Origin of the sequence: Geobacillus sp. BK01, from assembly GCF_052220245.1 — a bacterium.
Classification (GTDB): domain Bacteria; phylum Bacillota; class Bacilli; order Bacillales; family Anoxybacillaceae; genus Geobacillus.
The window spans coordinates 114,004-170,521 of record NZ_JBQPTH010000004.1; the positions used below are offsets into that span (position 1 = coordinate 114,004).

Below are 56,518 nucleotides of genomic sequence, written 5' to 3' on the forward strand. Positions count from 1 at the left end.
TTGTCTGGGTGCAGGAAGAACCGAAAAACATGGGCGCGTGGACGTATATGGAACCGCGCCTGCGGGCTGTCGCTCCGGAAGGCGTCGACGTCAGCTACATCGGGCGGCGCCGGCGGGCGAGCCCGGCGGAAGGCGATCCGGTCGTCCACCGGAAAGAGCAGGAGCGCATTATTCGCTGTGCATTAACGAAACATGAACGATGATTACGGAAACGTTTGAGGAGGGCATCAACGTGGCTGAGATCAAAGTCCCGGAACTAGCAGAGTCCATCACCGAAGGCACCATCGCTCAATGGTTGAAAAAGCCGGGCGACTATGTGGAAAAAGGCGAGTCGGTTTGTGAGTTGGAAACGGATAAAGTGAACGTCGAAATTATGGCGGAAGAGTCGGGCGTTTTGCAACAGTTGCTGGCGAATGAAGGCGATACCGTTGCGGTCGGCCAGGCGATCGCCATCATCGGCGCGGGGGCGGCGTCGGCTCCGGCTGCTCCGGAAGCGGCTCCACAGCCGGTTGATGAAACGGAAACGGTCATGCCGGCTGACCGCGCCGAGCAGCAAACACCGCAACCGGTCGCGGTTGCCCAGGCGCCGGGCCAACGCCCGGTCGCCTCTCCGGCCGCCCGGAAAATGGCGCGCGAAAAAGGGATCGACTTGACGCAAGTGCCGACCGTTGATCCGTTAGGGCGCGTCCGGAAACAAGACGTCGCTTCGTTTGCCGCCCAGCCGGCTGCTCCGCAACCGGCCCCAACGGCCGCTCCGGTTTCTGGGCCAGCGCCGGCTCCTGTTCCGGCAGCCGAAAGCGGCAAACCGGTGATCCGTGAAAAAATGTCGCGCCGCCGGCAAACGATCGCCAAGCGGCTGCTGGAAGTGACGCAAACGACTGCCATGCTGACGACGTTCAATGAAATTGATATGTCGGCCGTCATTAACTTGCGCAAGCGGAAAAAAGATAAATTTTTCGAAGAGCATGATGTCCGCCTCGGCTTTATGTCGTTTTTCGTCAAGGCGGCCGTGGCGGCGCTGAAAAAATATCCGTACGTCAACGCTGAGATTCAAGGTGATGAAATTTTACTAAAAAAATATTATGACATCGGTGTGGCTGTTTCGACCGACGAAGGGCTTGTCGTCCCGGTTGTGCGTGACTGCGACCGGAAAAACTTTGCCGAAATTGAGCGTGACATTGCCGAATTGGCCGCAAAAGCGCGCAGCAACAAACTGTCGCTTGCCGATTTGCAGGGCGGCACGTTTACGATCACGAACGGCGGCGTCTTCGGCTCGCTCTTGTCGACACCGCTTCTCAACGGACCGCAAGTCGGCATTTTAGGCATGCATTCGATCAAACTGCGCCCGGTCGCCATCGATGAAGAGCGGATCGAAAACCGCCCGATGATGTACGTCGCCTTGTCGTACGATCATCGCATCATCGACGGCAAAGAGGCAGTCGGGTTCTTGAAAACGGTGAAAGACTTGATCGAAAATCCGGAAGATTTGTTGCTTGAAAGTTAATACCGAAAACAGAGGAGCCGCAGTGTGCGGCCCCTCTTTTTTATCGGCCAAATGCCACAGCGAGGTGAATGAACTTTTCTGTTTTACGGAAAACTACCGGCAAAAAGGAGGGGATCATATGCCAGAGCGCGGACGAAACGACCATCCGCATGAATTTTATCGCGACGGTGTCCGTGAAAGCATCATCAATGATGCAACCGCCGACGGCGCCAAGGCGATCGGGGTACGAAGCGATGCCGATCCGCTGCAGGCGGCCAACCCCGGCCCATTCCACGTTGACCGCCTTGAGGTGGAAGAAGAGCTGAAACGATTTCGATCGTTAATGGAAGGGAAAAAGTGATTCGCGAGGCGAATCGCTTTTTCATGAAGCGGGAAAGAAGGAAAATGGCGAACAAACGCGAATAATGTTACTTGTTATGACTATTTTTTCGGGGGGATTATAATGGAGTTCGGATTGGCTGGGAAAACGGCGCTGGTCGCTGCCTCAAGCCAAGGGCTCGGCAAGGCGATTGCCCGGGCGCTTGTGCTTGAAGGAGCAAACGTGATGATTACAAGCCGGAATGAGGAAAAGCTGCAGGAAGTCGCTGAGGAACTTAGCCGTTTACATAAGGGGCGCGTCGCTTATGCGCGCACTGATGTGACGAAGGCGGATGACATCCGTCAGCTTGTTGCGAAAACGGTGGAGACGTTCGGAACGATCGATTTGCTTGTCAACAACGCCGGCGGTCCTCCGGCGGGAACGTTCGAAACCGTAGGCGACGAGGACTGGCAATACGCGTTTGAACTTAACTTGCTCAGCTATATTCGCTTAATCCGTGAAGCGCTGCCATATTTAAAGAAAAACGGCGGCAAAATTGTCAACATCGCTTCGTCGTCAATCAAAGAACCGATTCCGGGGCTCATCTTGTCCAACACGTTCCGCACCGGGATTGTCGGACTGACGAAAACGCTCGCAGCCGAGTTCGCCCCTGACAACATTTTGATTAACACCGTCGCTCCCGGACGGATCGCGACGGAACGGGTGGCCTTTTTAGATAAGGTGAACGCTGAAAAGCTTGGCATTACGAAAGAAGAAATGGAAGCGCGCATGAGAAGCGCCATTCCGCTCGGCCGTTACGGGACACCCGAAGAGTTTGCCAACGTTGTCGTCTTTTTGCTGTCGGAGGCAAACTCGTATGTCACTGGGCAGTCGTTGATCGTCGATGGCGGCATGGTGAAGGCGATTTAACGGATTTCCGAAAGAAGTCTCCCATCCGCAAGGAATGTGCAGGGCGCAGCCCAATGAGTAGGTGGGAGATGAATGTCGGTTGGCTTTATGAACAACAAGGGAATGAGACAGTTAGGCGTATTCTAACATCTACTACAACCGTGGGGCACACGGGGATTGCTCGGTCAACTTCCCATCATGAGATGGGATTACCCGAGAAGCCCCCACCGCTAAGCGAAGCGTAGGTAGTGGGAGTATGTCACAAAGGTCATGATCCATGATCTAGCGTCAACACAGGCTGCAGGAAGTGTTGGTCAAAAAAAGAGGCTTTTCCAGTCCGGCATTCGGCCGTTTTAGGGAACGGTCAGGTGACGGGAAACAGCGATTTTCGCCAACCATTTAGATATAAAAACGGACAGAAGGGGAGGGGCAGCATGAAAACGATCGGATTTATCGGTCTTGGCGTTATGGGGAAAAGCATGGCGCATCATTTGCTGAAAGCGGGCTACCCGCTTCTCGTCCATACACGCACAAAGGAAAAGGCGCTCGACTTGCTTGAAGAAGGAGCTGTCTGGAAGGACACGATCGCCGACTTGGCGCGGGAGGCGGACGTTGTCATGACAATGGTCGGCTATCCGCACGACGTAGAACAAGTGTACTTGGGCGAAGGCGGCATTTTGGAAAATGCACGGCCAGGGACGTATGTCATCGATATGACCACATCGACGCCAACGCTGGCGCGGGCTATTTACGAAGCGGCCAAACAAAAAGGGATTCACGCGTTGGATGCCCCGGTGTCGGGCGGCGACATTGGGGCCCGCGAAGGAACGTTGACGATCATGGTCGGCGGCGATGAAGAAGTATTTTTGGCGTGTAAGCCGATCCTTGAGCGTCTCGGTACGAACATCGTCCTCCAAGGAAAAGCCGGAGCCGGCCAGCATACGAAAATGTGCAATCAAATCGCCATTGCCACCAATATGATTGGTGTTTGTGAAGCGATGGCGTATGCGAAACGGGCTGGGCTCGATCCGCTGAAAGTGTTGGAAAGCATCGCCAAAGGGGCGGCAGGGAGCTGGTCGCTGAGCAACTTGGCGCCGCGCATGCTGTCCGGTGATTTTGCGCCTGGGTTTTACATTAAACATTTCATTAAAGATATGAAAATTGCGCTTGAGGAAGCCGAACGCATGAATTTGCCGCTTCCTGGCCTCGCGCTCGCCAAACAAATGTACGAAGAACTGGCGCAGACTGGGGAGGAAAACAGCGGCACGCAGGCGCTGTACAAGCGCTATGTTGAGAAGTGATATGGGGCGGTTTTCGCCCCGTTTTTTTGTTGCAAAATATATTTATCGAAAAATATTGAATATTTTTTCTTACGAGGGTATAGTAAAGATATGGGGCACATACTAACCGGTTAGTATAAAAGGAGGGGATGGCATGGACTTTTCTTATTCGCCGAAAGTCCAAGAGTTGATCAAAAAATTAAGCGCTTTCATGGAAGAGTACATTTATCCGAACGAGAGGGTGTATGAGGAGCAGCTGAACGCCCAAGAGTCCAGATGGTCAGACGTGCCGCCCATCATCGAAGAGCTGAAGGAAAAAGCGAAAAAAGAAGGGCTTTGGAACTTGTTTTTGCCGGACAGCGAATACGGTGCCGGCTTAACGAACGTCGAGTACGCGCCGCTTTGCGAAATGATGGGCCGCTCGCTCATCGCTCCGGAAGTGTTCAACTGCAATGCGCCGGATACCGGCAACATGGAAGTGCTCGTCCGCTACGGCAGCGAGGAACAAAAACAAAAATGGCTCATCCCGCTCTTGAACGGCGAAATTCGTTCGTGCTTTTCGATGACCGAACCGGACGTCGCGTCAAGCGATGCGACGAACATTCGCGCTTCGATTACCCGTGATGGCGATGAATACGTCATCAACGGGCGAAAATGGTGGTCGTCCGGCGCCGGTGACCCGCGCTGCAAAGTCGCCATTGTGATGGGAAAAACGAATCCGGATGCACCGAAACATGAGCAGCAGTCGATGATCATCGTTCCGCTCGATACACCGGGTGTGAAAATCGAACGGATGTTGCCGGTGTTCGGCTTTGATCATGCGCCGCACGGACATGCAGAGATTACATATGATCGCGTGCGGGTGCCGAAAGAAAACATCATTTGGGGGGAAGGAAAAGGGTTTGCCATCGCCCAAGGGCGGCTCGGCCCGGGGCGGATTCACCATTGCATGCGCTTGATTGGGGCAGCGGAGCGGGCGCTTGAGCTCATGTGCCGGCGCGTGCAGTCGCGGGTCGCATTCGGCAAACGGCTTGCGGACCATGGCGTCATTCGCGATTGGATCGCCCAGTCGCGCATGGAGATCGAACAGGCGCGTCTGTTGACAATGAAGGCAGCGTACATGATGGATACGGTCGGCAACAAAGTGGCGCGCAAAGAAATTGCCATGATTAAAGTGGTTGCCCCGAACGTCGCCTTAAAAGTGATCGACCGCGCCATTCAGGCGTTCGGCGCCGCCGGGGTGAGCAACGACTTTCCGCTTGCCGCCATGTGGGCGAACTCGCGCACGCTCCGGTTGGCCGACGGGCCGGATGAGGTGCATAAAGAGCAAGTAGCCAAGCTTGAATTGCGGCAGTATCAATAAACAAGGGGGAGGAAGTGGCGTCCATGCATGTGCTCGACTTATTTAAAATCGCAGGAAAAACAGCCATCGTCACCGGCGGCGGGCGCGGCCTTGGTGAACAGATCGCCGTCGGCCTCGCCGAAGCCGGGGCGAACGTTGTCGTTTGCTCACGGAAGGTGGAAGCGTGCGAGCAAGTGAAAGAAAAAATTGAACAGCTCGGCGTCCGCTCGCTCGCGCTCCGATGCGATGTGACGAACCCGGAGGAAGTCAAACACGTCGTCGAAACGACCGTCAAAGAGTTTGGCGGCATCGACATTTTGGTGAACAACAGCGGAGCGACGTGGGGGGCGCCGGTGGAAGAGATGCCGCTTGACGCATGGCAAAAGGTGATCAATGTCAACGTCACCGGCACGTTTTTGATGAGCCAGGCGGCCGGCAAAGTGATGATCGAAAAACAAACGGGCGGCGCCATTGTCAACATCGCTTCGGTCGCCGGCCTTGGCGGCACGCATCCTGATATTTTAAATACGATTGGCTACAACACGAGCAAAGGGGCGGTCATTACGTTTACGCGCGATTTGGCCGCCAAGTGGGGAAAACACGGCATTCGCGTCAATGCGGTGGCGCCCGGCTTTTTCCCGACGAAAATGTCGCGCGTCATTCTTGAGCGCGTCGGTCAAAAAGTGTTGGAACATACGCCGCTCGGCCGCTTTGGCGGCGAGGACGACTTAAAAGGCGCTGTCTTGTTCCTTGCTTCACCGGCGTCCGCGTTCGTCACGGGCGCGCTGTTAGTCGTTGATGGCGGCAGCCATGCAACCGGCATTTAACGAGAAAAGGGGGAAACGAAATGAGCGAAAAACGGGCTTTGCCCCTTTATCCGGAGCATGTGTCGTTTCATATCGACATTCCGGACAAAACGGTATGCGATGTACTTTATGAGCGGGCGGCGCAATTCGGCAGCCAGCCGGCGCTGACGTTTTACGGCAAAACGATGACGTATGCCGAACTCGCCGCGGCGGTCAATCGCTTTGCCTCAAGCCTGCAGGCGCGCGGCGTGCAAAAAGGCGACCGCGTCGCGATTATGCTGCCGAACTGCCCGCAATATGTCATCGCCTATTACGGCATTTTGCAGGCGGGCGCGATCGTCACACAAGTGAACCCGATGCTTGTTGAGCGCGAACTTGCCTATTTGCTCAAAGACTCCGGCGCCGAGACGATCGTCATGTATGAACCGCTTTACCCGCGCCTTGCCGCAGTCAGAAGCGAGACAGCCGTCAAGCAGGCGGTCACTGTCAGCTTCGGGGCGCCGCCGTCCACGGCGCTGGCGGCTGGAGATGTCACATTGGATGAGTTTCTCGCCGAAGGAAGCGGAGCGGTGCGCCCGGTGCCGATTCAACCTGCTCATGACATCGCCGTGCTGCAATACACCGGTGGGACGACAGGGCGCTCAAAAGGGGCGATGCTCACTCACCGCAACATTTTGGCTAACGTCTTGCAATGCGCCGAGTTTTTCAAAGGGACGTTTGAGCTCGGAAAAGAGCGGTATTTAACGGTGATTCCGTTGTTTCATGTGTTCGCCATGACATCCGGCATGAATTTGGCCATTTACCAAGGAGCGGAAAATATTTTGCTGCCGCGCTTTGAGCTGAAAGAAGTGCTCGAGACGATCCGCGACAAACAGCCGACTGTGTTTCCGGGCGTGCCGACGATGTACGTTGCCATTACAAATACGCCGGGTGTCGAACAGTACGGCATCAGCAGCATCAAAACGTGCAATAGCGGCAGCGCGCCGATGCCGCTTGAATTGATGCGCGATTTTGAGTCGAAAACAGGGGCGGTCGTCCTTGAAGGGTACGGCTTGTCCGAAGCATCGCCGGTAACGCACTGCAATCCGCCGTTTGCCGCGCGTAAGCCGGGGACAGTCGGCATCGGCATGCCGCTCACCGAATACAAGGTCGTCGACGTGGCGACCGGCACACAGGAATTGCCACCGGGTGAAGTCGGTGAGCTCATCATCCGCGGGCCGCAAGTAATGAAGGGCTACTGGAACATGCCGGAAGAAACGGCGGCAGCGCTGCGCGACGGCTGGCTGTATACCGGGGATTTGGCCACGATTGATGAGGAAGGGTATGTGACGATCATCGACCGCAAAAAAGACATGATCATCGCCGGCGGGTACAACGTTTATCCGCGCGACATCGAGGAAGTGCTGTATGAACATCCGGCGGTGAAAGAAGCGGTGGCGATCGGCGTGCCCGATCCGTACCGGGGCGAAACGGTGAAGGCCATCATCGTCTTAAAAGACGGGCAAGAGGTGGGGGAAGACGATATTCTCGCTCATTGCCGCCAAAACTTAGCGGCGTATAAAGTGCCGCGTATCATCGAGTTTCGCACCGAACTGCCGAAAACAAACGTCGGCAAAATTTTGCGCCGCGCTTTGCGCGAGGAGGCGTCCCGCCTGCAATGATAGAGGCGGCTTGCGGCCAAGTCCCGAGCAGACTTGGCCGTTTTATGGTACAATAGCTGGCAGTGACTACATGTAAGGCAAGAGGTGGGAAGGCATGAGGGAAAAAATTATCGCTGCCAGTGTCGAACTATTTGAACAAAACGGATTTAGCGAAACGTCGATTCAAGATATCGTCGATGCTCTTGGGGTGACGAAAGGGACGTTTTACTACTATTTCAAAAGCAAAGAAGAGCTGCTCATGGACATTCACCTTCGCTACATTGAAGGATTGCTTAGCGAACAGGCGCGCATTATGAATGATGAACAGCGGTCAGTGCGGGAAAAGCTGTACGCCATCGTTTATATGCTCATTCACAACGTCGACCGGCAAGGGAGGCAGGCGCGCATTTTTTTCCGTGAAATGAAACATTTGAGCGAGGAACATTTGCAAAAGGTGAAAGAAAAGCGTGACTTGTTCCGCTATCAGTTGCAAGCGTTAATTGAAGAAGGGATGAAAAGCGGCGAGCTGCGCCGCGATTTGTCGCCATCGATTGTCACCCTCACTGTACTCGGGGCGGCCAATTGGAGCTATCATTGGTTTCGCCCGGATGGTGAGCTGACCGATGCCGAAGTGGCTGAACAAATGGTGACCATTTTGCTTGACGGGATGAGTGGGTTGCGCGTCTCATAGATCAGGCTAAACGCGTTTACAAAGGGGGAGAGGGAGATGACTGCCATCATTCCGGTGCGCAAAGGGGAGGAATTGCCGGCTGAAAAGCTGGGGCAATTTTTACGCACGGTGTTGCCGGATATGCCGGACGGGGAGCTTAAGATTCAGCAGTTTTCGGCCGGACGGTCAAATTTGACGTATTTGCTTCGCTGCGGGGAGTGGGAGGCGGTGCTGCGCCGCCCGCCGTTTGGCCCGGTGCCGCCAAAAGCGCACGATATGAAGCGGGAGAGCACGTGGCTTGCCGAGATTCATCCGCTCTTCCCGCTGGCGCCAAAGCCGTTTTATTTTTGTGAAGATGAGTCTGTGATCGGCAGCCCGTTTTTCGTCATGGAACGGCGTCATGGTGTTGTGATTGATAGTGATTTTCCAGACGACATCGACCCGACGGAAGACATCTGCCGCGGCATTTCCGAGACGATGGTCGAAACGCTTGTGCAAATTCATCAAATTGACTATACGAAAACGCAGCTCGCTCAAATGGTGAAGCCGGAAGGGTTTATGGAGCGGCAGGTGCATGGCTGGATTCAACGCTACGAACGGGCGAAAACAGATGATGTTCCAGCGGCCGAGGCGCTCATGAAATGGCTGGCTTCCCATATTCCAACGCAGCGTGAGGCGACGGTCATCCATTATGATTTTAAGCTTAATAACGCCTTGTTTGCTGAAGGCGATGTAACAAAAATGGTCGGTTTGTTCGATTGGGAAATGTCGACCGTTGGCGATCCGCTTGCCGATTTGGCGGTGGCGATGAGTTACTGGATAGAGGAAGACGATCCGCCGCTTGTCAAACACGGTTTCGGGGGCACACCGGTCACCGTCCGCCCCGGCTTTTACACGCGTGAACAGTTTATTGCCGCCTATGCGAAAAAAAGCGGCCGCGACGTTTCCGATATGCATGTGTATTTAACGTTTGCTTACTTTAAATTGGCCGTCATCTGCCAACAAATTTATTACCGCTATCGCCGCGGCCAGACGAACGACGAGCGGTTTCGCCATTTCAACCAGTTTGTCGAGGCGCTCATCGAACATGCGTGGCAGTTGGCGACAGGGCGGTGAAGAAGCATGATCACAAAAGTACATGTTGTACTGCGCAAAGAAGATATTGATGAAACCGCGCTCGCTGACGACAAAGTGGCCGTTGTGTTCGATATTTTGCTCGCTACATCATCGATTACCGCGGCGTTGGCGGCGGGCGCCCGCTCCGTCATTCCGGTGTACAACGCCGCCGAAGCGGAACAAGTCGGACGCCGGTTGCCTGATGGGAGCTATGAACTTGTCGGGGAAAGCGAAGGGCGGACGATTGACGGTTTCTACCCACCGACGCCGCTGTTTTTGCAAACGGTTTGCCCGGGGAAAACGGTTGTCTTATCGACGACAAACGGCACCGTGGCGCTTCGCAAGGCAATGGCGGCCCGCGCGGTCTATGCGGCGAGCTTGCTGAACAGCCCGGCGGTCAGCGAACAGATCAGCCGTTCGCATAAAGAAGAGACGGTTATCGCCATTTGCGCCGGTTCATCCGGACGTTTTTGCCTGGAGGACTTTTATGGCGCCGGATATTTTGTCCATTGTCTAGTCGAGCGGGGGATCGCCGCGGCGGAGCTGTCCGACAGCGCGATGGCTGCTTGGCTGTTTTACCGGCAATACGCAGGCGAGGAAAAGGCAAAAGACGTGTTGTCCGCTTCGCGCGTCGGACGTTGGATGGCGGCTTACGGCCTCGAAAAGGAGATCGACTACATCAATCGGCACGGAGCGCTTTCCGTCATTCCGAAGCTCGAGCCCGGGGCGTTGGCGGCGGAAGTGCGCGATATCGTGCAAATGAAGATGACGAAAGAGGGGAATGAGCGGTGAAAATCGTGCAATTTGCCGAGTACGGCGGCCCGGACGTGCTGCAAGTAAAAGAGGTCGAGCGCCCATTGCCATCGGGACGGCAAGTGGTGATTGAGGCTGAAGCGATCGGTGTGAACTATGCCGATACGGCGAGACGGGAAGGACGCTACGTTGTGCCGACGCCGCTTCCGTTCGTGCCCGGCACCGAAGTAGCCGGCATCGTCCGCGAAGTCGGCCCGGATGTGGAAGCCGTCCGCCCGGGGCAGCGGGTTGTCGCATTGATTGAATCAGGCGGTTATGCCGAGTTTGTGGCGGTTGACGAACGCGCGGTCGTGCCGCTGCCGGATGGGTTGGACGTCCGCCGGGCAGCGGCGCTGCCCGTGCAAGGGTTAAGCGCCTATCATATTTTGACGACGATGGGCCGTCTTGAAGAAGGGGAAACGGTGCTCGTCCATGCGGCAGCCGGCGGCGTCGGTACGCTTGCCGTGCAGCTGGCGAAGCGGTTCGGGGCGAAAACGGTGATCGCCACCGCGAGCACGGAGGAAAAGCGGGCGTTGGCCGCGCGGCTTGGCGCTGACGTCACGATCGATTATACAAAAGACGGTTGGGCGGCGGAAGTGATGGAGACAACGAGCGGACGCGGCGTCGATGTCGCCTTGGAAATGGCGGGCGGTGACGTGTTTCACGAAACGCTTGACTGCCTTGCTCCGTTCGGCCGCTTGGTTGTATACGGGTCGGCGAGCGGGGAGATGACGCGCCTCAATCCGGTCCGTTTGATGGCGAAAAACTGGTCGGTCGTTGGCTTTTTCTTGCCGCAAGTCATGCGAAAACGGGCGCTATATGAACAAAGCCTGCGCGATCTGCTCGCCTGGGTGCAGGACGGAAGCCTCGAGTTGACCATCGGGGGCGTCTATCCGCTCGAGCAGGCCGCCGAGGCGCACCGCCTGCTGCAAGGGCGAAAAACGAGCGGCAAACTGCTGCTTGTGCCTTAAGAAAATGAAAAAAGGTGTCCCAAAAAGAAAACGGGGCACCTTTTCTCATGACATATATAGGAAAACATCCCAGTTAGGCAGGGGGAGCATGCGATATCCCATCGAAAAGGAAACGACATCTTTTTCGTTTTACCGGCTGTTTCTCCGCACTTGAATGTAATGTTCGAGCCGGTCGAGGCCTTCTTTGAGCACATCGAGCGAATAGGCGTATGACAGACGGACATAGCCTTCGCCGTATTCCGAAAAGGCGCTGCCAGGGACGAGGGCAACACCGGCTTTTTCGACAACATCAAGGGCAAAATCAAAAGACGGCATGCCAAAGGCGGCGATGGACGGAAACAAATAAAACGCCCCGTCCGGTTTTTCGACCGGCAGCCCCATCGCGGTGAGGCGGCCGTAAGCGTACTCAAGCCGTTCGGCGTAAGCCGCACGCATCGCCTCAGCATCGTGCTTGCCGGCGGTCAGCGCCTCAACAGCCGCTTTTTGGCTGATCGACGAGGTGCAGGAAACGCTATACTGGTGCACTTTCACCATTTGTTCAATGACAAACAGTGGAGCGAAGACCAATCCGATGCGCCAGCCGGTCATCGAGTGCGACTTGCTTAGGCCGTTGATGACAATCGTCTGCTCCGGCAGCCATTCGGCGATCGAGCGATGGCGGCCGCGATAGACGAGCTCGCTGTAAATTTCATCGGACACAATCCAAATCGGCCGCCCTTTCATGAGCGCCGCGATCTCTTCAAGCGCTTCGGCCGGCAGCGTCGTTCCGGTCGGGTTGGACGGATACGGAAGGACGAGGCAGCGCGTCCTGTCGGTGATGTAAGGCGCGATCAGCTCGGCTGACAGACGAAAGCCGTTTTGCCTTGTATCGATGTACACCGGTTTTGCTCCGCACAGGCGGATGAGCGGCTCATAGCCGGGGTAGACCGGCGCGGGAAGAAGCACTTCTGTTCCTTCCTCCAAAATAGTGCGAAACGTAATATCGAGCGCCTGGCTGGCGCCGACGGTGGCGATCACTTCCTCCGGGCGGTAGTGAAGCCCGTATTTGTCCGCGACAAATTGGCAGGCCGCCGCGCGCAGCTCAAGCAGGCCGGCGTTCGCCGTATACGTTGTAAAGTCGGCGGCGATCGCTTCTTGGGCGGCTGCTTTTACATGATCAGGCGTCGGAAAATCGGGCTGGCCGATCGTCAAGGAAACTAACCCCGGCCGGCCGGCGACAAGGTTGAAAAATTGGCGGATGCCTGATAATTGAATGGCTTGAACGCGTGGCTGAATGAGGTGTTTCACAGGTTGTCCACCTTTCCGTTTTTTCCTCTATTGTACCATTGCGGCTGAAAAACGGAAAAACAAAAATGAGCCCCTTTCCGTTCGGATCGTTTCCGCAGACGGAAATGGGGCTCATCCTGTCATGGACGATTCACACTCCAACCTCGTTCGCTCCTTTTACGCGCCGTATTTTTTCAACAGGTCGTTATATTGGGCGGAAAGTTTGAAAAACAGCGGCTTGTTGCCGGCAGCGAGCGCCTCGTCGATTTTTTCCATCAGTTTTTTTCTCTGAAACTGGAAGATCGCTTCTTTCAACACTTGTTCGGCCATTGGACCGTAACTGCTTTTTTCTTCCGGCTGGTTGAACAATACGGCGCCTTCATTCGGATACTGTTTTTCGTACATGATTGATTCCCTCCCGTATGGGAACGAAGGGGTTCCCTTTTTTATATTATCGTTGTTTTTGGTGAAAATGTAAAGAAAATTTAGATAAATATTTTTTGTTATTTTTTTCTCTACATGATTTCTATACCCTTTTTTTGTTGGGGTGTAACAGCTTTTCGGTTATGATAAGAAGAGAAAAAATGGCAAGGTGAGATGGCGATGATCCGCACGTGTGTCGTAACGAAAGAGTTTGAGGTTATGGATAATGTTGATTTAGCGTTCGTCAACAGCCCGGACGTTTCATGGTATTGGGTCGATTTTCACGAGCCGACAGACGAGGAGGCGGACTTGCTCGCCTCGTTTTTCCGTTTTCACCCGCTTGCGATTGAGGACTGTTTAGAATATGTGCAGCGGCCAAAGCTCGACTTTTATGACCGCTACTTATTTGTCGTCCTTCATGCGATAGCGGGGGCAACGCTCGAAGCGGAGGAAATTGACTTGTTTGTCGGACAAAACTTTATTGTTTCGTTTCATAAGTCAGCGGTTCACGCGGTCGATGACGTATGGGAACGGCTGAAGCGCGAGCAGGACGTGCAGCAGGGGCCGTTTCATGTCATGTATCGGCTGATCGACAAGCTCGTCGATGATTACTTTCCGCCGCTGTACCATATTGAAGATGTGTTGAACGATTTAGAGGAAAATACAAACAATGAGCCGATCCACGACATTATTGAAAAAGTGTTTGATATTCGCGGTGATTTATCGAAATTGCGCCGGACGATTGTGCCGATGCGCGATTTGCTGTACCGCATCATCCACTCCGACCGGCTGCAACGCATGAAAGAGCGGCAGCTGTATTTTCATGATATTTACGATCATTTATTGAAGCTGTCAGAAATGATCGAGACGAATCGGGAAATTACCGCCGATATTCGCGACAGCTATTTGTCGCTCAACTCCAACCGAATGAACAACATTATGATGACGTTTACGGCCATTACGACGATTTTTATGCCGCTCACGTTTATTGCCGGCATTTACGGGATGAACTTTGACTATATGCCCGAACTGCGCTGGAAATATGGATACTTCGCTGTACTGGCCGTCATGGCAGCCATTGGCATGACAATGTTTGTTTGGTTTAAGCGCAACGGTTGGTTCCAACTGTTGAAAGGCGACTGGGCGAAAGAGGAGCGGGAGCGCCGCCAGTAGCCGTATAAAACAAGCAGTCCCCCTCATATACATAACTATGGCAACGTGACCGCGAAGGAGGGGGAAGAATGGTAAGAGGTGTTTGGGGCGTTGATTCGGCGCAAATCGTAACGGACCAACTGTTTCAATGCGTACGGACAGAGCTCGGCTACCCGAAGTTTTGGGGCCGCTATTTGGTGGAAGTGCCGAACGTGTCAGAAGGGCTGACGCGGGACGAGATCACCCGCATCCGCAACTATGGCGTCAAAGTGCTGCCCATCTACAATGCCTTTCGTGAGGCAACCGGCTATGCGAGCGGGCAGGTGGCAGCACGCAATGCGGTGTTCCATGCGCGGCGGCTCGGCATCCCAAAAAATAAATTGCTGTTTGCTAATATCGAGGATTTTTTTGCCGTTGACGCGGCTTGGATCGCTGCTTGGGTGGAAACGCTCTATCCGACCGGGTATCGCCCGGGACTGTATGCCGATCCGACGAAAGGAGACTTCGCCGCCGCCTATTGCGAGGCAGTTGGGAGAAACAACCAAGTGGCGGTGCAGGCCGTCATTTGGAGCGCGGCCCCAAGGCCGGGAACGACGAAGGAACAAAAAGCGCCGCGCTACCAACCGGCCGCCCCGCCTTGTAGCGCGAACGTCTGGGCGTGGCAGTACGGGCGCGATGCGGATGTTTGTCCGGTTGATACGAATTTGGCGGACCGCCGCCTGCTTGACTTTTTATATTGAACAGCGCCGTTGCAGCAAGGCAACGGCCTTTTTATGACCTTGACCGGGAAGACTCCCCCTTTTGAGTGAAGCGAAAGTTGAGACGGGGAAACAGTGACCTACTTCAGCAAACAGCAAAGGGAACGTGGGGCCCTTGCTTTAACATATGGAAGTGAGTAAGGAGATCAGCATGTTTTTAGCCCGTGTCGACTATATTAATAATAGGAAAAAGAGAGTAAGCGCGGAGAACGGAAGCAGTTTAGAATTTTTTTGGTTGCAACTTAGGAACTATTTACCATGAAAGAAAGGGGGAGGGAAGTTGGATTCCTATGTCGTCCCGTTACTAGGCCGGATGAAAGAACAGTATGAACAATGGGAGACTTCGTCGCCGCTCGGCGGCGCGGAGTTGGCTCGATTTTTTGGTGCCATCGGCCGGGCGGCAGAAGCAATTGGCCGCGGCGATATCGCTGCGGAGGCGGAACGGATTCTCCGCCGGGTAAACAGGCAAAAGGAACGGAAATGGACGGCCGAGGAGGCGCTGGCGGAGATGTTTCCGCTTCTTTGCCGCTGCTATGAAGGAGGGGAAAGCCACTCTCCAATTGCTCCCTCCCTGCAGCGCCAAGGGCCGGAGGCCACCGTCCTTCTCTGTGGAAACGACCCGCTGTTTTTCGCCTATATCCGCGGGGCATTGCGGGCCGTACCATGGCGTTTCATCACACTTCCTTCTCTCGAACAGGCGAGCGCATCCATGTTTCGCCTCAACCCGGACTGCATCATCGTAGACATCGGGGAGGGCGATTTGCAAACTCCTCTTTTCGTTGCTCTGCTTGAGAACGATAGCCGTCCTTCTTACATTCCAATAGTGGTCGTTAGCGAGGATAGACGAAAAGCTGTCCATCTGAAATGTTATGAGCTTGGCGCCGACGATGTCATCGTGAAGCCGACTACAGCCGGCGAGCTGTTCATTCGTGTGCGCCGTCTCGTAGAAAAAAAGCAGAAAATGGATGAACTTGTGCTGATTGATGAGTTAACGGGCGTTTACAATCGTAAATATTTGCCGCGCGTGTATGACCGCCTGCGCAGTGATCTCGAGCGTTTCGGAGCGCCGAGCTGTTTGGCGCTGCTCGATTTGGATCATTTTAAGAAAGTTAACGACCAATTCGGCCACTTGGCGGGTGATGCAGTGCTAAAAAAGCTGGCTGCCTGTTTGCTTCAACATACGAGAGGAATGGATACGGTCGTTCGTTTCGGGGGGGAGGAGTTTGTTGTCTGGCTGGCCAAAACAACAAAAGGTGAGGCGCGCCGTGTGCTTAGGAGACTGCAGCGCCGGTTCGCCTCCGAAGAAGTTGAGGTTGATGGCGTACGTCTATCGTGCACGTTTTCCGCCGGTTTTGTTGAATGCGACGACCCGAATGAATCGCTTGACCATTGGCTAAAGCTGGCGGACAAAGCGCTGTACGCAGCCAAAAGGAACGGCGGCGACCGGATTGAAGAAGCCTGGAAGCCAACAATCTCCGCCAAGGACGGTCCGGACGGGAAACAATATCGTCCAGTGGACAAACAGCGGTGGTCTGTGGCCATTGTCGATGACGATGAACTGGCGCGGGCGGTCATCACCGATCTCGTTCGCAAGCTCGCCGCTGAGCAAGAGCGGGAAGTCGACGTTTACGAATTTGACGACGGGCTTTCCTTTCTCGAATCGCCGCTCTATCGAGACGGACGGCGCGCCGTCGTCATTTTGGATCGGGTCATGCCGAAAATGGACGGTCTTGAGGTGCTACACCATCTTCGCCGCCGGCAAACACCGCATAAAGTGATGATGCTGACGTCGCGTCAAGATGAGCGGGACATCGCGCATGCCATCGACAAAGGGGCGGATGAGTATGTAACAAAGCCGTTTAAATGGCTTGAGCTTGAAGCGCGGCTGCGCCGGTTGCTAAAGGAGCTCGATGAGTAATGGCACTCGTTTTCGCCACCGTGGCGGTCGCTGCCTTGTCGGTGGTGTTGGCCGGGGTATTCATTTATTTAATCGTACGCAAATGGCGGGAAAACCGGCGTGAGACCCAACTTCGCGCCTATAAGGAAGAGCATCGGCTCCCCCTGCTCCGCTATTTGCTCGGCGAGGAGGAGCCTTCGTTTCGTTTTTCGTCGCCGCTCGAGCGGGAAGCCGTGCTCCAACTGTTGGACAGTTTTGCTTCGCTGTTGAAAGGAAAACATGTGCAGGCGCGCATTCGCGCATTTGCCGAAGCACACTTTCAAGGTTGGCTGCGCCGTTGGTTGGCAAGTCGACACTGGGACGAACGGATGAATGCCCTGTTTTTTATCGAAGATTTGCAGATGGAAGCGATGCTCCCGGACATCGAACAACTATATCGCTCCGACCGGGTTACGCAAGGAGAGGTGGCGAAAATTTTGGTCATTTTCGCCAAATTTGATTATCGTCCGATAGTGACGTACGTATTTCAACCGAAATATGAATTGACACAATTTACATATCGAGTCATTTTCGGCCATATGAGCGAGCGGTTGCTTCAGCAAGTGAAAAAGCGGTTTGCCGAACTGCCGCCGGCGGGAAAATATGCGTTGATCGACATGATCGGCATCCGCCGCTGCCAAGAACGGCTGGTTTTGCAGCGGCTGTTGGCATCGAAACAATTGGAAATTCGCGTCCGTGCGCTCAAGGCGATGGCGGAAATCGGTGTGCCGCTTGGCGCACAACAGCTTGGACGCCACTTGCGCTCGCCGCACTGGCAAGAGAGATTGATGGCGGCCCGTCTTGCCGGGAAATGCCGGGAAGAAGAGCTGCTCCCGCTTTTGTACAGGCGGCTGGCGGATCGGTCCTTTGCTGTTCGTTCGGAGGCGGCAGCCGCCATCGCCCGTCTCCCGGGCGGCCGAGCTGTATTGCGCACAGCGGCTCGAAAAGCAGACGACCGCTATGCTCGCGATATGGCAAGGCAATGGCTCGGGAAGGAGGAGACATAGTGGGGTTATGGCAGGCACTTGTGTCGGTTATCGGGCAGGCTGTGCTCGTTTATATGACCGGTGTTGTCGTTTTTTACACATTTTTGCTCGCTGCTTCCTTTATTTATTTACGGCGCACCCGCCGGCTTGACGACTGGGAACCGTACGAGGAGCTGCTGGATGCCAGTTACGCGAAGCCGGTGTCTATTCTCGTCCCCGCCTATAATGAAGAAGCCGGCATTATCGGTTCGATTCGCTCGCTGCTCAGCATTGAATATCCGCAATATGAGGTGATCGTGATTAATGACGGTTCGACAGACCGAACGCTCGAGCGGTTGATTCAGCATTTCGGGCTTCGCCCCGTTTACCGTGTGATTCGTCACCAGCTGGCAGCAAAAGAAATCAAAACCATTTACCAGTCACCATCCTATCCACAGCTGCTCGTTCTTGATAAAGAAAACGGCGGAAAGGCAGATGCGTTAAACGCCGGGATTAACGCCGCCTGCTATCCATATATTTGTTCGATTGACGGCGATTCCGTGTTGGAGCGGCGTGCCTTTTTAAAAGTGATGAAGCCGATCATCGAGTCGGACGGGGACGTGATCGCTTCGGGGGGCAGCATCCGCATCGCCAATGGCTGCCGGATTGAGCGCGGTGACATCGTGAAGGTGGGGTTGTCACGGCGGCCGCTTGTCATTATGCAGACGATCGAATATTTACGCGCGTTTTTGCTCGGCCGTCTCGGCTTAAGCCGCCATAACTTGCTGCTGATTGTTTCTGGGGCGTTTGGCGTCTTTTCCAAACAATGGGTGATTGAAGCAGGAGGATATGCGGATACGGCCGGTGAAGATATGGAGCTCGTCGTGCGCCTGCACCGGTTGGCGCGGGAAAAAAACGAGCCGAAAAAAATTATCTCACATTTCGCACCCTGAATAAAAATTCGAAATAAGCCAGGTTTGACCGAATAAAAATTAATTATTTTACAATTTTTGTATAAAAAATTATTTTTATGCGCATATTCGGGTTGTTTTTTGTATATTATGCAAAGGTTGCGAAATATGAGATGTATATCCCGGATCCGGTTTGCTGGACGGAGGCGCCGGAAACATATGGCGACTTGCGTAAACAGCGCCGACGCTGGCATCGCGGGCTGCTTGAAAGCTTATGGCGCCATCGGCCGCTGTTGTGGAACCCGAAATATGGTTCAATCGGCCTTCTTTCTTTTCCTTATTTTTGGTTCATTGAACTTCTAGGCCCTGTCGTTGAACTGGCCGGATATATCGTGATGGTTCTTTCGCTTTTTCTTGGAAGCATATACGTCGAGTTTGCTCTTCTTTTGTTGGCGGTTTCCGTTTTATATGGATCGCTTTTGTCCGCTGCCGCTGTGTTGTTTGAGGAATGGACCGAGCGGAAGTTCCCGAACGTCTCTGATTTTGTATGGCTCTTTTTCTTCGCGCTGACGGAAACGTTTTGGTATCGCCCGCTGACGGCGTGGTGGCGATGCGAGGGAATCATCGATGCCATCCGCCGTCAAAAACAATGGGGGAGCATAAAACGAAAAGGGGTATCCGTCTAAATCCTTCGTAACGGGCATCGCTGGGAAGACAGGCGAAGCGATGCTCACAAACTTGCCTCACTATGGGAGGATGGGGGATCTTTAATAAGCAGAGAGAGGGGACGGAGGCGCCGGAAACATCCTGGCGCCTTTGACCACTTGGTTATAGTGGGGAAAGAAACATAAGATGCGACAGAGTGTTTTCATTTTTGAGAAATGACGTTTTGAAGCTGCTGATTCCATTAAATCCTCCGCCTTTCGTAGCGGCCACCGAGCCGCTTGACCGCCGGCTTTGTCAATCGTTTCGGCTTTCGTTCTGTCGATTCCTCCATCCCGGTGTAGGCGATGAGAATCGCTTTTGCCTGTGATAACGGCATCCGGGCGGAAGGGTTTCGGTATGAGTCGCTGAGCGCGCCGAGGTGCGGGAGGGTGGCGAAATCTTGTTTCGTCGGGGGAATGTGGAAATAGTAGTCGCCGACGGCAACAAGCACGTCCGATTGCTGCTGGCTATATTTCGGATTGCGGGAAAAGTGGAGGCCGACTTTTTTCGCCTTGCCTTCTTCAAGGAGTTTTTCAATCGCTTTTTTCTTGAGAAGATAAAGAAACGAAGGGTTCAATGCCGTCTTCGCATGGCGGTTGACCGTAAAAATGGCCTTGGCGATATTGTCGACCGTCAACTGCAACGGTTTCATCGACATGTCTCCTTTTTTCTTTCTATTATAACATAGTTGTGGTCTGCTTGCCCCATTTCTAGCGATGAATCAGTGAAAAGAGCGTCAGCTCCGGCGGGGAGAAAAAGCGAAGCGGCACCCTTGTTGTGCCGAGACCGCGATTGACGTACAGCACCAGCCCGCCGACGCGGTAAAATCCTTCATAATACCGTTCGGACAGCGGCGGTGTAATGAGCGGACCGATAAACGGCAGCTGAATTTGTCCGCCATGGCTATGGCCGGACAGCTGAACATGAATCGGGTAGCGGCACGTCTCAACGGCGCCATCCGGTTCGTGAACGAGGGCGATCGTATAAGTTGCCGGCGGAATGCCGGCTATCATTTTCGCCCAATCGGGCCGGCCGAGCATCATATCGTCGCCGCCGGCCACCGCGATCGCCTGTCTCCCGCGGCGGACGAGCACATGCTCGTTGACAAGGACGCGAAATCCTGCCCGCTCCATCAGCCGGCGATAAATGTCAGTCCCGTAGCCACCATGGTCATGATTTCCATAAACGCTAAATTTCCCAAGCGGAGCGCGGATGCCGGCCAACGCCTCTGCGACCGCTTCAGTGTCCGGGTATCGGTTCGCTTCATGAAGCAAATCGCCAGTAAAGACAACGAGATCGGGTCGCAGCTCATTGATGTGGGCGATGATGCGATAAAATCGTTCCAAGCTGTAATAATGGCCGAGGTGGAGGTCGCTGAACTGCAGCAGTTTCACGCCGTTAAACGCCTTCGGGATGAGCGGATGTGACAGCGTATGGTGCGTCACCGTCAAGTGCGAAGGCTCAATCCAGCGGGCGTAGCCGTAAGCGAATGATGTTGCCAGCGCCGTGACGAATCCGGTGCGTGTCAGCTTTTTCAAAAACGTACGTCGGGTCATTTTGGCCGTTTCAATCCGGTGCATCGTTCCGCCGTCCTTTCACAAGTAGCTTTATTATAACGAAAACCGGCAGGAAAGAACAATAGGAGAAAAATAATAGTGCCAAATGAGAAAGGCCCTCATTCTCAAGAAGACGGAAAGATGGACAAGGGACCGTTGAATTTTGTTTTTCGAAAAAATCAGTCATTTCTATTGAAAAGATGGAGGATTTGCCCTATGCTAGAAAAAAGAAAGAAAGAAGCCAACGTATGAATAGGATGAATGAATCATCAGTCATAGGGGGAGAGAGAATGAACGGGAAAATCATTATTGTTACCGGCGGGTCGAGTGGAATGGGAAAATATATGGCGAAGCGGTTTGTTGCTGAAGGAGCGAACGTCGTCATTACCGGGCGGCGAGCTGAGGCGCTCGAAGAGGCAAAACGGGAAATGGCCGTGCCGGACGGCGGACGGGTGCTCACCGTTCCGATGGATGTGCGCGATCCGGAGCAAGTCGCTGAGATGGTCAAAAGGGCTGATGCCGAGTTTGGCCGCATCGATGCCCTTGTCAACAATGCGGCCGGTAATTTTATTTGCCCGGCGGAAAAACTTTCGGTCAACGGTTGGAACAGCGTCATTAACATCGTATTAAACGGCACGTTTTATTGCAGCCGCGAAGTCGGCAACTATTGGATTCAGCGCGGCTTGAAGGGGAATATCGTTAACATCATTGCCACATACGCCTGGCATGCCGGCGCAGGAGTGATTCATTCGGCAAGCGCCAAGGCGGGAGTGTTGGCGATGACGCGCACACTGGCGGTCGAGTGGGGGAAAAAGTATGGATTCCGCGTCAATGCCATCGCCCCGGGGCCGATCGAGCGGACGGGCGGGGCCGAGCGGCTTTGGGAATCGGAGGAGGCAGAACGGATGACGATCGAAAGCGTGCCGCTCGGACGGCTTGGAACGCCGGAAGAGATTGCAGCGGTCGCCGCCTTTTTGCTTTCGGATGAAGCCGCCTACATCAACGGCGCCTGCATCGCGGTCGACGGCGGGCAATGGCTGAACCGGCGCCCGTTTTAGTCGAATTCCACCCGAACATCAGCAAGCTGTAAGGCGCGTGTGGCAGCAATATATCGGCCAACGGCGTCAGCAGGCGTTTTTTACTTTACATATGCGAAACGGCAGCTGCTGCCTAAGCGGATTCCCTATCGTTAGGGGCCGCTTTTTTTCGTGCCGGGAAAGGTTGGGCAATATGGTATAATAAAGGCAAAGATGGTCGACAAGAATGAGGTGAGCATGATGGATGCATTAGACGTTATGACCAACTTGTCGCAAGCGATCCCCCACTATCAACCGATTTTTAGCGCCGATGAGCATGGCGTCGTCGGGTATGAAGTGCTTGGACGCTTTCAAACGGAAGCGGGGCCGGTCAGCCTCGGGCCGTTTTTTCATGACGAAACAATCCCGGAAGAGTTTCGCATTGAAGTGGATGATGTCATCACCAAAAAGGCGCTTGATTATTTTCTCACGCTGCCCGATCAGACGCTGCTCATCTTTATAAATCGTGATGCCAATTTGTTAATGCTTGACCGCGGCGAATCGTTTTTACAGTTGCTCCTTTCCTATGAAGCGAAAGGATTGGCGCTTAGCCGTATTGTATTGGAAATTAACGAGCAGCATTTTAAAGGCGATTTGGATCAGCTCAGCCATTTACTGACGTATATCCGTACGTATGGCATTAAGGTGGCGGTTGACAACATCGCGGAACATAGCATTCATCTCGAGCGGATCGGCGTTTTGTCACCCGACATTTTAAAAATCGATTTGCACGAATTGCGAAAAACGTCTGTCCACCAAGCTTATCAAGAAATTGTTCATTCCATTTCGCTGTTGGCCCGCAAAATCGGGGCAACGCTTCTGTATGAGGACATTGAAACGTCATTTCAGCTCCAGTACGCCTGGCGGCATGGCGGCCGCTACTACCAAGGGTATTATTTGGCGAAGCCGGCGCCGGAAGTCGTGCCGCGCGATTTGTTGAAAGAGTTGCTCCGCCAAGAATGTCATCGCTTCATCCAACAGGAAAAGAAAAAGCTCGAAACGCTGTATCAAATTTCTGAGCAGTTTCAGCAGCGGATTACGGCGCTGCTTGGCAAATACAAAAAAGCGGGTGACTTTAATGAGCTCATTTCACTGTTGGCCGGCGAGCTTGATGACGTCTGTTTCCGCATTTACGTCTGCGATGAAGACGGTTTCCAGCAGTCCGGCAATATGTTTAAGCGCGGTGGACGCTGGGAGTTGGAGCGGCAATATTTCATGAAAAATTGGAGCTGGCGCCCGTATTTTTTGGAAAACATCATCCGTATGCGTTCGCGCCGGAGAGGGATTTTATCGGATTTATATACAGACATTGAAACCGGGGAAACGATCCGGACGTATTCATATCCGATTGACGAGCGCCATTATTTGTTTATTGACTTGTCTTACAGCTATTTGTTTGAGCATGACGCTCATTATTGACCGTATAAAATCACCTCGTTGCGGCAAAGTAAACATGAGGTGAAACTTATGGCACAGCTCACTTTTGTGTTATCTGCCCTCTCTGTACTGATCGCGGTCATCGGGTTCGTCTATACGGTTCGCCTTGGTCGCCAACAGCGCTGGCAAGGGGAGCTTGACGGGCCGATTCCGAAAACGGTGCAAGAACATGCGTATATGCGCAACCCGATGTTGCTCGCTTACGTGCTTGCGGTTTTGCTCGCTATTTTTGCCATCGGTTATTTGGCACTGCGCTATTATTGAGAGAAAGGGCCATCCCGTTCGCATGGATGGCCTTTTTCGTTGTCCGCAAATAACGCTTTTTTCCACGACTTTTTCCCCTTGCTGCTGAATATATATGAAAGCGGAAGAGGCAAAGGGGGAATGGAGATGGCGAAGCGGCTGCCGCTCAAACTGTCGGGCGAGGAGGCGTCACTGTTGCTTGAGGTGATGTTCAGCCAGCAATATGCGCTCGAACTTGTCCGTTCTGAGCTGGCGGATATTGAAAACGGGGATAAAGAGGCTGATGAACAGAGATACCGGCAGCTTTTGCGTTTGTATGACCGGCTGTTGACAGAGGAAGGATAAAAACAAGGCATGATGCTATCGCTTGTAAAGAAGCGATAGTCTTTTTTATGATATCATACAGGTGGAGAGGAGAAGATGCATACAGAGAAAGGCGGAACGTATGGATGAGCTTATTTATGAATGATGAATGGGCGAACATGACTGTCAAGCCGTTTTTGATTCCAGCTGACAAGGTGGCGCACGTCCAGGTGGGCAATTATTTGGATCATGCGCTCCTTGTCCTCACAAAAACCGGCTATTCGGCGATCCCAGTGCTTGATACATCGTACAAGCTGCATGGGTTGATTGGCATGACGATGATTATGGACGCGATCTTAGGATTGGAGCGCATCGAATTTGAACGGCTTGAGACGATGAAAGTCGAAGAAGTGATGAACCGAAACATTCCGCGCTTGCGGCTTGACGACCGGCTTTGGAAAGCGGTGGGACTCATCGTCAACCATCCGTTCGTCTGTGTAGAAAACGATGATGGCTATTTTGAAGGAATTTTTACCCGGCGGGAAATTTTAAAGCGGCTGAATAAAGAATTGCGCAAACAAAAAGGAACGCCTAAGCCGTAGACGGGTGTGCCCGGGAATTTATGCTTGTCACGATCATCTTTGTTTTGCTACAGTAAAGAAGGAACGAACATGGACAAGGAGGAGCAATGGCCCATGAAAATGATGGATGCGAACGAAATCATCTCATTTATCCAAAACAGCAAAAAATCGACCCCGGTCAAAGTATACATAAAAGGGAACATGGAAGGCATTGACTTCGGCCCGGGCGCAAAAACGTTCATCGCTGGCAACGCCGGCGTCGTGTTTGGCGAATGGCAAGACATTCAAGCTGCAATCGAAGCGAATCAAGACAAAATCGAAGATTATGTCGTCGAAAATGACCGCCGCAATTCAGCCATTCCGCTTTTGGATTTAAAAGGAATCAAGGCGCGCATCGAGCCGGGCGCCATTATTCGCGACCATGTGGAAATCGGTGACAACGCCGTTATTATGATGGGAGCGGTCATTAACATCGGCGCCGTCGTCGGTGAAGGGACGATGATCGATATGAACGCCGTGCTCGGCGGCCGGGCGACGGTAGGGAAAAACTGCCATGTTGGCGCTGGTGCGGTGTTGGCCGGAGTGATTGAACCGCCATCGGCCAAGCCGGTGATCATTGAAGACGATGTGCTTATCGGCGCGAATGCCGTCATTTTGGAAGGCGTCACCGTCGGCAAAGGGGCGGTCGTCGCTGCCGGCGCGGTCGTCGTCGAAGACGTGCCGCCGTATACAGTCGTGGCCGGCATCCCGGCGCGCGTCATTAAGCAAATTGACGAACAAACGAGGGCGAAAACGGAAATGAAACAAGAACTTCGTCAATTATAATCACGCAAAAAAGCTGTCCGCCTACAGGGCAGCTTTTTTCCAATGGAGGAGAGAAGATGGAAGCGATCAGTCCATTTGTCGCCATTCGCCGGGATTTGCATAAAATTCCTGAGCTTGGGTTTCAAGAGTTTAAAACACAGCAATATTTGTTGAATTATATTCGATCCCTGCCGCAAGAGCGGCTTGACGTCCGAACATGGAAAACGGGCATTTTTGTCAAAGTGAAAGGAACATCGCCGCGAAAAACGATCGGCTATCGCGCCGATATCGATGGCTTGCCGATCGGTGAAGAAACCGACTTGCCATACCGCTCTGAGCATGAAGGGCAGATGCATGCGTGTGGCCATGACGTTCATATGAGCATCGCCCTTGGCGTGCTTGCCCATTTTGCCCGTAACCCGATCAAAGACGATTTGCTGTTTATTTTCCAGCCGGCGGAAGAAGGGCCGGGCGGGGCGAAACCGATGTTAAAAAGCGATATCATGCGCGAGTGGAGGCCGGATATGATCGTCGCCTTGCATATTGCCCCGGAATATCCGGTCGGCACGATTGCGACGAAAGAAGGACTACTGTTTGCCAATACGTCGGAGCTGTTTATCGATTTAAAAGGGAAAGGCGGCCATGCGGCTTTTCCCCATTTGGCGAATGATATGGTTGTTGCCGCCTGCACGCTCGTAACCCAGCTGCAGTCGATCGTCGCCCGTAACGTCGACCCGCTTGACAGTGCGGTGATTACAATCGGGAAAATTACCGGCGGGACAGTACAAAACGTCATCGCGGAACGCGCCCGGCTTGAAGGGACGATCCGGACGTTGTCGACCGCTGCGATGCAGGCGGTGAAGCGGCGGATTGAAGCGATCGTCCGGGGAGTGGAAGTGGCCTACGAATGCGAAGCGGCGATCGATTACGGCGCCATGTACCATGAAGTGTACAACGACCCGGCATTGACGGCGGAATTTATCCAATTTGCCGCCACTCGCTCCGATATGACCGTCATCCGTTGCAAAGAGGCGATGACGGGTGAGGATTTTGGTTATATGTTGGCGGAGATTCCCGGTTTTATGTTTTGGCTTGGCGTTGATTCGGCGTACGGGCTGCATCATGCGAAGCTGGCTCCGAATGAAGCAGCGATCGACCGGGCCATCGACTTTTTAATCAGCTATGTTTCGTGGAAAGGAAATATGGAATGAAGTATAGTTCCGCCTCTATTAAGGCACATTATGTGTGTGAGGAGGTGGAGTGTGATGGCGAAAATCGGTGTTGAGCAATCGCTGACCGATGTGCAGGAGGCGTTGAAGGAAAGAGGGTATGACGTTGTTCCGCTGCGCGGAGAACAAGATGCCAGAGGCTGCGATTGCTGCGTCATTACCGGCTTGGATCCAAACGTCGCCGGCATCCAAAACATTGTCACGTCCGGCCCGGTCATTGAAGCGAGCGGACTTACAGCAGAAGAAATTTGCCAAAAAGTTGAACAAAAGCTTCGGTAACGATTGTCGGGCTGTGTGCGCCAGCAGCCCGTTTTTTATGGGGCCGACAGCATAGGCAAACCTAATGGGAAGGTTGGGTCAACCAATAAGGAGGCAGCGGCCGTTCCTTCTCAAAACAGAAACAACGAAACGATGACGAACAGTCATTAGTGATAACCGTCGATCCAAAATAGGGGGAGTCGCCATGAATGACGTCGGTGATCGGTATGGCATCGATATTTTTTCGCAATGGAGGGATTACATATGGCAGAGCGCTTAGTCGGGAAACAAGCGCCGCGTTTTGAAATGGAAGCCGTCCTGCCGAACGGAGAATTTGGCCGCGTCAGCCTTGAGGAAAACATGAAAAACGGCAAATGGACCGTGCTGTTTTTTTACCCGCTCGACTTTACGTTCGTTTGTCCGACAGAAATTACGGCCATCTCCGACCGTTATGATGAGTTCGAAGACTTAGATGCGGTCGTGATCGGCGCGTCGACCGACTCGGTTTACTCCCATAAGGCGTGGATGGACGTGCCGCGCGATCAAAACGGCATCGGCCAAATTAAATACCCGCTCGCCGCTGATCGGACGCAGCAAGTTTCGCGCGATTACGGCGTGCTTATCGAGGAAGAGGGCGTCGCGCTGCGCGGTTTGTTCATCATCGATCCGGAAGGCGAGCTGAAATATGCCGTCGTTCACCATAATAACATCGGCCGCGATGTTGATGAGATCTTGCGCGTGCTGCAAGCGCTGCAAACCGGCGGCCTCTGCCCGGCAAACTGGAAGCCGGGGCAAGCGACGTTGACGGTATAAGGAGATTCGCGTGAATCATAAAGAAAGGTCTAACGGGCGTTAGACCTTTCTTTTCCGATGGGGGGATGAAGCGTGAAACGGCGCGAACTAATGCCGGAGCTGACTGGGGCAATGGCCACGTTAAATGGGACAGTATCAAGGGATGAGTTGATCGGCGAAAAACCGGCGTTTATCCATTTTTGGTCGGTCAGCTGCCATTTGTGCAAAGAAGCGATGCCGCAAGTGAACGAATTCCGCGGCCGGTATAAAGACAAGCACAATGTCAGATCTGTTCATATGCCGCGCTCGGAACACGATTTGGACATTGGGCTTGTGAAAAAAACAGCTGAAGAGCACGGCATTATCCAGCCGATTTTAGTCAATAACGAGCATAAAATTACGTGTTTGATTCCGAAGGGAAGCTCCGCCATTTCCAAGCGGGCAGCAGCGGCATGAAAATGCTTGAAAAACGTGTCAATCGCGTGCTCGAAGAAACGGAAAAGGCGGAGCAGGCATAATGGGCGGTTGAAAAGGAGCGAAGCATTATTTTCGATCCTTTTCTTTTTTGCTACAATAAGGGGAAAAAGTGATGATTGACAAGAGATGGAGGAATCAACGGTGAAAAAGAAACAGTTTGCCGTCATCGGCCTCGGACGGTTTGGCGGCAGCATTTGCCGCACGTTGAGCGAACAAGGGATGGAAGTGCTCGCGATTGACATTGATGAAGACCGGGTGAATGAATTTGCGGCGATCGCTTCGCACGCTGTTGTCGGCGACACAACTGATGAAAATGTGCTGAAAAGCTTAGGTGTCCGCAACTTTGACCATGTCATTGTGGCGATCGGCGACAACATTCAGGCGAGCATTTTGACGACGCTCATTTTAAAAGAGCTCGGTGTCAACCATATCACCGTCAAGGCGACGAACGATTACCATGAAAAAGTGCTCAAAAAAATCGGCGCTGACCAGATCGTGCACCCGGAGCGGGATATGGGCGAGCGGATCGCCCATAATCTTATTTCAAACAACGTCTTGGACTATTTGGAGTTGTCGGACAAACATAGCATCGTCGAAATTGTGGCGAGTGAGCGGCTTGACGGCCATTCGCTTTTGGAGCTGGACATCCGCGCCCGTTACGGCATTAACATCGTCGCCATTAAGCGTGGGGCAAGCGTCATCGTCTCCCCGCTCGCCTCGGAAATCATCCGCAAAGGCGATGTGTTGGTCGTGATCGGTGCTGACAGTGACATCGACCGGTTTGAGGAAAAAGTCGTCGGCTAATGTGAAGAAACGAAGCCTCCGCCCTTGGGGTTCGCTCTAGCTTTGTTTTTGGCGGAAAGGGAAGTACCCGGCGCTTCACACTCACGGACGGCAGTGTTTACAAGTCGATTGTATAAAAAAGGGGGCCTTGTGAAAGGCTCCCTTTTTTGGAGGCGTTTATATCGGTACAAATCTCTGCGTCAGGCTTAATCGAACCGCCGTATATCGAACGGTACGTACGGTGGTGGGAGACGACGAGGGCTAGTCCTCCTCTCCTGCTCAATTAAATCTCCATGATGATCGGCAAAATCATCGGCCGCCGTTTCGTTCGTTCGTACAAGAACGGAGCGAGCGTTTCTGTAATTTCATTTTTAATTTCCGACCATTGATTTGTTTTCCGTTCGAGCACTTTTTCGAGGTGTTTGGCGATGAGCGCCTGCGCTTCACTGATTAAGTCGCCTGACTCGCGCATGTAGACAAAGCCGCGCGAAATGATATCCGGACCGGCAGCGATTTTGAACTCTTTCATGTTGATGCTGACGACAACGATCACAAGCCCTTCCTCCGATAGAATGCGGCGGTCGCGCAAGACGATGTTGCCGATGTCACCGACGCCGCTGCCGTCGATGTAGACGGAGCCGGACGGAATTTTGCCGACGATGCGCGCTTCGCTGTCGCTGATGCCGAGCACTTCGCCGTTATCCATAATAAAGCAGTTTGCCTCCGGCACGCCGCAATCAATGGCGAGCTTAGCATGCATTTTTTGCATCCGGTATTCGCCGTGGATCGGCATAAAATATTTTGGTTTCATCAACCGGATCATGAGTTTTTGCTCTTCTTGCCCGCCGTGTCCGGACGTGTGGATATCGCTGAGCGGGCCGTGGATCACTTCGGCGCCGGCCCGGTACAGCATGTTGATCGTCCGGTTGACGCTCACCGTGTTGCCCGGAATCGGCGACGAAGAAAAGACGACCGTGTCGCCTGGGATGATTTGAATTTGCCGATGCGTGCCGTTGGCAATGCGCGACAAAGCCGCCATCGGTTCACCTTGGCTGCCGGTGCATAAAATCGTCACCCGGTTGGCCGGCAGCCGGTTGATTTCATTCGCATCGACGAACGTACCTTTCGGACATTTAATGTAGCCGAGATCTTGACCGATTTCAATGGCCGCTTCCATACTGCGGCCGAAGACGGCGATTTTTCGGTTATTGGCGACCGCGGCTTCCGTCACTTGCTGAAGCCGGTGAATATTGGAGGCAAACGTCGCGAAAATAATCCGTCCATCCACTTTGCGGAAAATGTCATGAATGCTTTCACCGACACGCCGCTCAGACATCGTAAAATGTGGAATTTCGCTGTTTGTGCTGTCTGACAGCAAGCAAAGAACGCCTTCTTTCCCGATTTCGGCCATTTTCGTCAAATTGGCCGGCTCGCCGACCGGTGTGAAGTCAAATTTAAAGTCTCCGGTATGGACGATTTGCCCGACCGGCGTTTTGACAACGATGCCGTAGCTGTCCGGGATGCTGTGCGTCGTCCGGAAAAAGGTGACCGCTGTTTTTTGGAAACGGATGACATCATCTTCGCGAATTTCAATGAGTTTAGCCTGACGAAGCAATCCGTGTTCCTCGAGTTTGTTGCGGATAAGTCCGAGCGCCAGTTTGCCGCCGTAAATGGGGATGTTCACCTGCCGGAGTAAATATGGGATGCCGCCAATATGGTCCTCATGTCCGTGGGTAATGAACAACCCTTTTACTTTTTCGGCATGTTTGACTAAATACGAATAGTCAGGGATCACGTAGTCAATGCCAAGCAATTCGTCTTCCGGAAATTTAATGCCCGCGTCGATGACAATAATTTCGTCTTGAAATTGTACGCCGTATGTATTCTTCCCGATTTCACCCAGTCCGCCGAGGGCAAACACGCCAACTTGTTGATCGGTCAATAGTTTCATGATGAAGTCTCCAATACTTGAAAGTTAGTGCTTCGCTTTTCGTACTCCAAATGCGCTCCCTCTAACGGCTGAATATACTCGATATTGATCGGACGGTCCTGCAGTTTTCGGCGTACGTCCCGCTCTGACTCGGCTTCGATATACAGCGTTTTCGTTTTTTCTCTCACGGGCACTTCATCTGCATTTTCTTGATAAAACACTTTGAAAATCATCGTGAACTCTCTCCTTATCGTACAATGATTGCTTTTTTATTATATAGGAATTAACCATCGTTTTCATGTTTTTTATTGCCAAAAGCAAAAAGCAGGCGAGGGATGTGCCGACGATATGTACCATCTTTGACGAGTTTCAATTGTTTCATTCGCCAAAGTGGGAAAGAAGCCCTTCGTGCGGAAGGGCTATTGTTGGAACAGTTAGGCGATCAGTTTTTTTCGGAGCAAATCTTTCCATTGTTGAAGCAGCTTTTTTTTCAGCTTTTTCAACATTTTTCATCACTCCTTACTTTTTATTGTACTCATTTTGCGACGAAAGTAAATGTTCTATTATATATGATATGTAGGCGAAGGTTTGTTTTTCGTGGGTAAAAATGGAACGAATCGTGGCGTTTCGGTTGACATCTAGCCCGTTTTTCAGTACGGTAGACAGTGAATATATTTTCGGCAAGGGGAAGAGAATGTGGGCAGAAAAATCGTATTTTTCGACATCGACGGCACGCTCCTTGACGAGCAAAAACAGTTGCCGCCGTCAACGATTGAGGCGATCCGCCGACTGAAACAGGCCGGCGTCTATGTGGCCATCGCCACCGGACGGGCGCCGTTTATGTTTGAACATGTACGCTGCCAGCTTGGCATTGATTCATTCGTCAGTTTTAACGGTCAATACGTCGTTTTTGAAGGGAACGTGCTGTATAAGCAGCCGCTCCGTCGCGAGAAGCTGAGGGCGCTGATGGAAGAGGCCCACCAAAACGGTCATCCGCTCGTCTTTATGGATGCGGAGAAAATGAGAGCGAGCGTCGACGACCACCCGCATATTCACGTCAGCATGGGAAGCTTGAAGTTTGCCCATCCGCCCGTCGACCCTTTGTATTACGAAAACAAAGATATTTATCAAGCGCTGTTGTTTTGCCGCGCTGAAGAAGAAGCGCCGTATGTGCGCAACTATCCGGAATTCCGCTTTGTTCGTTGGCACGATGTGTCAACGGACGTGCTGCCGGCGGGCGGCTCAAAGGCGGAAGGGATCCGCCTTATGATCGAGAAGCTTGGGATTAGCAAAGAAGATGTGTATGCGTTCGGCGATGGACTAAATGATATCGAAATGCTGTCGTTCGTTGGAACCGGGGTGGCAATGGGCAATGCCCATGAGGAAGTGAAACGGGTCGCCGATTTTGTCACCAAACCGGTCGCCGAGGAAGGCATCTGGCACGGGCTCAAGCAATTGCAATTGCTTCCATAAAAAACGGTCTCCGCTCATCTGGCGGGACCGCTTTTTGTTTGTAAAAAACGTCGGGCGCCGCCCGGAACTTGACATTGTTTCAGCGCCCGATCGGGATCGCTCCTTCCGGCGCTTTAAACGGGTCGGCCGGATTGATATGGTCGTAAAACATAATGCCGTTTAAATGATCAATTTCATGCTGAAAGACGATAGCTGGCAATCCCTTAAGGCGCAAGGTGACTTCTTCGCCGTCGATCGTTGTGCCGGTGACGGTGATGCGGGCGTAGCGCGGCACATACCCTGGCACATCGCGGTCGACGGACAGGCAGCCTTCCCCGGTTGTCAAATAACATTGCTGTACAGAGTGGCTGACGATTTTCGGGTTGAACAAGGCGTAGCTGTATAGCGTTCCGTTTTCGTCAGTAACATGGACGGCGATCATCCGCTTTGATACGTTAATTTGCGGAGCGGCCAGCCCAATGCCGGGCCGCAAGCCGTACTTGGCCGCCAGTTCCGGGTCTTGGCTCGTTTTGACATAGTCAAGCAAGCTTTGCAAAATGCGCTTGTCTTCCTCCGAAGGCGGCAGTGGAACGGGCTCGGCGATCTTCCGCAGCGTCGGATGTCCTTCTTTAATGATATCTTTCATCGTGATCATCCGCTTTTTCACTCCCTGTCTTTGGCATGGCTGTTTATATTTTAGTCTAACAAAAATGCTCACATGCCGTAAATGAAAATGCGGTTGTCTAGATATATTATTGAGGAATAAAGAAAAAATAACATTTATGTTAGAAAACGCTCTCAACAATAAGAAAGGTGGCAACATGATTTATATTTTTTCAAAAATATAACACAGAATTAATACAGTCATTCGCCTATGTAATATAACAGTTTTATAAAACTGACCTCTATTAACCAAATATATCCATTCCAGAAAGAGAAAAAACAAGACAAATCAAAGAGATTGACGACTAAAAAAATAAAGTGTAAACTAAATCTTGTGGATGGACATTGTACTAATTTGAAAGTAAAAAACAATAATACAGATTTGGGCGCCTGATTCGTTTGCAGCGGCGCCAAGTGGTGGCCCTTTTTTATTTCTTCTTCATTTTGGGTACATTAATAGTATATGGGTGAATGTAGCCTGATTTCCAAATTTTTGATGAAAGGCAGAGGTGAACAAAATGGGTGTGAAGACCTCCCAGTTTCGGTTTGCGGAGCAGCTCGAGAAAGTGGCCGAGCAGTTTCCGACGTTCCAAATTTTGAATGAAGAAGGCGAAATCGTCAATAAAGAGGCGATGCCGGATTTAAGTGACGATCAGTTAAAAGAGTTAATGCGCCGCATGGTGTATACGCGCATTCTTGACCAACGCTCCATTTCGTTAAACCGTCAAGGCCGCCTCGGCTTTTACGCGCCGACTGCCGGGCAGGAAGCAAGCCAAATTGCCAGCCACTTTGCGCTTGAAAAAGAGGACTTCATTTTGCCGGGATACCGGGATGTCCCACAAATCGTTTGGCACGGGCTGCCGCTTTACCAAGCATTTTTGTTCTCACGCGGCCATTTCCATGGAAACCAAATCCCAGAAGGCGTCAACGTCTTGCCGCCGCAAATCATCATCGGCGCCCAATACATTCAAGCAGCCGGCGTGGCGCTCGGCCTGAAAATGCGGGGCAAAAAAGCAGTAGCCATTACATACACGGGCGACGGCGGTACATCGCAAGGCGATTTCTACGAAGGGATCAACTTTGCTGGAGCGTTTAAAGCACCGGCCATCTTTATCGTGCAAAACAACCGCTTTGCTATCTCGACGCCGGTCGAAAAGCAAACGGTGGCCCAAACGTTGGCACAAAAAGCGGTTGCTGCCGGCATTCCGGGCATTCAAGTCGACGGCATGGACGCGCTCGCGGTCTACGCAGCGGTGAAGGCAGCTCGCGAACGCGCCATTAACGGTGAAGGGCCGACGCTCATCGAAACGCTTTGCTTCCGCTACGGCCCGCACACGATGTCTGGCGACGATCCGACCCGCTATCGTTCGAAAGAGCTGGAAAACGAATGGGCGAAAAAAGATCCGCTTGTACGTTTCCGGAAGTTTTTGGAAGCAAAAGGTTTATGGAGCGAGGAAGAGGAAAACCGCGTCATCGAGCAGGCGAAAGAGGATATTAAAGAGGCGATCAAAAAAGCAGATGAAACGCCGAAGCAAAAAGTAACCGACTTGATCAGCATCATGTACGAAGAGTTGCCGGCGAACTTAAAGGAACAGTATGAAATTTATAAAGAGAAGGAGTCGAAGTAAGCCATGGCGCAAATGACAATGGTTCAAGCGATCACCGATGCGCTGCGCATCGAGTTGAAAAATGATCCGAACGTGCTTATTTTTGGGGAAGACGTTGGGGTCAACGGCGGCGTATTCCGGGCTACCGAAGGGCTGCAAGCCGAGTTCGGCGAAGAACGCGTGTTTGATACGCCGCTGGCCGAATCGGGAATCGGCGGTCTGGCAATCGGCTTGGCGCTGCAAGGGTTTCGTCCGGTGCCGGAAATTCAGTTTTTTGGCTTTGTTTATGAAGTGATGGATTCGATTTCCGGGCAAATGGCACGTATTCGCTATCGCACTGGCGGCCGTTACCATATGCCGATTACGGTTCGCTCGCCTTTTGGCGGCGGTGTTCATACGCCAGAGTTGCATTCGGACAGCTTAGAAGGGCTTGTTGCTCAACAGCCGGGTCTGAAAGTCGTCATTCCATCAACGCCGTATGACGCCAAAGGGCTGCTCATCTCGTCCATTCGCGACAACGACCCGGTTATTTTCCTTGAGCATTTGAAGCTGTACCGCTCGTTCCGCCAAGAAGTGCCGGAAGGGGAGTACACAATTCCGATTGGCAAGGCGGACATTAAGCGCGAAGGAAAAGACTTAACGATCATCGCATACGGCGCCATGGTGCATGAATCGTTAAAGGCGGCGGCAGAATTAGAAAAGGAAGGCATTTCTGCTGAAGTCGTCGACTTGCGTACCGTGCAACCGCTCGATATCGAAACGATCATCGGGTCGGTGGAAAAGACAGGACGCGCCATCGTCGTCCAAGAGGCACAGCGGCAGGCCGGCATCGCCGCCAACGTCGTTGCCGAAATTAATGAGCGGGCCATTCTAAGCCTTGAGGCGCCGGTATTGCGCGTGGCTGCACCGGATACGGTGTACCCGTTTGCCCAAGCGGAGTCGGTGTGGCTGCCGAACTTTAAAGATGTGATCGAAACGGCGAAAAAAGTGATGAACTTCTAATAGCGGACAAATCCGGGGGAGCGGAACGATTTCCCCCGCCTATTTTCGGCAAACGATAGGAGGTCGACATACAGTGGCATTTGAATTTAAGCTGCCGGACATCGGTGAAGGCATTCATGAAGGCGAGATCGTTAAATGGTTTGTGAAACCAGGCGATGAAGTCAACGAAGATGACGTACTGTGCGAAGTGCAAAACGACAAGGCGGTTGTCGAAATTCCGTCCCCGGTCAAAGGGAAAGTGCTTGAAATTCTCGTCCCGGAAGGAACGGTGGCGACGGTCGGGCAAACGCTTATCACGCTTGATGCGCCGGGATATGAAAACATGACGTTTAAAGGCCAAGAGCACGAAGAAGAGACGAAAAAAGAGGAAAAAACGGAAGCGGTGTCGAAAGAGGAAAACGTTGAAGCTGCTGCTCCGGCAGCCGCGGCGGAAGTGGATCCAACCCGCCGAGTCATCGCGATGCCGTCTGTGCGCAAATATGCGCGTGAAAAAGGTGTGGACATTCGCCTCGTTCAAGGAACAGGCAAAAATGGCCGCATCTTAAAAGAAGATGTCGATGCCTTCCTTGCCGGCGGCGCAAACGCCGCGGCCCAACCCGCTCCGGCGCCGGCGGCCGAGGAAAAAGCAGCGCCGCAAGCGGCGGCGAAACCGATCGCGCCGGAAGGGGAATTCCCGGAAACGCGCGAGAAAATGAGCGGCATTCGCCGGGCGATCGCCAAAGCGATGGTCCATTCGAAACATACTGCTCCACACGTGACGCTTATGGACGAAGTCGATGTGACGAAACTCGTCGCCCACCGGAAAAAGTTCAAAGCGATCGCGGCCGAAAAAGGCATCAAGCTGACGTTCTTGCCGTATGTTGTCAAAGCGCTCGTTTCCGCGCTGCGTGAATACCCGGTGCTGAATACGTCCATCGATGATGAAACGGAAGAAATCATCCATAAGCATTATTACAACATCGGCATCGCCGCTGACACAGACCGCGGCTTGCTTGTGCCGGTCATTAAACATGCCGACCGGAAGCCGATTTTCGGCTTGGCGCAAGAAATCAACGAGCTCGCCGAAAAAGCGCGGGACGGCAAATTGGCGCCAAATGAAATGAAAGGCGCGTCGTGCACGATTACCAACATCGGCTCAGCCGGCGGGCAATGGTTCACCCCGGTCATCAACCATCCGGAAGTGGCCATTCTTGGCATCGGCCGCATCGCGGAAAAACCGATCGTCCGCGATGGCGAAATCGTTGCTGCTCCGGTTCTGGCGCTCTCTTTGAGCTTCGACCATCGGATGATCGACGGAGCAACGGCGCAAAAAGCGCTCAACCACATTAAACGGCTGTTAAGCGATCCAGAATTATTATTAATGGAGGCGTAAAACGATGGTAGTTGGCGATTTTGCAATTGAAACGGAAACGCTCGTCGTCGGTGCCGGTCCTGGCGGTTATGTGGCCGCCATCCGCGCCGCACAGCTCGGCCAAAAAGTGACGATTGTGGAAAAAGGGAACTTAGGCGGCGTTTGCTTAAACGTCGGCTGCATCCCGTCAAAAGCACTGATCTCCGCAAGCCACCGCTATGAGCAGGCGAAGCATTCCGAAGAAATGGGCATTAAGGCGGAGAACGTCACTGTCGATTTTGCCAAAGTGCAAGAATGGAAAGCAAGCGTCGTGAAAAAATTAACGGGCGGCGTCGAAGGGCTGTTAAAAGGAAACAAAGTGGAGATTGTCAAAGGGGAAGCGTATTTTGTCGACGCCAATACGGTGCGTGTCGTCAACGGCGACAGCGCGCAGACGTATACGTTCAAAAACGCCATTATCGCCACTGGTTCGCGCCCGATTGAGCTGCCGAGTTTCAAGTTTTCCGACCGTATTCTTGATTCGACCGGAGCGCTCAACCTTGGGGAAGTTCCGAAATCGCTTGTTGTCATCGGCGGTGGTTATATCGGCATCGAGCTTGGTACAGCCTACGCCAACTTCGGAACGAAAGTAACGATTTTGGAAGGGGCCGGTGAAATTTTATCCGGTTTTGAAAAACAAATGGCGGCCATCATTAAACGCCGCTTAAAGAAAAAAGGCGTTGACATCGTGACAAATGCGCTGGCAAAAGGAGCCGAGGAGCGCGCGGATGGCGTCACGGTCACGTATGAAGCTAACGGCGAAACGAAAACGGTTGATGCTGACTACGTGTTAGTCACGGTCGGCCGCCGTCCGAACACGGACGAGCTCGGCCTTGAACAAGTCGGCATTAAAATGACGGACCGCGGCTTGATTGAAGTGGACGAACAATGCCGCACAAGCGTGCCGAACATTTTCGCCATCGGTGACATCGTCCCAGGGCCGGCGCTCGCCCACAAGGCGTCGTATGAAGGAAAAGTAGCGGCTGAAGCCATCGCCGGCCATCCGTCAGTCGTCGATTATGTCGCCATTCCGGCGGTCGTGTTCTCCGATCCGGAGTGCGCTTCCGTTGGTTATTTTGAGCAGCAGGCAAAAGACGAAGGCATTGATGTGATCACGGCGAAGTTCCCGTTTGCCGCCAACGGCCGCGCCTTGGCGCTGAACGACACGGACGGCTTCCTGAAGCTTGTCGTTCGCAAAGAAGACGGCGTCGTCATCGGAGCGCAAATCATCGGCCCGAGCGCATCCGATATGATCGCCGAACTAGGATTGGCCATTGAGGCTGGGATGACGGCGGAAGATATTGCCTTGACGATCCATGCGCATCCGACGCTTGGCGAAATCGCCATGGAAGCAGCCGAAGTGGCGCTCGGCACACCGATTCATATTATTACGAAGTAACAGCAATGCGACCGGATTGAAGGACAAACTTCACCCGGTCGCTTTTTACTCATGGCTATGTCAAGGCAGCGCCTAACGGGGGAGCGGCGTTTATCTGCCTGCATCTGAATCAAAGACGGTCCGGGCGGAAATGGCGTTCCTCTTCGTCTGTTTCTTGTCCAAAATTCCATACTATTTTCCGCTGTTGCTTCATATCGTTATGGTAAAGAAAAGCGGGAGATGGGTTCGAGATGAAAGCATACGTTGCTTTTTTGTTGCAGATGATGATTTGGAGCAGTTTTTCGCTAATTGAGTGGTTATCAGGGCGGGATCGGCCGTTTTTTCGCGGGCTGATGTTGTGCGTCTTTATGTACATAGCATTTTTGCTGGCGCGCCAACTCGGTCTGGCAACGCGTCAAGCAGCGCTGACGACGATTGTAACGGCGGCTGTTTATTTTGCCGGCCAGCATTTCATTTGGCAAGCTGTCCATTGACTTTCCCCGCTTATCCAAGGCCGGGGATTCCGATACTCCCCTTTCGGCAAGGCCAGTTCATTTGCCGTTTCCCCTGGCTTTCGGATCATAAAAAACAGCGGTTGAACGCCCGCTGTTTACGCGCTGCCAAACACCATCGTCCGGCCGCTGAACAAATGCAGTTCGCCACCAAGCGCTTTCCCGAGCCATTTGCTGAATTCATTTGCTTTCCCTTTATCCCCGTGCGTCGCCCCCGGTGGCAGCGCTACATCAATGAACGTTGCTTCCTCGGTTGTCCGCACTGAAATAACGATTCCTTTATACAGACGGCCGTCGCCTTGCAAGTAAAGGGCGGCTTCATGTTCGCCGACCGCATACGGAAACGCGGCCTGTCCGTAAGCCCAGCCGAGCTGTTCTCCTGTTTTGCCAAGCGCTGTTCGGTAGCGCTCGAGCAGCTGTTTCACTTCCTCGATTGTAACCGTTTTCCCAGCCGGCAGCTTCAAGCATGTGTTCAATTCCCTTCTCTCCTTTCGCCATCCCTATGTTTCGTTTGTATTCATTGTACCACGTTTTTCCGGATAGCGGCGAAAAAGTTTCATGCTGCAAAAAGTGATTTCTATTTTAAATGTGACATACAAATTAGGATTGACAATCGAAATGTGATATATTATTATGAAATCAACAACGAAATTTATCATCATAAAGGGGTTATGGGGATGGGCACGATCGTATGTCAAGCATGTGAAGCGACGATTGGGTATTTCGAAGACGAAAAGGTGACAACGCTTTACGGAAAATGCGATTGTTGCGAGCATGACAACGAAGGGGAAGAAAGAGAGTAAAACGGTCAAACTGATGGGGGAAGGAACGGATAGGCGCGCATGTGGAAGGGGCACATGCGCGCCGTTTATTTGACAAAAAAAGCACAAGCCGGTGTTTGTCTGGCTTGTGCTGTTAGCGAATCGGTTTATATTCTTTAATCACGCGCAGCGTTTGCAGCGTATCATCCTCAGGGCCTTGGACAGGGAGGCCAGCGGCCAAATTCGTTTCGATATACTTTAAGTTTTCTTCCGTAATGATTTCGCCCGGGATAAAGATTGGGATGCCAGGCGGGTACACCATCACAAATTCAGCGATAATTCGGCCCGCCGACTCGTGAAACGGCACAACTTCCGTTTCGGCATAAAACGCATCGCGCGGCGTCAAGGCTAAGGCCGGGATGTCCGGGAGCAGCACTTTCGGTTTGACCCCAGCGGCTGCTTGGTGGCTGAACTGTTCCGACAGACGGCGAAGCGCTGAAACGAGCAGACCGGCTTCGCGCTCGCTGTCACCCGGGGTGATGATGCACAAAATGTTATATAAATCGGAAAGCTCCACCTCGATGTTGTACGTTTCGCGGAGCCATTGTTCGACATCATGGCCGGTCAAACCGAGCTCCTTGACAGAGATGATCAGCTTCGTCGGGTCGTAGTCATACGTCGCTTCTGTGCCTAAAATTTCTTTACCGACGCAGTATAAATACGGAATTTCATTGATTTGCCGCCGCGTCCATTCCGCGAGGTGGATCGCCTTGTCGATGAGCTCCCGTCCTTTCGTCGCCAGCTGTTTGCGGGCGACATCAAGCGAAGCAAGCAGCAAATACGATGTTGATGTCGTTGTCAACATGCTTAAAATGGCTTGCACATGGTTGGCGGAAACGAGCCCCTCACGCACGTTTAAAATCGAGCTTTGCGTCAGCGATCCGCCGAGCTTATGGACGCTTGTCGCCGCCATATCAGCGCCGGCTTGCATCGCGGAGAGCGGCAAGCGTTCATGGAAATGGATATGCACGCCATGCGCTTCGTCGACGAGCACCGGGACATTGTACGAATGGGCGATCTCGACGATTTTTTTCAAATCGCCGGCAATGCCGAAGTACGTCGGGTTGATGACGAGCACCCCTTTGGCATCCGGGTGTTGTTCGAGCGCTTTTTCGACCGCTTGGGGGGTGATGCCGTGGGAAATGCCAAGCTCCTTATCGATTTCCGGATGGATGAAAATCGGCGTGGCCCCGGAAAAGACGATCGCCGACATCACGGATTTATGGACGTTGCGCGGCACGATAATTTTATCGCCCGGTCCGGCGACCGACATGACCATCGTCATGATCGCGCCGCTCGTCCCCTGTACCGAGAAAAACGTATAATCGGCGCCGAACGCTTCAGCAGCAAGTTCTTGCGCCCGTCTGATCATCCCTTTCGGATGGTGTAAGTCATCGAGCGGGCTGATGTTGATTAAATCGATCGCCAAGGCGTTTTCCCCGATGAAGGCGCGAAATTCCGGATCCATGCCGGCTCCTTTTTTATGGCCGGGAATGTGAAATTGGACCGGATCTTTTTTGGCGTGTTCCAGCAGTCCGGTAAACAATGGTGTTTCGAGTTGCGACAATGGTTTTCCACACCTCTTTGCCTTAAAATAAAACAAATGCATTATAGCATTTATTTTTTCGTTTGCAAAGAAGAAATGAATGTCACGCGGAAAAAGGAAAACCGCGATGGAAACAAGAAATATAAAGAAGGAGAAAACAAAAAAGGAGGCATAACGTGATGGAATGGAAAACGAGGGTGACAGAATTGCTCGGCATTACATACCCAGTGATTCAAGGGGGATTGGCTTACTTGGCGTACGCCGATTTGGCTGCCGCTGTCTCGAATGCAGGCGGCCTCGGGCAAATTACGGCGATGTCGCTTGAAAGTCCGGAGCGGCTGCGCGAAGAAATTCGCAAAGTGAAAGAAAAAACTGACCGGCCGTTTGGCGTCAATTTCGCCATCGGTCAACATGGCCGCCCGTTTGCCCACATGCTGGAGGCCGCGCTTGACGAGGGCGTGCCGGTTGTTTCGGTCACCGGCGGCAACCCGGCGCCGTTTTTTGAGCAACTAAAGGGAACGGGCGTCAAAACATTGGTGCTTGTTGCGGCTGTCCGCCAGGCGGTGAAAGCGGAGGAGCTTGGCGCCGATGCGGTGATGGTTGTCGGCCAGGAGGGAGGCGGACATCTTGGCAAATATGACACCGGCACATTCGTCCTCATTCCGAAAGTCGTCGACTCGGTATCGATTCCGGTCATCGCCTCGGGCGGGATCGCGGATGGACGAGGCCTGATGGCCGCGCTGGCGCTCGGGGCGGAAGGAATCGAAATGGGGACGCGGTTTATCGCCACAAAAGAATGCGTTCACGCCCATCCGATATACAAAGACATGATCGTAAACGCCAGCGAGAACGATACGGTGGTCATTAAACGATCGCTCGGAGCGCCGGGACGGGCGATTGCCAACAAGTGGACAGAGAAAATATTGGAAATTGAGCAACAAGGCGGCACGTATGACGATTTGAAAGAATATATTAGCGGAGAGGCGAACCAACGCTTTATTTACGAAGGAAAGGTGGATGAAGGATTTGCCTGGGCCGGGCAGGCGATTGGGCTTATCCGTGATGTTCCATCCGTTGCCGAGCTGTTTGCCCGCATGATCGGCGAGGCGGAACAAATTCGACGCCGCTGGGCAAACTAACGGCGGAGGTGAAACAATGGGTTATTCGTATCCGTTTTGTTACGATTGGTCGACGCAAGAAATCATTGATGTCATTAAGTTTTTTACGGCGATCGAAACGGCGTATGAACGCGGGATGAAGCGCGAAGAACTGATGGACGTCTACCGCCGCTTTAAAGAGATCGTTCCGTCCAAAAGTGAGGAAAACCGTTTGTACGCCGAATTTGAAAAGGAAAGCGGCTATTCGTCGTACACGGTCATGAAGCAGGTGAAGGAAGCGAAAAACGGCGACTGGATCCGCATCGAGCCAAGCGGTCGAAACGCGGTAGGTAAACGCACAAATTAGTTGCATACACCCCTTTTTCCACATAATATAATATAAAACAAAACGAAGCAGCACATTCGGTAAAGGGCGCCGGAAGTTTAGCGGATGATATGGAAAGGGGTGCGGACGGAGATGAAAAAAACCGCCAATTCGCTGAAACGGCCAGATGGGGACAAACGCATGGCGGTGTTGCGGCTCGAACTTGATTATGAATTGGCGACGTTGTATGAGGCTATGATGGAAAACGATGAAGAAAAGAAAAGAGAATGCAAACGGCGGCTTGAAAAGCTGCGCCAAGAACTGATGCGCCTTCAAGTATGACCATTTTTAAGGCGAACCATCTTTGCGGTTCGTTTTTTTCTTGAGCGGTGCCCACCCCTTTCCAGCAACTGCATACATAACGAAAGCAGGAGGAATCGACATGGCAGGGAAATGGGAAGAGATCGACCACTATGCCCGGCAATGGATTGAAGAAGCTGGACGGCGCATTCGCGCCTCGTTTACCGAACAATTGACCGTCGAAACGAAAGAAAGCCGCAACGATTTAGTAACAAACGTCGACCGCGGCATTGAACAGTTTTTGGCCGAACAGATCCGCCGCCAGTTTCCCGGTCATCATTTATTGGGCGAAGAAGGGTTCGGTGACGAGCTCGCCGTATTGGATGGGATCGTCTGGGTGATTGACCCGATTGACGGAACGATGAATTTTGTCCATCAACAGCGTCATTTTGCCGTATCGATCGGCATTTTTGAGGATGGGATTGGTCAGCTTGGCTATGTGTATGACGTCGTCTTTGGCGAGCTGTACTCGGCGCAAAAAGGGCGGGGATTGTTTTTCAATGGCAAACCGCTTGACCGCCTGCAGCCGGTAGCGGTCGCGGAATCGGTCATCGCTGTCAACGCAACATGGCTGATGGAAAACCGGCGCCTCGACCACCGCCCGCTCGTGCGGCTGGCCAAAGCGGCGCGCGGCACGCGCTCGTATGGATCGGCGGCGCTTGAGCTCGCCTATGTTGCCGCCGGCCGCTTGGATGCCTACATTTCGCCGCGTCTGTCGCCGTGGGATTTTGCCGGTGGGATGATTTTAATCCAAGAGGCAGGCGGGATCGTGACGAATCTCGACGGAAAGCCGCTCGATCTGCTCAGCCGCAATTCGGTGCTTGCCGCCAAGCCGGGCGTGCATGAAGAAATTTTGCAGCGCTACCTCCAGCACTGACAACAGAGTGGGTCCGGAATGGCTTCCGCAAGAACAACTGCAGGAAGAATGGTTGAAGTCAAAAAGGACAAGCCGGGAGGCTTGTCCTTTTTATGAACGTGTCCGTTTTTTACGGGCAAATCCGGCGCCCATAATGGCAATAAACATGAGTATCGAGGCGGCGATGCCGATTGCGCTTTGTTCGGCGATGAAAACGCCGATCGCTATAATAGCGGCAACGGCGAGAATGGCGAGCAACAGGGGCACAGGCTCGATGCGTTTCATCCGCTTGACTCCTTTCCGGCAAAATAGGACATCTTTTTTTAGTTTACCGGAAAATATGCTGATTTTCTATAGGTGTGATATAATAGACAAGCAGTTTGCCCAATAGGAGTGACCAACATTGACGGATAAACGATTAGATTTGCGCAATATTGCGATTATCGCTCACGTCGACCACGGAAAAACAACACTCGTCGACCAGTTGCTTCGGCAGTCAGGAACGTTTCGTGAAAACGAACAAGTCGAGGAGCGAGCCCTTGATCGCAACGATTTGGAGCGCGAGCGCGGCATTACGATTTTAGCGAAAAACACAGCGGTTTTGTATAAAGGAACGCGCATTAACATTTTGGATACGCCGGGACATGCCGATTTCGGCGGGGAGGTTGAGCGGATTATGCGCCTTGTCGATGGCGTGTTGCTCGTCGTCGACGCCTACGAAGGCTGTATGCCGCAAACGCGGTTCGTGCTCAAAAAAGCGCTTGAGCAGCAACTTGTGCCGATCGTCGTCGTCAACAAAATCGACCGCGAATTTGCCCGCCCCGCGGAAGTTGTCGATGAAGTCATCGATTTATTTATCGAGCTTGGCGCTTCCGAGGAGCAACTCGAGTTTCCAGTTGTGTATACGTCGGCGCTGCGTGGAACAGCAAGCCTTGATCCGGACCGGCAGAATGGCGACATGACGGCCCTGTTTGAGACGATCATCGGCCATATTCCGGCGCCGGCTGACAACCGCGATGAGCCATTGCAATTCCAGGTGGCGCTGCTCGATTATAATGACTATGTGGGTCGCATCGGCATCGGCCGCATTTTCCGCGGCACGATGAAAACCGGCCAGCAAGTCGCCTTGATGAAACGCGATGGTACGGTGAAACTGTTCCGCGTCACGAAGCTGTTCGGCTTTATCGGTCTAAAGCGGATCGAGATTGAAGAAGCCCATGCCGGCGACATCGTTGCTGTTGCGGGGATGGAAGATATTAACGTCGGCGAAACGGTGTGCCCGCCTGACCATCAAGAACCGCTGCCGCCGCTTCATATTGATGAGCCGACATTGAAAATGACGTTTTTGGTCAACAACAGCCCGTTTGCCGGGCGCGAAGGCAAATATGTGACGGCGAGAAAGTTGGAGGAGCGGCTGCGCACGCAGCTCGAAACTGATGTCAGCTTGCGCGTCGAGCCGACCGAATCGCCGGATGCGTGGGTCGTTTCCGGCCGCGGAGAGCTCCATTTAGCCATTTTAATCGAAAATATGCGCCGCGAAGGATACGAATTGCAAGTATCGAAGCCCGAGGTCATCTTAAAGGAGATGAACGGGGCCCTATGTGAGCCGATTGAGCGGGTTGTAATCGATGTTCCTGAACAATATACCGGGGCCATTATGGAATCGCTCGGCAGCCGCAAAGGGGAGCTTGCTGATATGGTGCACGGCGGCAATGGGCAAGTGCGCCTTGTCTTCCTCGTCCCGTCACGCGGCTTGATCGGCTACCGGAGCGAGTTTATGTCGTTGACGCGCGGGTATGGCATTTTAAACCACTCGTTTGACCATTACGCCCCGGTGCAGCCTGGTGTGATCGGCGGCCGCCGCCAAGGGGTGCTCGTCTCGATGGAAACCGGTAAAGCGACGGCGTACAGCATCATGCAGCTAGAAGATCGCGGCACGATTTTTGTTGAACCGGGTACGGAAGTGTACGAAGGGATGATCGTTGGCGAGCATAATCGAGAAAATGACCTTGTTGTTAACATTTGCCGCGAAAAACACATTACGAATGTGCGTTCTTCAACGAAAGAGCAGACGGTGACGATGAAAAAGCCGCGCCTTTTGACGCTTGAAGAAGCGCTCGAGTATTTAAATGACGATGAATATTGTGAAGTGACGCCAACATCGATCCGGTTGCGCAAAAAAATCTTAAACAAAAATGAGCGCGAAAAGGCGGAGAAGAAAAAGAAAGCCGCCCAACAGGCGAAATAACCGGCAACGGCCTTCCTAAAGCAAGGGGAGCGGACGTATGCATAGCTGCCGACTGCAGTGCCTGGCGCTCAAGAAATCCGAAATGGCCTAGGTTTTGGCAGGCCATTCGGAGGAATGGGGAGGGAACATTGTGAATGTGTTCGAACGGCTGACGTTTTTCGCTTCACTTTATAACGTGCACGACAATCCTGAGCGCGGCATGTGGCTGCTTTATGTCACCGTGTTGTTGCTTTCCGCGCTTGTGTATCAGCTTGGGTTTGCCCGCCGCCTACCGATGTTAAAAAATGTCATCATTTATACATTGCTTGCGCTCGGTTGCACGATTTTAACGTTTTTCGCCGTTTTTTTGCCGGTAGCGGAAGGATTGGCGGTTGCTGCTCTCGTATTAATCATTTACAAAATTCGCCTCAAGCAGGCGAAACAAGAGGAAAGGCCATAGACAGAAGGCGGTGGCGTGATGAAATCGGTTCAAGAGGCCCTTTACAATTGGTTGACGATTCACCTTGTCGCTGCTGCCCGCCCGCACGATGCGGCGGCGCACGAAACGGCGTCGTTTTTTCTCGCCATTCTGGAAAGCGATTTTGGCGTGACGGCGGTGAATGCAGCTAAAGACGAAGCGAACGGGCAATACGTTGTCGAATATGTGCGCGGAGGGGAAAAAAAGTCGGCCTATTTCCCCGTGGAGTTGGCCGAAGCGATGTGGCGGCAAATTGAGGCCGAGCCGGAAAAGTATGGTTCGTAGCCGTGAAAAACGGCACGGAAAAGCGGTCGCCTTTCCGTGCCGTCTTTTTGTCATTACCAGTCATCATCGACGTGGACGCCGCGGTAGAAACGGAATTTTCCCGTCGCCAGCCGCTGCTTTGTTTTTTCGGCAATGCGGTCATGACATTGGCGGCACATGTACGTATGGATCGGGCGGTTGCGCAGCCGTTTGGCGAGCGGTGACTCATCATCAATCGTACCGATTTGTTCGCAAAGCACGCATTTAACTCTCATTGTTCACCTCAGTAAATAGAAAGCGGAATTGCGGGCTGTTCTCCCGTTCCATTATACCATAGCCGCACCGGAATCGTTTAGCGATTTAAATGTTCGTTCGACTGTTTTTCTTGGCGTTCGTTCAGTTGTCGTTCTTCCCGCCTATTCAGTTGCCCGTCATTTTCCTCGGTCGGTTCGGGCGTCGTTTCAAATAAGTCGCTTGGCACTTCCGGCATCACCCGCCCGACGATGTCGGCAATTTCGTCCATAAATGCTCGCACCGGACGGCCGTCATCAATTTGCTGACCGATGTTGCGCACGCGGGTGTAAAGATCCGGATCAGCGACGATAATCGCATTGGCCCCATACGGATCTTTTTGCAGCGCCTCGGCGACTGAATATTTGATCGTGCCGACGCGCGAAGCATCAACGTTAGCGCCGATGTCAATGCCGACGATCGCGTACTTGCCGACGACGATGGCTGCCGCGTCATGGACGTTCGGGACGCGATTGGCGATTTCCGCCAATCGGCGGGCGATTTCCTGCCCAGATTTGTTTTCCACCTGCTCATCGACGGTATTTTTTACGCGCACGAGCGAGCGGTTCGATTCGCCCGCTTCATGATCATTTCCGATGTTGCACCCGCTTAAAAGGAGAAGGCACAAAACGGCCAACCAGCAGTTTCTCTTCATCATCTGCTCACCTCGACTTTTTTTACTTTATTTTGCAAATATCCTTCTATCTTTATACATTTTTTCATATGCTATACCACAGCCATTCCCATCCGGTGTAGAAGGTGAAAAACGGATATAGGGGGAAGCGGAATTTGGGAAAGAAAATCTATGTGCTCGATACGAACGTACTCCTGCAAGACCCGTATTCGATCTTTTCATTCGAAGACAACGAGGTCGTCATCCCGGCTGTCGTGTTGGAGGAAGTGGATTCGAAAAAACGGTATATGGATGAAGTCGGGAGAAACGCCCGCCAAGTGTCGAAGCTGATCGACCGCCTGCGTGAAAACGGCAAGCTGCACGAGAAAATCTTGCTCGAAAACGGCGGGGTGCTGCGCATTGAACTGAACCACCGCTCCTTCCACCAACTTCAGGAAATTTTTGTCGAAAAGACGAATGATAACCGTATTTTGGCCGTAGCAAAAAATTTATCGCTCGAGGAACAGGCGAAAGAAAACGGCCGTTCGGTCATTTTAGTGAGCAAAGATGCGCTCGTGCGCGTCAAAGCTGATGCGATCGGGCTGCAGGCCGAGGACTTTTTAAGCGACCGCGTCGTTGACGTCGACCATATTTACACCGGGTTTTTGGAGCTGTACATAGGAAAAGATCACCTGCAGCGCTTTTACGAGAAGGGGGAACTTGTGCTGGCCGATATTACCGACCATCCGTTTTATCCGAACCAGTTCATTATTATGAAAGATGCGTTCGGCAGTTCGGCCTCGGCGATCGGCATCGTCGACCAAAACGGAAAAAAAGTGAAAAAGCTCGTTTTTCATTATGAGCATATATGGGGCATACGCCCGCGCAATGTGCAGCAAACGATGGCGTGTGAGCTGCTCATGCGCGATGACATTCCGCTCGTGACGTTAATCGGCAAAGCCGGAACCGGAAAAACATTGCTCGCGCTTGCCGCCGGACTGATGCAAACCGAGGATTTGCGCACGTATAAAAAACTGCTCGTCGCCCGGCCGATTGTTCCGATGGGAAAAGACCTCGGCTTTTTGCCGGGGGAAAAAGAAGAAAAGCTGCGCCCGTGGATGCAGCCGATTTTTGATAACTTGGAATATTTGTTTAACACGAAAAAACCGGGGGAGCTGGACGCCATTTTAGCCGGCATGAGCTCGATCGAAGTGGAGGCGCTCACCTACATTCGCGGCCGCAGTTTGCCGGAACAGTTTATTATTATCGATGAGGCGCAAAATTTAACGAAGCATGAAGTGAAGACGATTTTAACGCGCGTTGGCGAAAAAAGCAAAATTATTTTAATGGGCGACCCGGAGCAAATCGACCACCCGTATTTGGACGAATATAACAACGGCTTGACCTATGTGGTCGAAAAATTTAAAGACCAAAAAATTGCCGGCCATATCCGACTCATTAAGGGAGAGCGATCGGCGCTCGCCCAGCTCGCCGCCGATTTGCTGTAGCCCCGCTTTCGAGCATAGCTGCCCGAAACGCTCGAGGCCTGACAGCGCCCGAAAACGAGTCAAAAACCGGGCGCCCCGTGAAAGGGGCGGCCCGGTCAGCGGACGATCAGCTGGCGCACATGGGTAATCGGCGTTTCGCGGTTCGAGCCGTCGCCGAAATAAATATGCACCGGGCCGTCATCACGCAGCGGTTTTCCGTTTTTCGAAAAGGCGAAAATCAGGTCATACGCTTTCTCCAGTGGAATGACAGTTTCTCCGTTTTCGGCTGCAATGACGAGTTCGGAAGCGTCTTCATGCGGTTCGGCGTTTCGCAAAAACGGGGCAAACGGCATGCCGAACGAACCGGTGATGATTTTCTCCTTTAAAAAGCGCCGCTCTGTTTTCAACGTCGGCGGAAAAACGGCGCCTTCCTGAATTTCCCGGTCCCAAAAAGCCGACCATTTTTTGATTTCCTCTTCCTCTTGGTCCGTTTCTATCACTTCCGGTTTCGGTTGCGAAAAATACGTGTCCAAATCGATTTTTCGGTCGTCAAAAATCCACACGCCGGGGTCGAGCGTGATCGTGAACTTTACTTTTCCAGTCAGCATCATAATATCGCTCATCAAAACATCCTCTCCTCTGCATTTTCCCGCTGTTTTTAGTATAATAATAAATGAAAGGTTTGTCATGTTCCAAGCCGTTTGGCTGTCAACTGTTTCAACTTGCAAAATGGCTTGTTTCACGTTAAGATTGAAAGAAGGATAGGGGAGAGAACGGAGGGATCGATGTGACGGACGGATCGATGAGCTATCGGGAAAAGGCGTACGCGCTTTTGCAAGCGGATGCGGAAAAAATTATTCAGCTCATCCGCGTGCAAATGGACCATTTGACGATGCCGCAATGCCCGTTGTATGAAGAAGTGTTGGACACGCAAATGTTCGGCTTGTCGCGAGAAATTGATTTTGCGGTGCGCCTCGGCCTTGTCGAGGCAAAAGACGGGAAGGCGCTCCTTGACCGGCTCGAGCGTGAGCTCTCCGCGTTGCATGAGGCAGTAACGAAAAAGCGCGTACGATAACCATACATGGCAACTCAAACGATTGGCCTGCCGTCGTTTGAGTTTTTCTGTTTTTCGGCAGGAAAACGGTGCGTCGCTGCGAATGATTTATGTACATATGTGTAAATGGGGAAGAGGGAAGATGGAACGACAATTGTGGAAGAAAGTGCTGAAATGCTATGATTATCCGCTTGTGACCGCGGTCGTTATGCTGTCGTTGTTCGGATTGATTATGGTGTACAGTTCGAGCATGGTCACCGCTGTCATCCGCTTTGAAGTGCCGAGCGACTATTTTTACGAACGGCAAAAGCGAGGGCTGATCGCTGCGTTGGTCGCCTTCGCTGTCATGGCTATGATCCCGTATAAACTGTGGCGGAAAGAACGATGGGTGAAACTCGTGTTTTTTGCTTCCCCATTGATGCTTGTTGCGGTCGCCTTTCTCGGCCATACGGCCAACAACGCCACAAGCTGGTTTCGCGTCGGGGCGCTGTCCGTCCAACCGGCGGAGCTGGCGAAGCTCGGCTTGATCCTGTACTTGTCGGCGGCGTTTGCCAATAAGCAGAAACGGTTGGCTGAGCCGGTGAAAAGCAATTTGTTCCCGATTTATTACACGCTGTTTATTTGTTTTTTAATCGCCATCCAGCCGGACTTTGGCACGGCGGCGATTGTGTTTTTCATCGCGATGTGCATCATCGTTTCATCCGGGTTGCGCCTCATTTTGCTCCTAAAGCAACTGCTCTTTTTTACCCTCATTGGGGCGGTGCTGTCGCCGTTTTGGTTTCCGGCTGTAGGTGAAAACATTTTTTCCGATGAACGGATGTCGCGCCTTTATAGCTATTTAGACCCGTTTCAATACGCGAGCAGTGACGGCTACCAGCTTGTCAACTCGTACTTGGCGATCGGGCTTGGCGGGTTGAAAGGGCTCGGCCTTGGAAAGGGCGTGCAAAAATACGGCTACCTACCGGAATCGCACACGGATTTTATTATGGCGGTTATTGCCGAGGAGCTCGGGTTGTTTGGCGTGATGTTCACGCTTGGGTTGCTTTCGTTTATCGTGCTGCGCGGGTTATGGATCGCCCGCCGTTCTGCCGATGCGTTCGGCAGCTTGCTCGCCATCGGCATTTCCGTCATGATCGGCTTTCAAACGTTTATTAACGTCGGTGGAGTGACAGGGCTCATTCCAATCACCGGGGTGCCGCTGCCGCTCGTCAGCTACGGGGGGACATCGCTCGTCCTGATGATGGCCTCACTTGGCTTGCTCGTCAATATTTCCATGTTTACAAAGTACGAACAACGGTATAAAAAAGGCGAAAAACTAGCCGCTGGCGGGCAGAAAAAAGGTCTGACTTTTTAGAAAGTGTATTTACAAAATAGAAAAATTTTTATAGTTTAATTAGAAAGGAGGAGAGACGATGAGGACAAGACGAATTCGCAAAGTACTCGTAGCCAATCGCGGGGAGATCGCCATCCGTGTCTTCCGCGCCTGCACAGAACTTGGCATCCGCACCGTGGCCATTTACTCGAAGGAAGATGCCGGTTCGTACCACCGTTATAAAGCAGATGAAGCGTATTTAATCGGCGAAGGGAAAAAGCCGATTGAAGCGTATCTGGATATTGAAGGAATTATTGAGATTGCCAAAACCCACGATGTTGATGCTATTCATCCGGGATATGGGTTTTTGTCGGAAAATATTCAATTTGCCAAACGGTGCCGCGAAGAAGGAATTATTTTTATCGGCCCGAACGAAGATCATCTTGATATGTTTGGTGACAAAGTAAAAGCGCGCCATGCGGCGGTGAACGCGGGCATTCCCGTCATTCCGGGCAGCGATGGGCCGGTCGGCGGCCTTGAAGATGTCGTCCGCTTTGCCGAGGCGCACGGCTATCCGCTCATCATTAAAGCGGCGCTTGGCGGCGGCGGACGCGGCATGCGCATCGTCCGCTCAAAGTCGGAAGTGAAAGAAGCGTTCGAACGCGCCAAATCAGAAGCGAAGGCAGCATTTGGAAGCGACGACGTCTATGTCGAAAAGTTGATCGAAAAGCCAAAGCACATTGAAGTGCAAATTTTAGGGGATTGCGAAGGAAACATCGTTCATCTTTATGAACGTGACTGCTCGGTGCAGCGCCGCCATCAAAAAGTCGTCGAAGTCGCGCCGAGCGTTTCGCTGTCGGACGAGCTGCGCCAGCGCATTTGCGAGGCGGCAGTCCAACTCATGAGAAGCGTCGGTTACGTTAACGCCGGAACGGTCGAGTTTCTCGTTTCGGGTGATGAGTTTTATTTTATCGAAGTGAATCCGCGCATCCAAGTCGAGCATACGATCACCGAAATGATTACTGGCATTGATATCGTCCAGTCGCAAATTTTAATTGCCGACGGCTTTTCGCTTCACAGCCATGAGGTCGGCATCCCGAAGCAGGAAGACATTCGCATTAACGGTTATGCCATTCAGTCACGGGTGACGACCGAAGATCCGCTCAACAACTTTATGCCGGATACCGGGAAAATTATGGCGTACCGCTCGGGCGGCGGCTTTGGCGTGCGCTTGGACGCCGGGAACGGCTTCCAAGGGGCGGTCATTACGCCGTATTACGATTCCTTGCTCGTCAAGTTGTCGACATGGGCGCTGACGTTTGAGCAGGCGGCAAGAAAAATGCTGCGCAACTTGCGCGAATTCCGCATCCGCGGCATTAAAACGAACATTCCGTTTTTGGAAAATGTCGTCCAGCATCCAAAATTTTTGTCGGGGGAATATGATACATCGTTCATTGACACGACGCCGGAGCTGTTTGTGTTCCCGCGCCGGAAAGACCGCGGGACGAAAATGCTTACTTACATCGGCACGGTCACGGTCAACGGCTTTCCAGGCATCGGGAAAAAGAAAAAGCCGGTGTTTGACAAGCCGCGCGTGCCGAGAGTAGGCCATACGGAACCGATTCCGCCCGGAACGAAGCAAATTTTAGATGAGCGCGGCCCTGAGGGGCTCGTTCGTTGGGTTCAAGAACAGCCGCGCGTTCTGCTCACCGATACGACGTTCCGCGACGCCCATCAGTCGCTGTTGGCAACGCGCGTGCGCACGACTGATTTGTTGCATATTGCCGAACCGACGGCGCGCCTATTGCCGAACTTGTTTTCGCTTGAAATGTGGGGCGGGGCGACGTTTGACGTGGCGTACCGCTTTTTAAAAGAGGATCCGTGGGATCGGCTTTTGAAGCTGCGCGAGCGCATTCCGAACGTGTTGTTCCAAATGTTGCTTCGCTCGGCCAACGCTGTCGGCTATAAAAACTATCCGGACAACGTCATCCGCGAGTTTGTCGACAAATCGGCCCATGCCGGCATTGACGTCTTCCGCATTTTCGACAGCTTAAACTGGGTGAAAGGGATGACGGTGGCAATTGATGCCGTCCGGCAAAGCGGCAAAATCGCCGAGGCCGCCATTTGCTACACCGGCGATATTTTAGACCCGAACCGGCCGAAATACAATTTGGACTATTATAAGGCGCTGGCGAAAGAGCTTGAGCAGGCTGGGGCGCACATTTTGGGCATTAAAGATATGGCGGGGCTTTTGAAGCCGCAGGCGGCGTACGTGCTCATTTCCGCACTCAAGGAAACGGTCGATATTCCGATTCATTTGCATACGCACGATACGAGCGGCAACGGCATTTACACGTACGCCAAGGCAATCGAGGCGGGCGTCGATATTGTCGATGTCGCCATCAGCTCGATGGCCGGCTTGACGTCGCAGCCGAGCGCCAACACGCTCTATTATGCGTTGGAAGGAACGGAGCGGGCTCCGGAAGCCGATATTTATGGCCTTGAGCAGCTGGCGCGCTATTGGGAAGATGTGCGCAAGTTTTACCAAGAGTTTGAGAGCGGCATGAATGCGCCGCATACGGAAGTATACATGCATGAGATGCCAGGCGGCCAGTACAGCAATTTGCAGCAGCAGGCGAAAGCGGTCGGCCTTGGAGACCGCTGGGATGAAGTGAAAGAAATGTATCGCCGTGTGAACGACTTGTTCGGTGATATCGTCAAAGTGACACCATCGTCGAAAGTTGTCGGCGATATGGCGCTGTACATGGTGCAAAACGGTTTGACGGAGCAGGACATTTTTGAACGGGGCGAAACGCTCAACTTCCCGGATTCGGTCGTGGAGTTTTTCGAAGGTTATTTAGGCCAGCCGCACGGCGGATTCCCGAAAGAGCTGCAACGCATTATTTTGAAAGGGCGCGAGCCGATCACCGTCCGCCCGGGCGAACTGTTTGAACCGGTTGATTTCGAGCAGATCAAGCGGGAACTGTATGATAAGCTTGGCCGTGAAGTGACTGACTTTGATGCGATTGCCTATGCTCTTTATCCAAAAGTATTTTTGGAGTACGCAGAAACGGTGGAAAAATACGGTGATGTATCCGTGCTTGATACCCCGACGTTTTTGTATGGCATGCGCCTTGGCGAGGAAATCGAAGTGGAAATCGAGCGCGGAAAAACGTTGATTGTGAAGCTCGTGTCGATCGGCCAACCGCAGGCGGACGGCACGCGCGTCGTCTACTTCGAGCTGAACGGTCAGCCGCGCGAAGTCATCATCCGCGACGAAAGCATCAAAGCAGCGGTTGCTGAACGCATTAAGGCGGACCGGACGAATCCGAACCATATTGCAGCGACGATGCCAGGTACGGTTGTGAAGGTGCTCGTCGAAAAAGGGGAGAAAGTAGATAAAGGCGACCATTTGATGGTCACGGAAGCGATGAAAATGGAAACGACGGTGCAGGCGCCGTTTGCCGGCATTGTGAAAGACATTTATGTGAAAAGCGGCGATGCTATTCAAGCGGGTGACTTGCTGATCGAATTGTCAAAATAAAGAAAAGAGAAGGTGTCTCCAGAACGGTGGAGACACCTTTTCTAATAAAACGGTGGCAACATTTTGTGGAAAGAAAAACGGTCTTGTAGGACTTGTCTCTTTTTATGCCGACTTTTAAAAGGCGATTATCGGTATTTTAATGCAGCCGGCGCTGTTTCTCCAACCGGGCGGCTGACGGATTGAGCCGGATTGCGGCGGGTGCGGAGCGCCAACAGCAACAAGTAGCTGAGCACCCCAAATAAGCACGAGATGAAAAAGGCGTGCGCTAGGGCCACATATAAATTCAGCTGTGTGAACACAACGAGCGCTCCGGTCGCCATTTGGGCAAGGACGAGAAGAAAAGCGATGATCCACCCGTAATAAATGACCGGCTGGCTGCGGTAATGGCGGGCGGCATGCAGTGCCGCGATGGCAATCCAGATGACGATCAGCCCTGCCGCGAGCCGATGGCCCATTTGTACCCACTCGTGAAACTGTACCGGGAAAAGACGCGTTTTGGCGCATAGCGGCCAGCTTGGGCAGGCAAGGCTGGCGTTCGTATGGCGGACGAGCGCCCCGGTATAGACGACGATGTACGAGTAAATAATGATCCCATAAATATGAAAGCGCATGGGTCTGCGAAGCGTGAGTGAAGCGGCGGAAATGGTTTTGTCCGCTTCAAAAATGAGCAGCGTCAGCAGCAACACGGCGGCAAACGAGATGAGCGAAATGCCAAAATGCAAGGCCAGCACAAAATCAGACTGCCCCCAGACGACAGCAGCGGCGCCGATCAGCCCTTGCACGACAAGAAAGACAAATGAGACGACAGCCAAAAACTTCGTTTCCCGCACATGGCCGACGGCCCGCCACGCCCAAATGGAAAGGATAAGCACCATAATGCCGGCAAGCCCGGAAACGAGTCGATGGCTCAGCTCAATGACCAATTCCGGCGTAATATCATCCGGTAGCCACTGGCCGTTACACAGCGGCCACGACCGGCCGCATCCTAAGCTGGAGCCGGTTTTCGTCACAAGCGCTCCCCCGATCAGTACAAACAGCATCGCCAATGTCGTTACGCATGCAAACCACTTTAATGAATGTAACGGACGTTGCAAAATCTTCACCTTCTTGTATTGAGAAATTATGATTTTGTCCATATTAGTAAAGTGATGGAGTTTAGCGCTGTCAATGGCGCATTCAAGTCAAGTCTATTTTACACGATGACGCCAGGAAACACAAAATGACGTTTGCATATTGAATAAGTCGGTTAAGTTTGCTAGAAATATTAATGGGACAAGCGTATAAACCGTTTTCGGTCTTGGGGATTCGAAAATTTGACACAAATTA

At 52.7% G+C, this 56,518-nt stretch carries 59 protein-coding genes and 3 pseudogenes (1 of these 62 cut by a window edge); 47 read left to right on the plus strand and 15 right to left on the minus strand.

The features are described 5' to 3' along the window. The 12 genes from ACTVDO_RS06360 to ACTVDO_RS06415 form a co-directional block, all read left to right on the plus strand. Positions 1–203, plus strand: the 3' end of a protein-coding gene (locus ACTVDO_RS06360; RefSeq protein ID WP_442901228.1) for a 2-oxoglutarate dehydrogenase E1 component. Its footprint begins 2,653 nt before the window's first position; only the last 203 of its 2,856 coding nucleotides appear in the window; its start codon lies beyond the left edge, outside the window; its stop codon occupies positions 201–203. 29 nt (positions 204–232) lie between these two features. After that, complete coding sequence (gene odhB, locus ACTVDO_RS06365; RefSeq protein ID WP_442901229.1) at positions 233–1,504, plus strand: 2-oxoglutarate dehydrogenase complex dihydrolipoyllysine-residue succinyltransferase; 1,272 nt, start codon at positions 233–235, stop codon at positions 1,502–1,504. 118 nt (positions 1,505–1,622) lie between these two features. Then, on the plus strand, positions 1,623–1,844 hold the full coding sequence (locus ACTVDO_RS06370; RefSeq protein WP_020959149.1) for a hypothetical protein: 222 nt from the start codon (positions 1,623–1,625) through the stop codon (positions 1,842–1,844). A gap of 102 nt (positions 1,845–1,946) precedes the next feature. Continuing rightward, entirely contained in the window at positions 1,947–2,732 is a 786-nt protein-coding gene (locus tag ACTVDO_RS06375; RefSeq protein ID WP_020959150.1) for an SDR family oxidoreductase, read from the plus strand. Between the two features lie 413 nt (positions 2,733–3,145). Continuing rightward, positions 3,146–4,012: an NAD(P)-dependent oxidoreductase gene (locus tag ACTVDO_RS06380; RefSeq protein ID WP_020959151.1), complete on the plus strand. Its 867-nt coding sequence runs from the start codon at positions 3,146–3,148 to the stop codon at positions 4,010–4,012. A gap of 133 nt (positions 4,013–4,145) precedes the next feature. Continuing rightward, entirely contained in the window at positions 4,146–5,354 is a 1,209-nt protein-coding gene (locus ACTVDO_RS06385; protein WP_020959152.1) for an acyl-CoA dehydrogenase, read from the plus strand. Positions 5,355–5,377: 23 nt separating this feature from the next. Then, a complete protein-coding gene (locus ACTVDO_RS06390; protein WP_041267866.1) occupies positions 5,378–6,160 on the plus strand; it encodes an SDR family oxidoreductase in 783 nt (260 codons plus the stop codon). Between the two features lie 20 nt (positions 6,161–6,180). Next, a complete protein-coding gene (locus tag ACTVDO_RS06395) occupies positions 6,181–7,800 on the plus strand; it encodes a long-chain-fatty-acid--CoA ligase (protein WP_442901230.1) in 1,620 nt (539 codons plus the stop codon). Between the two features lie 94 nt (positions 7,801–7,894). Next, the gene (locus tag ACTVDO_RS06400; RefSeq protein WP_020959155.1) at positions 7,895–8,470 is read left to right on the plus strand and encodes a TetR/AcrR family transcriptional regulator; all 576 of its coding nucleotides are present in this window, start codon (positions 7,895–7,897) and stop codon (positions 8,468–8,470) included. Between the two features lie 36 nt (positions 8,471–8,506). After that, positions 8,507–9,565 carry a phosphotransferase family protein gene (locus ACTVDO_RS06405; RefSeq protein WP_442901231.1) on the plus strand — a complete coding sequence of 353 codons (1,059 nt, stop codon included), beginning with the start codon at positions 8,507–8,509 and terminating at the stop codon, positions 9,563–9,565. 9 nt (positions 9,566–9,574) lie between these two features. Further along, positions 9,575–10,357, plus strand: a complete 783-nt coding sequence (locus ACTVDO_RS06410) for a 2-phosphosulfolactate phosphatase (RefSeq protein WP_200865286.1) — start codon at positions 9,575–9,577, stop codon at positions 10,355–10,357. Then, complete coding sequence (locus ACTVDO_RS06415; protein ID WP_020959158.1) at positions 10,354–11,328, plus strand: quinone oxidoreductase family protein; 975 nt, start codon at positions 10,354–10,356, stop codon at positions 11,326–11,328. Before ACTVDO_RS06410 ends, ACTVDO_RS06415 begins: the two co-directional genes overlap by 4 nt. A gap of 129 nt (positions 11,329–11,457) precedes the next feature. On the opposite strand, the gene ACTVDO_RS06420 is transcribed toward ACTVDO_RS06415, so the two are convergent. Together ACTVDO_RS06420 and ACTVDO_RS06425 are read right to left on the minus strand one after the other, a co-directional pair. Continuing rightward, positions 11,458–12,615, minus strand: coding sequence for an aminotransferase A (locus ACTVDO_RS06420; protein ID WP_020959159.1), 1,158 nt, complete (start codon positions 12,613–12,615; stop codon positions 11,458–11,460). Positions 12,616–12,771: 156 nt separating this feature from the next. Further along, the gene (locus tag ACTVDO_RS06425; protein WP_020959160.1) at positions 12,772–12,999 is read right to left on the minus strand and encodes an IDEAL domain-containing protein; all 228 of its coding nucleotides are present in this window, start codon (positions 12,997–12,999) and stop codon (positions 12,772–12,774) included. A gap of 198 nt (positions 13,000–13,197) precedes the next feature. On the opposite strand from ACTVDO_RS06425, the gene corA reads away from it, so the two are divergent. From corA to ACTVDO_RS06455, 6 genes and pseudogenes are all read left to right on the plus strand, one after another. Continuing rightward, the gene (gene corA / locus ACTVDO_RS06430; protein WP_020959161.1) at positions 13,198–14,190 is read left to right on the plus strand and encodes a magnesium/cobalt transporter CorA; all 993 of its coding nucleotides are present in this window, start codon (positions 13,198–13,200) and stop codon (positions 14,188–14,190) included. A gap of 68 nt (positions 14,191–14,258) precedes the next feature. Then, complete coding sequence (locus ACTVDO_RS06435; RefSeq protein ID WP_442901232.1) at positions 14,259–14,909, plus strand: glycoside hydrolase domain-containing protein; 651 nt, start codon at positions 14,259–14,261, stop codon at positions 14,907–14,909. Positions 14,910–15,207: 298 nt separating this feature from the next. Continuing rightward, positions 15,208–16,845 (plus strand): diguanylate cyclase, encoded by a 1,638-nt coding sequence (locus ACTVDO_RS06440; RefSeq protein WP_020959164.1) that lies wholly within the window; start codon positions 15,208–15,210, stop codon positions 16,843–16,845. Further along, complete coding sequence (locus tag ACTVDO_RS06445) at positions 16,845–17,870, plus strand: HEAT repeat domain-containing protein (protein ID WP_020959165.1); 1,026 nt, start codon at positions 16,845–16,847, stop codon at positions 17,868–17,870. Before ACTVDO_RS06440 ends, ACTVDO_RS06445 begins: the two co-directional genes overlap by 1 nt. 53 nt (positions 17,871–17,923) lie before the next feature. Beyond that, positions 17,924–18,763 (plus strand): annotated as a pseudogene (locus tag ACTVDO_RS06450) (glycosyltransferase family 2 protein); the annotation flags it as partial. 152 nt (positions 18,764–18,915) lie between these two features. Further along, positions 18,916–19,425, plus strand: a pseudogene (locus ACTVDO_RS06455) (glycosyltransferase); the annotation flags it as partial. Positions 19,426–19,646: 221 nt separating this feature from the next. On the opposite strand, the gene ACTVDO_RS06460 reads toward ACTVDO_RS06455, so the two are convergent. Together ACTVDO_RS06460 and ACTVDO_RS06465 are read right to left on the minus strand one after the other, a co-directional pair. Then, positions 19,647–20,096 (minus strand): YkyB family protein, encoded by a 450-nt coding sequence (locus ACTVDO_RS06460; protein WP_020959166.1) that lies wholly within the window; start codon positions 20,094–20,096, stop codon positions 19,647–19,649. Between the two features lie 58 nt (positions 20,097–20,154). Next, positions 20,155–21,024, minus strand: coding sequence for a metallophosphoesterase (locus ACTVDO_RS06465; protein ID WP_020959167.1), 870 nt, complete (start codon positions 21,022–21,024; stop codon positions 20,155–20,157). A gap of 266 nt (positions 21,025–21,290) precedes the next feature. Here ACTVDO_RS06465 and fadH point away from each other — a divergent pair, with 266 nt between their 5' ends. The 11 genes and pseudogenes from fadH (at position 21,291) to ACTVDO_RS06520 (ending at position 29,004) form a co-directional block, all read left to right on the plus strand. Continuing rightward, the gene (fadH, locus tag ACTVDO_RS06470) at positions 21,291–22,058 is read left to right on the plus strand and encodes a 2,4-dienoyl-CoA reductase (RefSeq protein WP_020959168.1); all 768 of its coding nucleotides are present in this window, start codon (positions 21,291–21,293) and stop codon (positions 22,056–22,058) included. A 219-nt stretch (positions 22,059–22,277) separates the two neighbouring features. Beyond that, complete coding sequence (locus ACTVDO_RS06475; RefSeq protein ID WP_020959169.1) at positions 22,278–23,495, plus strand: EAL domain-containing protein; 1,218 nt, start codon at positions 22,278–22,280, stop codon at positions 23,493–23,495. 48 nt (positions 23,496–23,543) lie between these two features. Further along, positions 23,544–23,777 carry a hypothetical protein gene (locus ACTVDO_RS06480; protein WP_020959170.1) on the plus strand — a complete coding sequence of 78 codons (234 nt, stop codon included), beginning with the start codon at positions 23,544–23,546 and terminating at the stop codon, positions 23,775–23,777. 126 nt (positions 23,778–23,903) lie between these two features. Next, positions 23,904–24,101: an antirepressor AbbA gene (gene abbA, locus ACTVDO_RS06485; RefSeq protein WP_020959171.1), complete on the plus strand. Its 198-nt coding sequence runs from the start codon at positions 23,904–23,906 to the stop codon at positions 24,099–24,101. A gap of 104 nt (positions 24,102–24,205) precedes the next feature. After that, on the plus strand, positions 24,206–24,661 hold the full coding sequence (cbpB, locus tag ACTVDO_RS06490; protein WP_020959172.1) for a cyclic-di-AMP-binding protein CbpB: 456 nt from the start codon (positions 24,206–24,208) through the stop codon (positions 24,659–24,661). Between the two features lie 93 nt (positions 24,662–24,754). After that, a complete protein-coding gene (gene dapD / locus ACTVDO_RS06495; protein WP_020959173.1) occupies positions 24,755–25,465 on the plus strand; it encodes a 2,3,4,5-tetrahydropyridine-2,6-dicarboxylate N-acetyltransferase in 711 nt (236 codons plus the stop codon). A gap of 56 nt (positions 25,466–25,521) precedes the next feature. Next, on the plus strand, positions 25,522–26,655 hold the full coding sequence (locus tag ACTVDO_RS06500; RefSeq protein ID WP_020959174.1) for an N-acetyldiaminopimelate deacetylase: 1,134 nt from the start codon (positions 25,522–25,524) through the stop codon (positions 26,653–26,655). Between the two features lie 54 nt (positions 26,656–26,709). Then, positions 26,710–26,952, plus strand: coding sequence for a YkuS family protein (locus tag ACTVDO_RS06505; RefSeq protein ID WP_020959175.1), 243 nt, complete (start codon positions 26,710–26,712; stop codon positions 26,950–26,952). Between the two features lie 243 nt (positions 26,953–27,195). Beyond that, positions 27,196–27,744 carry a peroxiredoxin gene (locus tag ACTVDO_RS06510; protein ID WP_020959176.1) on the plus strand — a complete coding sequence of 183 codons (549 nt, stop codon included), beginning with the start codon at positions 27,196–27,198 and terminating at the stop codon, positions 27,742–27,744. Between the two features lie 72 nt (positions 27,745–27,816). Then, positions 27,817–28,241 (plus strand): annotated as a pseudogene (locus tag ACTVDO_RS06515) (TlpA family protein disulfide reductase). Positions 28,242–28,341: 100 nt separating this feature from the next. Further along, entirely contained in the window at positions 28,342–29,004 is a 663-nt protein-coding gene (locus tag ACTVDO_RS06520; RefSeq protein ID WP_041267868.1) for a potassium channel family protein, read from the plus strand. A 262-nt stretch (positions 29,005–29,266) separates the two neighbouring features. Here the strand turns inward: ACTVDO_RS06520 and rnjA are convergent, their stop codons facing one another. From rnjA to ACTVDO_RS06535, 3 genes are all read right to left on the minus strand, one after another. Next, positions 29,267–30,934: a ribonuclease J1 gene (gene rnjA / locus ACTVDO_RS06525; protein WP_020959178.1), complete on the minus strand. Its 1,668-nt coding sequence runs from the start codon at positions 30,932–30,934 to the stop codon at positions 29,267–29,269. Further along, complete coding sequence (locus ACTVDO_RS06530; RefSeq protein ID WP_020959179.1) at positions 30,931–31,146, minus strand: DNA-dependent RNA polymerase subunit epsilon; 216 nt, start codon at positions 31,144–31,146, stop codon at positions 30,931–30,933. Before ACTVDO_RS06530 ends, rnjA begins: the two co-directional genes overlap by 4 nt. 145 nt (positions 31,147–31,291) lie before the next feature. Next, the gene (locus ACTVDO_RS06535) at positions 31,292–31,426 is read right to left on the minus strand and encodes a hypothetical protein (RefSeq protein ID WP_020959180.1); all 135 of its coding nucleotides are present in this window, start codon (positions 31,424–31,426) and stop codon (positions 31,292–31,294) included. Between the two features lie 183 nt (positions 31,427–31,609). On the opposite strand from ACTVDO_RS06535, the gene ACTVDO_RS06540 reads away from it, so the two are divergent. Further along, entirely contained in the window at positions 31,610–32,386 is a 777-nt protein-coding gene (locus ACTVDO_RS06540; protein WP_442901233.1) for a Cof-type HAD-IIB family hydrolase, read from the plus strand. A gap of 79 nt (positions 32,387–32,465) precedes the next feature. On the opposite strand, the gene def is transcribed toward ACTVDO_RS06540, so the two are convergent. Continuing rightward, entirely contained in the window at positions 32,466–33,020 is a 555-nt protein-coding gene (gene def / locus ACTVDO_RS06545) for a peptide deformylase (RefSeq protein WP_020959182.1), read from the minus strand. A gap of 526 nt (positions 33,021–33,546) precedes the next feature. Between def and pdhA the strand changes: the two genes are divergently transcribed. The 5 genes from pdhA (at position 33,547) to ACTVDO_RS06570 (ending at position 38,899) form a co-directional block, all read left to right on the plus strand. Then, positions 33,547–34,656, plus strand: coding sequence for a pyruvate dehydrogenase (acetyl-transferring) E1 component subunit alpha (pdhA, locus tag ACTVDO_RS06550; protein WP_442901234.1), 1,110 nt, complete (start codon positions 33,547–33,549; stop codon positions 34,654–34,656). 3 nt (positions 34,657–34,659) lie between these two features. Then, complete coding sequence (pdhB, locus tag ACTVDO_RS06555) at positions 34,660–35,637, plus strand: pyruvate dehydrogenase complex E1 component subunit beta (RefSeq protein WP_020959184.1); 978 nt, start codon at positions 34,660–34,662, stop codon at positions 35,635–35,637. Between the two features lie 73 nt (positions 35,638–35,710). Further along, a complete protein-coding gene (locus ACTVDO_RS06560; RefSeq protein WP_020959185.1) occupies positions 35,711–37,009 on the plus strand; it encodes a dihydrolipoamide acetyltransferase family protein in 1,299 nt (432 codons plus the stop codon). Positions 37,010–37,013: 4 nt separating this feature from the next. Continuing rightward, positions 37,014–38,426: a dihydrolipoyl dehydrogenase gene (gene lpdA, locus ACTVDO_RS06565; RefSeq protein ID WP_020959186.1), complete on the plus strand. Its 1,413-nt coding sequence runs from the start codon at positions 37,014–37,016 to the stop codon at positions 38,424–38,426. A 230-nt stretch (positions 38,427–38,656) separates the two neighbouring features. Next, positions 38,657–38,899, plus strand: a complete 243-nt coding sequence (locus tag ACTVDO_RS06570) for a hypothetical protein (RefSeq protein ID WP_020959187.1) — start codon at positions 38,657–38,659, stop codon at positions 38,897–38,899. 116 nt (positions 38,900–39,015) lie between these two features. Here the strand turns inward: ACTVDO_RS06570 and ACTVDO_RS06575 are convergent, their stop codons facing one another. Further along, positions 39,016–39,393 (minus strand): DUF1885 family protein, encoded by a 378-nt coding sequence (locus tag ACTVDO_RS06575; RefSeq protein ID WP_020959188.1) that lies wholly within the window; start codon positions 39,391–39,393, stop codon positions 39,016–39,018. Between the two features lie 201 nt (positions 39,394–39,594). On the opposite strand from ACTVDO_RS06575, the gene ACTVDO_RS06580 reads away from it, so the two are divergent. Continuing rightward, a complete protein-coding gene (locus tag ACTVDO_RS06580; RefSeq protein WP_020959189.1) occupies positions 39,595–39,720 on the plus strand; it encodes a GapA-binding peptide SR1P in 126 nt (41 codons plus the stop codon). A 112-nt stretch (positions 39,721–39,832) separates the two neighbouring features. Here the strand turns inward: ACTVDO_RS06580 and ACTVDO_RS06585 are convergent, their stop codons facing one another. Further along, on the minus strand, positions 39,833–41,305 hold the full coding sequence (locus ACTVDO_RS06585; protein WP_020959190.1) for an aminotransferase class I/II-fold pyridoxal phosphate-dependent enzyme: 1,473 nt from the start codon (positions 41,303–41,305) through the stop codon (positions 39,833–39,835). A 158-nt stretch (positions 41,306–41,463) separates the two neighbouring features. Between ACTVDO_RS06585 and ACTVDO_RS06590 the strand changes: the two genes are divergently transcribed. The 4 genes from ACTVDO_RS06590 (at position 41,464) to ACTVDO_RS06605 (ending at position 43,943) form a co-directional block, all read left to right on the plus strand. After that, positions 41,464–42,423: an NAD(P)H-dependent flavin oxidoreductase gene (locus ACTVDO_RS06590; RefSeq protein ID WP_020959192.1), complete on the plus strand. Its 960-nt coding sequence runs from the start codon at positions 41,464–41,466 to the stop codon at positions 42,421–42,423. 16 nt (positions 42,424–42,439) lie between these two features. Next, a complete protein-coding gene (locus ACTVDO_RS06595) occupies positions 42,440–42,748 on the plus strand; it encodes a UPF0223 family protein (RefSeq protein ID WP_020959193.1) in 309 nt (102 codons plus the stop codon). A gap of 84 nt (positions 42,749–42,832) precedes the next feature. Further along, a complete protein-coding gene (locus ACTVDO_RS06600; protein ID WP_184319489.1) occupies positions 42,833–43,048 on the plus strand; it encodes a hypothetical protein in 216 nt (71 codons plus the stop codon). A gap of 100 nt (positions 43,049–43,148) precedes the next feature. Then, positions 43,149–43,943: an inositol monophosphatase family protein gene (locus ACTVDO_RS06605; RefSeq protein ID WP_020959195.1), complete on the plus strand. Its 795-nt coding sequence runs from the start codon at positions 43,149–43,151 to the stop codon at positions 43,941–43,943. A gap of 90 nt (positions 43,944–44,033) precedes the next feature. Here the strand turns inward: ACTVDO_RS06605 and ACTVDO_RS06610 are convergent, their stop codons facing one another. Next, a complete protein-coding gene (locus ACTVDO_RS06610; RefSeq protein ID WP_020959196.1) occupies positions 44,034–44,207 on the minus strand; it encodes a DUF5325 family protein in 174 nt (57 codons plus the stop codon). A 118-nt stretch (positions 44,208–44,325) separates the two neighbouring features. Here ACTVDO_RS06610 and typA point away from each other — a divergent pair, with 118 nt between their 5' ends. The 3 genes from typA to ACTVDO_RS06625 all read left to right on the plus strand — a co-directional run bounded on the left by typA (position 44,326) and on the right by ACTVDO_RS06625 (position 46,912). Further along, positions 44,326–46,170 carry a translational GTPase TypA gene (typA, locus tag ACTVDO_RS06615; RefSeq protein ID WP_020959197.1) on the plus strand — a complete coding sequence of 615 codons (1,845 nt, stop codon included), beginning with the start codon at positions 44,326–44,328 and terminating at the stop codon, positions 46,168–46,170. Between the two features lie 130 nt (positions 46,171–46,300). Next, positions 46,301–46,609 (plus strand): YlaH-like family protein, encoded by a 309-nt coding sequence (locus tag ACTVDO_RS06620; protein WP_020959198.1) that lies wholly within the window; start codon positions 46,301–46,303, stop codon positions 46,607–46,609. 18 nt (positions 46,610–46,627) lie between these two features. After that, on the plus strand, positions 46,628–46,912 hold the full coding sequence (locus ACTVDO_RS06625; RefSeq protein WP_020959199.1) for a hypothetical protein: 285 nt from the start codon (positions 46,628–46,630) through the stop codon (positions 46,910–46,912). Between the two features lie 53 nt (positions 46,913–46,965). Here ACTVDO_RS06625 and ACTVDO_RS06630 read toward each other — a convergent pair whose 3' ends face one another. Both ACTVDO_RS06630 and ACTVDO_RS06635 read right to left on the minus strand, forming a co-directional pair. Further along, entirely contained in the window at positions 46,966–47,166 is a 201-nt protein-coding gene (locus ACTVDO_RS06630; protein ID WP_020959200.1) for a YlaI family protein, read from the minus strand. A 77-nt stretch (positions 47,167–47,243) separates the two neighbouring features. Continuing rightward, on the minus strand, positions 47,244–47,837 hold the full coding sequence (locus ACTVDO_RS06635; protein ID WP_020959201.1) for a YhcN/YlaJ family sporulation lipoprotein: 594 nt from the start codon (positions 47,835–47,837) through the stop codon (positions 47,244–47,246). A gap of 134 nt (positions 47,838–47,971) precedes the next feature. Between ACTVDO_RS06635 and ACTVDO_RS06640 the strand changes: the two genes are divergently transcribed. Continuing rightward, complete coding sequence (locus tag ACTVDO_RS06640; protein WP_020959202.1) at positions 47,972–49,303, plus strand: PhoH family protein; 1,332 nt, start codon at positions 47,972–47,974, stop codon at positions 49,301–49,303. Between the two features lie 95 nt (positions 49,304–49,398). Here ACTVDO_RS06640 and ACTVDO_RS06645 read toward each other — a convergent pair whose 3' ends face one another. Beyond that, positions 49,399–49,905: a peptidyl-prolyl cis-trans isomerase gene (locus ACTVDO_RS06645; RefSeq protein WP_442901235.1), complete on the minus strand. Its 507-nt coding sequence runs from the start codon at positions 49,903–49,905 to the stop codon at positions 49,399–49,401. A 164-nt stretch (positions 49,906–50,069) separates the two neighbouring features. Here ACTVDO_RS06645 and ACTVDO_RS06650 point away from each other — a divergent pair, with 164 nt between their 5' ends. The 3 genes from ACTVDO_RS06650 (at position 50,070) to pyc (ending at position 55,192) form a co-directional block, all read left to right on the plus strand. After that, positions 50,070–50,357: a YlaN family protein gene (locus ACTVDO_RS06650; RefSeq protein WP_081206761.1), complete on the plus strand. Its 288-nt coding sequence runs from the start codon at positions 50,070–50,072 to the stop codon at positions 50,355–50,357. 121 nt (positions 50,358–50,478) lie between these two features. Further along, the gene (locus tag ACTVDO_RS06655; protein WP_442901236.1) at positions 50,479–51,690 is read left to right on the plus strand and encodes an FtsW/RodA/SpoVE family cell cycle protein; all 1,212 of its coding nucleotides are present in this window, start codon (positions 50,479–50,481) and stop codon (positions 51,688–51,690) included. A gap of 58 nt (positions 51,691–51,748) precedes the next feature. After that, positions 51,749–55,192, plus strand: a complete 3,444-nt coding sequence (gene pyc / locus ACTVDO_RS06660; RefSeq protein WP_020959206.1) for a pyruvate carboxylase — start codon at positions 51,749–51,751, stop codon at positions 55,190–55,192. A 125-nt stretch (positions 55,193–55,317) separates the two neighbouring features. On the opposite strand, the gene ACTVDO_RS06665 is transcribed toward pyc, so the two are convergent. Next, complete coding sequence (locus ACTVDO_RS06665; protein WP_071990872.1) at positions 55,318–56,328, minus strand: COX15/CtaA family protein; 1,011 nt, start codon at positions 56,326–56,328, stop codon at positions 55,318–55,320. Positions 56,329–56,518 lie beyond the last annotated feature (190 nt).

Coding starts and splice junctions, on each gene's coding strand:
- ACTVDO_RS06370 (WP_020959149.1), top strand. CDS start 1,623: ATGCCAGAGCGCGGACGAAACGACCATCCGCATGAATTTTATCGCGAC.
- ACTVDO_RS06375 (WP_020959150.1), top strand. CDS start 1,947: ATGGAGTTCGGATTGGCTGGGAAAACGGCGCTGGTCGCTGCCTCAAGC.
- ACTVDO_RS06380 (WP_020959151.1), top strand. CDS start 3,146: ATGAAAACGATCGGATTTATCGGTCTTGGCGTTATGGGGAAAAGCATG.
- ACTVDO_RS06385 (WP_020959152.1), top strand. CDS start 4,146: ATGGACTTTTCTTATTCGCCGAAAGTCCAAGAGTTGATCAAAAAATTA.
- ACTVDO_RS06390 (WP_041267866.1), top strand. CDS start 5,378: ATGCATGTGCTCGACTTATTTAAAATCGCAGGAAAAACAGCCATCGTC.
- ACTVDO_RS06395 (WP_442901230.1), top strand. CDS start 6,181: ATGAGCGAAAAACGGGCTTTGCCCCTTTATCCGGAGCATGTGTCGTTT.
- ACTVDO_RS06400 (WP_020959155.1), top strand. CDS start 7,895: ATGAGGGAAAAAATTATCGCTGCCAGTGTCGAACTATTTGAACAAAAC.
- ACTVDO_RS06405 (WP_442901231.1), top strand. CDS start 8,507: ATGACTGCCATCATTCCGGTGCGCAAAGGGGAGGAATTGCCGGCTGAA.
- ACTVDO_RS06425 (WP_020959160.1), bottom strand. CDS start 12,999: ATGTACGAAAAACAGTATCCGAATGAAGGCGCCGTATTGTTCAACCAG.
- corA (WP_020959161.1), top strand. CDS start 13,198: ATGATCCGCACGTGTGTCGTAACGAAAGAGTTTGAGGTTATGGATAAT.
- ACTVDO_RS06435 (WP_442901232.1), top strand. CDS start 14,259: ATGGTAAGAGGTGTTTGGGGCGTTGATTCGGCGCAAATCGTAACGGAC.
- ACTVDO_RS06445 (WP_020959165.1), top strand. CDS start 16,845: ATGGCACTCGTTTTCGCCACCGTGGCGGTCGCTGCCTTGTCGGTGGTG.
- ACTVDO_RS06460 (WP_020959166.1), bottom strand. CDS start 20,096: ATGAAACCGTTGCAGTTGACGGTCGACAATATCGCCAAGGCCATTTTT.
- ACTVDO_RS06465 (WP_020959167.1), bottom strand. CDS start 21,024: ATGCACCGGATTGAAACGGCCAAAATGACCCGACGTACGTTTTTGAAA.
- fadH (WP_020959168.1), top strand. CDS start 21,291: ATGAACGGGAAAATCATTATTGTTACCGGCGGGTCGAGTGGAATGGGA.
- ACTVDO_RS06475 (WP_020959169.1), top strand. CDS start 22,278: ATGGATGCATTAGACGTTATGACCAACTTGTCGCAAGCGATCCCCCAC.
- ACTVDO_RS06480 (WP_020959170.1), top strand. CDS start 23,544: ATGGCACAGCTCACTTTTGTGTTATCTGCCCTCTCTGTACTGATCGCG.
- abbA (WP_020959171.1), top strand. CDS start 23,904: ATGGCGAAGCGGCTGCCGCTCAAACTGTCGGGCGAGGAGGCGTCACTG.
- cbpB (WP_020959172.1), top strand. CDS start 24,206: ATGAGCTTATTTATGAATGATGAATGGGCGAACATGACTGTCAAGCCG.
- dapD (WP_020959173.1), top strand. CDS start 24,755: ATGAAAATGATGGATGCGAACGAAATCATCTCATTTATCCAAAACAGC.
- ACTVDO_RS06500 (WP_020959174.1), top strand. CDS start 25,522: ATGGAAGCGATCAGTCCATTTGTCGCCATTCGCCGGGATTTGCATAAA.
- ACTVDO_RS06505 (WP_020959175.1), top strand. CDS start 26,710: ATGGCGAAAATCGGTGTTGAGCAATCGCTGACCGATGTGCAGGAGGCG.
- ACTVDO_RS06510 (WP_020959176.1), top strand. CDS start 27,196: ATGGCAGAGCGCTTAGTCGGGAAACAAGCGCCGCGTTTTGAAATGGAA.
- rnjA (WP_020959178.1), bottom strand. CDS start 30,934: ATGAAACTATTGACCGATCAACAAGTTGGCGTGTTTGCCCTCGGCGGA.
- ACTVDO_RS06530 (WP_020959179.1), bottom strand. CDS start 31,146: ATGATTTTCAAAGTGTTTTATCAAGAAAATGCAGATGAAGTGCCCGTG.
- ACTVDO_RS06535 (WP_020959180.1), bottom strand. CDS start 31,426: ATGAAAAATGTTGAAAAAGCTGAAAAAAAAGCTGCTTCAACAATGGAA.
- def (WP_020959182.1), bottom strand. CDS start 33,020: ATGATCACGATGAAAGATATCATTAAAGAAGGACATCCGACGCTGCGG.
- pdhA (WP_442901234.1), top strand. CDS start 33,547: ATGGGTGTGAAGACCTCCCAGTTTCGGTTTGCGGAGCAGCTCGAGAAA.
- pdhB (WP_020959184.1), top strand. CDS start 34,660: ATGGCGCAAATGACAATGGTTCAAGCGATCACCGATGCGCTGCGCATC.
- lpdA (WP_020959186.1), top strand. CDS start 37,014: ATGGTAGTTGGCGATTTTGCAATTGAAACGGAAACGCTCGTCGTCGGT.
- ACTVDO_RS06570 (WP_020959187.1), top strand. CDS start 38,657: ATGAAAGCATACGTTGCTTTTTTGTTGCAGATGATGATTTGGAGCAGT.
- ACTVDO_RS06580 (WP_020959189.1), top strand. CDS start 39,595: ATGGGCACGATCGTATGTCAAGCATGTGAAGCGACGATTGGGTATTTC.
- ACTVDO_RS06590 (WP_020959192.1), top strand. CDS start 41,464: ATGGAATGGAAAACGAGGGTGACAGAATTGCTCGGCATTACATACCCA.
- ACTVDO_RS06595 (WP_020959193.1), top strand. CDS start 42,440: ATGGGTTATTCGTATCCGTTTTGTTACGATTGGTCGACGCAAGAAATC.
- ACTVDO_RS06600 (WP_184319489.1), top strand. CDS start 42,833: ATGATATGGAAAGGGGTGCGGACGGAGATGAAAAAAACCGCCAATTCG.
- ACTVDO_RS06605 (WP_020959195.1), top strand. CDS start 43,149: ATGGCAGGGAAATGGGAAGAGATCGACCACTATGCCCGGCAATGGATT.
- ACTVDO_RS06610 (WP_020959196.1), bottom strand. CDS start 44,207: ATGAAACGCATCGAGCCTGTGCCCCTGTTGCTCGCCATTCTCGCCGTT.
- ACTVDO_RS06625 (WP_020959199.1), top strand. CDS start 46,628: ATGAAATCGGTTCAAGAGGCCCTTTACAATTGGTTGACGATTCACCTT.
- ACTVDO_RS06630 (WP_020959200.1), bottom strand. CDS start 47,166: ATGAGAGTTAAATGCGTGCTTTGCGAACAAATCGGTACGATTGATGAT.
- ACTVDO_RS06635 (WP_020959201.1), bottom strand. CDS start 47,837: ATGAAGAGAAACTGCTGGTTGGCCGTTTTGTGCCTTCTCCTTTTAAGC.
- ACTVDO_RS06645 (WP_442901235.1), bottom strand. CDS start 49,905: ATGAGCGATATTATGATGCTGACTGGAAAAGTAAAGTTCACGATCACG.
- ACTVDO_RS06655 (WP_442901236.1), top strand. CDS start 50,479: ATGGAACGACAATTGTGGAAGAAAGTGCTGAAATGCTATGATTATCCG.
- pyc (WP_020959206.1), top strand. CDS start 51,749: ATGAGGACAAGACGAATTCGCAAAGTACTCGTAGCCAATCGCGGGGAG.
- ACTVDO_RS06665 (WP_071990872.1), bottom strand. CDS start 56,328: ATGGACAAAATCATAATTTCTCAATACAAGAAGGTGAAGATTTTGCAA.